Genomic DNA, 57,671 nt, shown 5'->3' on the forward strand with positions numbered 1-57,671 from the left:
CAGCAGGTCGCCGAAGGCCACCCCATCCTGCGACAATTCCCGGCCGTCGTCGCCCACTATTTTCATGTCGACCCCAAAAATTGCCCGGCCCTGCTTGACGCGGATGGGCAGGCTCTCGGCCGGGGTCAGATTTCGATGCTTGGCCTTGAGGTGGCCACTGGTGCCCAAGGGGCTGGTTTCGGTCATGCCCCAGGCATGGGTGATGGTCACGCCCAGCTCGTTTTCGAAGGCCGCCATCAGGGCCGGCGGGCACGACGAGCCACCCACGATGGTGCGCTGCAGCGTGGTGAAACGGCGCTGGCCCTCGCGCATAAATTGTAGCAGCCCCAGCCAGATGGTGGGCACCCCGGCCGAAAACGTCACGCCTTCGGTTTCGAACAGCTCGTACAGGCTGGCGGCGTCCATGCCGGCACCGGGCAGAACCAGCTTGGCGCCGTTGAGCGGTGCCGCGTAGGGCAAGCCCCAGGCGTTGACGTGGAACATCGGCACTACGGGCATTACCACGTCGCGGGCCGAGCAGCCGAGGCCATCGGGCAGGGAAATACTCAGCGCGTGCAGCACGGTGGAGCGGTGCGAGTAGAGCACGCCCTTGGGCTGGTCGGTGGTGCCGGAGGTGTAGCAGAGCGAGCAAGCCGTGTTTTCGTCGAACATTGGCCACTCGTAGTCGGCTGATTCGGCCGCCAGCAGGTCTTCGTAACTGCACAGGCCGGGCAGGCCCGAAGTAGCAGGCAAGTGCTGCGAGCCCGCCATAAGCACCCACTTTTCTACCTTGGGGCACAGCGGGGCCAGCTTTTCCACCAGGGGCAAAAAGGTCAGGTCAAAGAACAGCAGCCGGTCCTGGGCGTGGTTAATAATGTAAACCAGCTGCTCGGGAAACAGGCGCGGGTTGATGGTATGGCACACCGCGCCGATGCCTGCCACGCCAAAGTAGAGTTCAAAATGCCGGTGTGTATTCCAGGCCAGCGTCCCCACCCGGTCGCCGTTCTGGATGCCCGCTTTCAGCAAGGCCTGGGCCAGCTGCTTGCTGCGCTGTCGGGCCGCGGCGTAGGTGTAGCGGTGGATACTGCCCTCGGGCAGACGCGACACAATTTCGGTATCGCCATGCCACTTGGCGACGTGTTCGAGTACGCTGGCCACGCGCAGCTGGTCGGCCATCATCAATCCTAACATAGAGAGCGGGTGGGAATAGTGGATAGGCCCGTAAGGTAGCAGGTGGCGGTGCATTTTCCATTACCTCACTTGAGTGCCGTGGGTTGAGTTTGGCCCACGCATAAAAACGGTCGGCGCCCGTGTGGGGCGCCGGCCGTTGGCAGCTTTCAACCTGGTTTCAGTACAATTGGCCGCCCACCGACAGGCCGCTGGGCACCTGGGCCGGCACCGTTTTATCGAAACTGTCATCGGTGAGGGCACGCAGAAATTCTATCAAGTCGCTGCTGCGCGTCACCCGGGGCTGAAGCAGCGGGTCGAGCTCGCCGACTGGTACGTTGACATCCAGACGCTCGCCGTCTCTAATGCGGTCGTAGAACACCATTACATCCTCCAGTGTCGGGTGCTGGCCGTTGTGCATGTAGGGGGCCGTCAGGGTCAGATTGCGCAGCGAGGGCGTCCGAAAGGCGTGGGTGCCCCGGTATCCATTATCGGCTTCGGCGAGCTTGGTGTTGGTACCCACGCCCAGCACGTGCGTTTCGTAGTCGCTGAACATGGGGCCTTTGTGGCATTTGTTGCAACCGTTTTGCAGAAACAGTACCAGGCCGCGCTTCTGGGCTTCGCTCAGTGCCGCGGCGTCGCCTCGGCGGTAGCGGTCGAAGGGCGAATTGTTGGCCAGCAGGGTGCGCTCGTAGGCGGCCAGGGCCTTGCCCAAATTGACCGCCGAAATAGCATCGGCTGGGCCGAAGGCGGACCGAAAAGCCGTCTGGTAGGCCGGAATTGCCCGCAGTCGGGTCAGCACACTATCCACAACGGCAGCCGGGGCAATATCGGGACCGCGCATCTCCTCAAACGTGGTGATGGGCAACAGCGCTTGTTCTTCGAGCGACTGGGCCCGCAGGTCGAAGAACATCGGAGCTGCCGTCGGCAGGTAGCTCCCGTGGGCGTCCATGCCATTGAAGGCCACGTTGAGCAACGTCGGCGCGTTGCGTTTGGTGAACACTGGGTTGGCCCCGGCACGGAAGCGACGGCCGGAGCCCTGCCCCTCCCCGCCCACGCCGATGGGCAGCTCTAGGCCGTCGGCATAGCCGAATTTGGGGTGGTGGCAAGTAGCGCAGGCCACCTGCCGTGTACCCGAAAGCACCGGGTCGTAGAACAAAGCTTTACCGAGCTCCACCTTTTGGGGCGTACGGGGGTTGTCGGCGGGGTCGGTCGCGGTCAAGGGTAGCGCGCCGATGCTTTCCTCCGGACTCACTTCCAGGGCACTGGGCTCGCAGGCAGCCAGCGCGACGAGTCCGCCCGCGGCCATTCCGGTCAGCAGTGCAAAGGCTTTAATAGAAAGCATAGATGATGAAGCTAAAAGGTGTAGCCTGCCGTCAGCACGGCGTGGTCGCGCAGCCGCACCGAACCGCTTTCGGATTTGAGCAGCAGTCGGTTTTCCAGTCCCAGCTGGTAGTGCGTCCTGACCCGAAACCCGAAGCCGAGCGTCATGCTGGGCAGCACGCTGTCCAGGTTTTCAGCCACGGCGCCGTCGGGGAAGTTGATGCGCAGCTGCTCGCGCCAATACTGCGCGCCCACGCCCAGCGAGGCGCCAAAAGCCCGGTGCGACTGGTAGCGGTAGCCCACGTTCAACAAGGCCGCATCGGCGGTGAAAGCACTCGTGCTTTTGCGGAATAAATGGGCGTAGCCTAACTGTACAAATAGCGCCCGCGTGGGGTTGCGCAGCGGCCGGCTCGCCTCCACTCGCAGGCCCGTGCCCAGAGAATAGAAGCTGGACTTGGGCAGCTGCGCATTCAAGAGGCCATCGACCCACACAGTGTAGTGGGGCACTTGTTGCGCCCGCACCTGCATACTCAGCAGGACCACCAACAAGATAAGGAACCAGCTTTTCATCGGTTAGAGTGTGATAAAGCCGAAGGGTAGATGTGTGGAGCCTTAAGCTAGAAAGACTTCGTACGGCCTATGTATCACGAAGCTAGCACCCATCCTTACCCTCCAAAAGTGCCCAATGGGTGAAGCGCCCAAATCCAGGGCTGAAGCGACAAATCAGCATGGGCGAAGCACTCGCTGGGCTAATGCGGTGGAGGCCATATAATAACCACTTTGGGGCCAAGGCACTACCTATCCGGGTGTCCCGCTCGTGGGTGCCATAGCGCTAGTCGCGAAGACTCCCCACTAAAACAAGTATGCCGAACACGCCGCTCATCAGAAAAAGCGACAGCAGTAGGCAACCTCCTCGCCTACCAACTCACAAGTTTTACAAGCGACGTGAAAAGTGTGAGAACTTCAGTGAACTCACACTTTCCGTCGCAGGTAAAAAATGTGTGAGTCCGCTGAGGTTCTCACACCATTTCTCACAGCTATAAAAAGTGTGAGACAGGGTTGGGGAGAAACGACCATGGTACCAGCCGGAGGCGCACCTGTTTCTGAACTACGAAAAGCAGCAGCAAGGCCGCTATAATCAGCAGCAGGCGATTAGGGCCGTTCAGGCCTGTGACGAAACGCCGCATGGAGACCATAAATGAGGGAAATTGCTTGTTCATCCGCCTAACCCGTGAGCAAGCAATAGCAGCAGCAAGCAGCCCACGCTCACCAACAGCCCCACAATAGCCAGTGCGCTAAATAGGCCTTGCCACGATGGCGGAGCCGTGAAAGTGAGGAGCCAGGTCAAGCCTGTCAGCAGCAAGGCGGCTGGCAAGAGCACGCTGTCGCGGGACTAGCCAATGCTCTGACCCGAGGGTTGAGCAGCCACAAACCCAGGCTGAGCCATTCGTTCAGGTACGAGGGGAAGGCGGCAGGCACCGTGCGGGGAGGAAGGCGGGTGTCGGGCCGGAGGCGCTCATTCGGCATCGTAGAGTTCGACCTTTGCGTTGACTAGCTCGACTTGTTGGCGGTCATTCTTGAGCCAGAGGCGGGCCTTGTCCACCCGGTCATCCGTCTCGATGTAAAGCGTCAGAGGCAAGTCCTGGTTGGCCGCGTGCAGGGTTTGGAAAGCGCTCAGCGTCTCCGCTTCATCGAAGGAGTCTACTCGGATTTTGCGTTTGCGGCCATAACCAGCATCGACCTGCAGTAGCATACTGCTAGGGATAGGTTTAGCGTTCGGTTCAAACATAACCTTAGTGTACAAAGTCATATCTGGACTGGTGGGGCAACCAGTTTCTTCAGCATTGAAATAGCCCACGGAATAACGGTAGAGTTTCAGGGGTTGGCTGAATTGAATCTTCCAGGGGTAGGTCTTTAGGTAGGCATCCCACTGGGCTGTACTGAGTGTGCGAGTGCGAATCTGCTGCTGCACGGCGGGCGGGAGCTTGGCCTGTTCCTGCTCAATCATGAGCGAGCGGTTAGCCGCCTCGTTGAAGCGCTTGAAGTCAAAGTCGATTTCCCGCGCCTCGTAGCGGCCGAGCAGCACCTGGTTCTGGCCGGAAAGCCAGACCACGGCCACGCCTTTGGGCAGCAGGCACAGCGTCAGCGAGTGGTAAGTTTCGTGCTTGTTTTCCTCAATATTCCAGAATCCCTGCTGGAGCAGGTCATGAATACGCCGCTGCGGCAGGAGCCAGTGACCTTCATAGAACTTGTCTTCGGTGTAGGAGAACCAGCGCACTTCCAGGCTGTCGGGAGCCGGGGCCGTGCCGTCGCCGGTGCTCCATCCGATGTGAGAGAGGCCCCAGTCGCCTTCGAGAAAGCCGGGGGCGACGGGGAAGCTCTTGCCGTCGGAGGTGAGAAAGCGGCCTTCAACCACTTCCATCGGGTAGCCCTCGGCGGCGGCTGGGGCCGCCGACAAGCGAAAACGCTCGGTTTGGTATGGTTCCAATCGGTGAAAATAGTGGTAAGTCGCCAGGGCCGCTAATAGCAGGCCACCCAGCAGGAGGTAAAAAAGAGGCTTGAACATGGGAGCAAAGGTCGGGGCTAGCCGGCCAGCACCAGCCGGCAGGGAACGCCCTGCGGGCCGGGGCGGAACTCGAAGCCCAATTTCTTGTCCTTCCACGACAGGTGCAGGTAGTGCTGGCGCAGCCACCGGTAGTCCGTCTCGGCCAGTGGGGCCGTCAGTGGCTGAGCCTGTGGGTTCCCGGCGTGGCTCAGCGCGTACTGCTCCAGCTGAGTTTTGACGGCGAACAGCCGCGAGCCTGGGGCAATGACGTAGCGGATGCCACGCTCTTCCTCCGCGTTGGGGCTACCCAGCGCCAGCCCATTCTGTTGGGCCAGCTTGAGCATGATGCCTAGGGCTACGTACTGGTAGGTATTGGGCAGGTGGCGAGTGCCTACGAAAATAGATTCTTGCCCGCTCCGGCTCCGGAAGCTGCGGTCCTCTAACTGGTCTGCGCCATACCAGCCGCGGCTCTTGAAAAAGGGCAGCGCACTCAGCGTGCGTAGCGTCGGGCTATAAATTAAGGTTTCGGTAAGCGTTTGAGCGTAGCCGCCGCCAATATCGGAGTGGGCGCCGGGCAGCAGCAGCTCCACGCCTTTGCCCTGCCGAAGCGCGCTGGCGATGGTGGTTAACGAGAAATTGAGACGGTACTCATCAGCTGCCGCCAGGTGTACCACGCGCACCACCTGTGGGTCGGGGTCGAAGTTCAGGTGCAGCTCAGGCACGTCGTTCTGAAACGCCTTGTCCCCGTCGCGGGCGTGGCGGGCTGCCTTGGCCTTCCAGCCAGCCTCGCCTGCCTCATCGCCCGATTCATCAAACGAGGACACCGAATCGAAGAGCCCAACGAACTTAATGGTCACCACGGCCGGCTTCACCCCTAGCGCCCGGCACAGGTTGCTGGCCCGGCCCCGGGAGTCGGCCCGGCGGGCGCAGAAGTGGCGGGCTGCCGCCGCTCCCCGGCTGAAACCGAACGCGTACACCGTCAGCTCCTCCAGGTATTCACCATTGTTAGGCTTAAGAAGCTTTTTTATAGCAACGCGCATATCATCAATTCCTTTGGTCACTCGGTCCACAATCCCGGTTGGTCCCGAGCCGAAGCCACCACCCGGTGTGTCGTCGTCCTCATCGTTGGTAGTGCCGATGCCCTCTACGTACACCGAGGCGATGCGCTCCCCAGGAACCTTCTTGTTGTGCATGAAAAACAGAATGGCCACGTTTGAGTAGTACTGCGCGTAACTGCCTCGGCTATCTTCTGACGTGAACAAGCCGGGCGTCATATACGACGAGTCCTTGAGCCGCTTCGTGATGTTGCTCTGGTTATTGCCCGTGCCATCGAAGAAGATGGCCGCTTTGACTTTGACGCCTACTTTGCCGGGGGCGGGCTTGGGTGGGGCGCCCACTTTAACTTTGCCGATGCCCGGCTGCTGGCTCTGCATCATGCGGTGAAAGGTCGAGCTCATGCGTGGTCGTCGTTACGGGTGGTCGATTCGGTTTTGGCTGGGTCGGGCAGCAGCAGCAAGGGCGCCAGGCCCAGCAGCGCGGTGCGGCTGGCCTCGGCCTGGGCCACCGGCGGCGGGGCCGGCACCGCTATTTGCAGGGTGTTGAGGATGCTCACCACCCCACCCACGGCGCAGCGGATGGTACTTTTTTCCAGCAGTGGGTGGCAGCCGTCGGTGAGCACCGTCACCAGCTCAAACGCCTCTTCCCAGCGCAGCAGCGCAGGCACGCAGGGCTGATTATTTTTCAGGGCGCAGGTGCCGAAAGGCACAAACGTGGTGTCGAGCGTGGTAGCCACTAGCTTGCCTTGCAGCCATACACTCTGGTTACTGGTTACTTGCAGCATGCTGGGCACGGTGCCCTTGTCGCAGCGGCAGGGCGCGCCGCCGCACACGAGCTCTTGTCCTTCTTGTTCCTGGCTCATATCGTAGGTAGAATGGGGGTAAAGGTGAGGTGATATTCTTTGCAATACAGCTCGCGGTAGGCGCAGCGCACCGTCAGGTGTACCTCGGCGGGCAGGCCGGTGCCCGGCGCGAAGCTGTGCGTGGCCTCGTAAGAAAAAAGCACGTCGGCGGGCGCGATGGCTGCCGACTGGCCGAGCGTGGCCCGCAGGTACTCGGCCACGGCCGCCACGTCGGTGGCCGCGGCGTCGAGGGTGCCCCGCAGGCGTAGGACGACTTGCCCGGACGGGCCGGCGTCGGCCAGTCGCAGGGTTTCGATAAAGTGCAGGGCTAGCCCGTCGAAGAACTGCGGAAACGTGCGGGCCCGTGTGTACTGGCAGTTGTCGGCGAAGAGCTGCGCGTAGAAGCTGCCCGGCAGAGCCGCGTACAGGTAGTCATAGGCCAGTGAGGACTCCAGGCCGGCGGGGTGGGCTAGTTGCCGATCCACGCCGGCCACCAGGGCATCCACCAGTGCGCTGGGCTCCGGGTAGCGGCTCGCCAGCTCCTGCCGCAGGCCCGCCCAGCGGGCCCGGATGGCGGCGTGGTTTACCAGCCCCACCAGTTTGCCGGTGGGGGCCAGAGCCAGCTCCAGGTCGGCGTAGAGGTCGGCCAGCCGCAGGCCGATTTCGTCGAAGGAAGTACGGTCGGCTTTGTGCAGAACCGAGGCCGAGGTGCGGAGCCGCAGCTGCCATTTGGTTTCGGCCTGCGTCAGGTGCAGGCCCACGGTTTTTTCCAGGCTGGTCAGCCGTCGGTCGCCGACTACGAATTCAGCCCATTCCGACCGTATGGTGTAGGCTATTTCGGCCGTCGTGGGCCGCAGCGCCAGCACAACCCGCCGCGGGCTGGGGGTGAGCGGGGCGGGAGAGTTGATGGTGCCGACTGACTAAGTATCCCCCGTTAGTTGAATAGTTGGCACAATCGCCGGTGCTGAAAAGGTAGAATAGTAAGAATAGGGTGTAATAATACGGCAAAATTATTACATAGCCCCTGACTTATTACCACCTAATCACCCGCTCATTCCTTGACCAAGTCATCTCACGACCCCGGTTCATTGACTCACAAATTCTACGGGCGATGTAAAAAGTGTGAGAACCTCAGCGGACTCACACTTTTCGCAGCAGGTAAAAAAAGTGTGAGTCCTTCACCATTCTCACATTTTTCTACCTGCTGCGAGAAGTGTGAGACGGGGAAGGGGAGCAACCGGCAGGCCCCGCTCAAAGCAAGGCCCGCCGGTTGCCCCCCTTCCGTATTTCAGTGTAAACCCGCGCCAAGCGGTGTGGCCGCGGCCCGAAGTGCGAGCTACCAGGCTACTTCCGCACCGCCTCAATGGCTAGTTGCAGCAGGGTCGTGCGCACATTCAGCTCAGTCAGTTTGTTATTGCGCCGCGTGGGGTGCACGCGGTTGGTGAGCAGCACTACCACCAGTTCTTCCTTGGGCTCGACCCAGAAGTAGGTGCCCGTGAAACCAGTGTGGCCGTAGCTGCTCTGGGAGGCATTCCGGGCGGAGTTAACGGCCGGGTCGGCGGCGGGCCGGTCGAAGGCCAAGCCACGGCGGTTATCGGGGCAGAACTGGCAGCGGGTCCAGTCAGCCAGCAGTTCCTTGTTGAAGAGCTGCTGGCTTCCGTAGCGTCCGCCCCAGACGTAGGTTTGGGCGAGCTTGGCCACGTCGTTGGCATTGCCAAAGAGGCCGGCGTGGCCCGAGAGGCCGCCCAGCAGGGCCGCGCCTTCGTCGTGCACGGTGCCGTGCAGCAGCTGGCGGCGGAAGACCGAATCCACCTCCGTGGGCACAATGCGGCGCAGCGGAAAGCGGTTGCCGGGCCGCAAGCCCAGCGTAGTAGCGCCCAGCGGGCCGTACACTTCCTTTTGCAGATAGGCATCGAACGGGAGCCCGGTGCGGGCCTTCACCAGCTCGGGGTAGAGCAGGAACGACAAGTCGGAATAGACGTAGCCCGGCTTGTCGTTCAGCGGCGACTCCCCTATTTCTTTGTAGATGCGGGCTGGCAGGTCTTTGCGCGCCCACAGGCCGCGGGCAGCCGGCAGCGGAAACCGGGCCGACGAATCGGCGCGGAAGTAGCGCCGCCGCAGCTCCCCGTTCTTCTTGGTCAGCGCCTTCCAGAACGGAATCCAGGCCTTGAGGCGGGCTTGGTGGGCCAGTACGTCGCGCATTTTCAGCCCGGCCTTGTTGGTGCCGCGCAACGAAGCAAAGTAGTTACCCAACGTACTGTCCGGGCTAAACTTACCATCGGCTTGCAGCTTGAGCAGCGCGGGAGTGGCCGCCAGCAGCTTCGTCATCGAAGCCAGGTCGTAGAGGTCGTCGTTGCGCACGGGGCACGGGGATGTTACCGAGGAAGTAAGACCTGGCGCATTGGCAGACGGCCCCGTCTTCGCCTTTCCGGCTGCCTTCTCTCCTTTCTTCTGCGGGCCCAGCTCCTCATTCGGGGCAAAGCCAGCATAAGTCTGGTTGCCATAGCTTTTGCGGAGCACCACGGTGCCGCGCCGGGCGATAAGGACCTGCGCCCCCGGAAATGCCTGGGCCGCCAGCGCCCGGCCCACGAGGCTGTCGACGCGGGCTTCGAGGCGGTTATCCAGGTCCACGTCTTCGGGGTTGGCGTAGCGCAGGCGGAACTTGCCGGCCGTGCGCAACCCGAAGCCGCGGGCGTAGCGGTCCGATACCGTGACGGGCAGCCGGCCCGTGACCGCAATGCCGCCGAAAATGGCCTGGGCGGCGAGGTTTTGGGCGTTCTGGCTTTCCTGGTAGGCCAGCACCACGGCACTGGCGCGGTCCAAATCCCGCACCTTGGCCACGGCATAGGCGGAGCCAAACACGTTCACCACGACCTGCTGCTTTTGGTCGACCAGCTCGCGCAACAGCAAGTTGGTTTCCGGGCTGATGCCGAAGCTGGTAGCCGGCAGCCGGCCCAGGCTCTGCAACGAAACCAGCACCAGGTTGTAGGCTTTCAGCGCGGCCCGCAGCTTCGTCAGCTCATCCAGGGTGGGCGTGGCTGAGGCGTGAAAATGGGCCGCAGGAGCATAGTCGGCCACTGCTTTTTGGAAGTCCGTGGTGTCGCTGGGGAAGCCGCCCAGTACCAGCGTGGCAATGCGCAGGGTATCGAGCCGCTGCAGGGGCAGCAGGTTCTTTTGGTTGCGCAGCAGCGTGATGCTCAGTTCGGTGAGACGGTGGCTGAGGTACTGGGCGTGGGGGGCGTTGAGGTCCTGGTAGATGTTTTTGGTGTCGATGGGCCGGTAATGGTTCAGGCCGGCCCACTGCTTGAGGGCCAGCACGCGGCGGCAGTGCACGTCAATCTCCTTTTGCGAAATCCGGCCGCTGTCCACCGCCACGCGCACCATCTGGATGGCGAGCGGCACGTTTTTGCTGAACTCCAGAATGTCGTTGCCGGCTATGAGGGCGCGCACGTCGGCCTCGCCGGGCGGAAACATGCTGATGACGCCCCTCATGTTCATGGCGTCCGTAAAAATCAACCCTTTGAAAGCCATCTCGCCGCGCAGTAAATCGTTGATAATGGGCCGCGACAACGTGCTGGGGCCCGGCACGGTGTCGAGTGCGGGCACGTTGAGGTGGGCCACCATCATGCCGCCGAGGCCGCCCGCCATGAGGCTGCGGAATGGCGGCAGCTCCAGCGTATCGAGCCGGCGGCGGTCGACGCGCACGGTGGGCAGCGCCAGGTGTGAGTCGGCATCGACGTCGCCGTGGCCGGGAAAGTGCTTGGCCACGGCCAGAATGCCCGCGTCCTGCATGCCGCGCATGTACTGGCGGCCGTCGCGGGCCACCGCCGCTGGGTTTTCGCCCCAAGAGCGGAAGCCGATGACGGGGTTGGCGGCGTTGTTATTGACATCAACTACGGGCGCGAAATTGACGTGCATGCCCAAGCGCTTGAACTGCTGAGCCACCTCGCGGCCCATATCGTAGAGCAGCGTGGTATCGGTTTCGCCGCCCAGGCTCATCTGGTAGGGGAATTTTACGACGCTGTCGAGGCGCATGCCCACGCCCCATTCGCCGTCCATGGCCACGAGCAGCGGCACTTTCGACTGGCTCTGGTAGCGGTTCAGCAGGCGCCCCTGCCGAGCGGGGCCACCCTGAAAAAATATCAGCCCCCCAATGCCATACTGCTGAATGAGGGCCGAAATCGAGTCCTCATCGACCCGCGTGCGGTTGGAGTAGGCAGCTACCATAAATAGCTGCGCGGCCCGCTGGTCGGGCGTGAGCACGCGCATCAGGCTATCGACCCACCGCGAATGCAGGTAGCGGGTGAAGGCCGGCGCGAGCGGCACCGCGCCGGCTGGCTTGCGGGCCGCGGGGCGGCCGGTGGCCTTGGTACCCGGCGTTTTGTGCCCGGCAGCTTTGGGCTTAGAGCGCGCAGTAGATCGAGCGTGAGCGGGCACCGGCCGGCGCTGAGCAGCCGCCAGCAGCGGAGCCGCCAACAACCAGCATAACAGAAAGTACTTAAGATATGACAAGGGCAGGTTTTTTATACGAAAGTAGCGCTTGTCATCATAGCTGCCTGCACCGCCGCATACCAATCACAATTCCGGTAGCACAGCGAAGCGTTTTTAATGCTTAGGGCCCGCTCAAAAGTCCTGTGCAGCGTGGTGTTGAAGTGAGAGGACAGCGCGCACAGATGCCGGCTATCTGAATTTCGGCGTGAGTGGATATATCTGGTAAGAAAAAAGGTTGGCCGTCGATTTTTCTTACCAACGTTGGTAAGAAAAATCGACGGCCAACCTTTTTTCTTACCAGCTCACCGGGTGGGTGCTGGTGCGGCGCGCAAATCAGAGCGGTTTTGGAGTCGCTTTCCCGTAGCGCGGACTAAAAGTCCGCGCTACAGCGTGAGGTGCCTCGGCTGCGCGACGTACACCAATCAGAAACTACGCTTGCGCTTTGCTCAGCTGCTGCTAGTCAATAAGGACCCGCCAGAAAAGCCCTGCCCTCTCTTGCAGAAGGCAGGGCTTTTTTTGGCGCGTCACCGTACTAGGGAGTGGTACTGGTTTTTTCACCTTTCGTTCCTGGCATTATGCTCACTACTTTGTTTTCCTTCAGCACTTTTGCGCGGGTGCAGCTGGCTCTTGCCGCCGGACTATTGCTCAGCGCCTGCAGCGGCGGCGCACCCCTCGAACAATCCAGCGGCGGGACGGGCCGCTCCACGGTCGTGCAGCTCGATTCCTCGGCCACGCTGCCCACGGAGGCCTGCGGGCTGCTCACGGCCCGCGAAGTGACAGACCTCACCGGGCAAACCGTGCAGCAGCAGGCCCAGGGCGATGCCTGCCGGTTTGTGGAAGCCAACCAACCCGCCAGCCCCGACGCCGTGGTGCTGGTTTCGTTTCGGCCGGCGGCGGCTTTCGCCATCGCCCAGGCGGGCAACGACCTACGGCGCCGCAACATGGTCCCCGTCACGGGCCTGGGCCGCGAGGCTTATTACGACGACAACCACGGCGACCTTTACATTCGGCTGCCGGAGCGCACGCTCGTCATCGGGATGCCGCGCCGGATCAAGGACCACCCGCGCGACCGGGTGGCCCCGGAATTGGCCCGTTTGGCCGTGGCCCGGCTGGCGGCCCGCTCCGCAAGCAGTGCCAGAGTTACACCCCAGTAGACCTTCGTGAAAACCTCACTGCAAATCCAGGTTTCGCTACCCAGGCTTGACGTGTAATTCGCCTTCCCCGTTTGTTATTGCGATGAAAATTAAGGGCTCTTGCTGCCGTCTGCTCTTGGCACCTTTGCCGCCGTCGCCCAAACCACTCCGGCAACTATCCAAAGCCCCTTCAGCAGCCAAAGCACCGTGAGCATTGCGGTACGCCAGGCGCTGCTATACCCACAGATACTACGGCTCAGAAATAAGCGAACTTGCTGTTGACAATCACTAAAAATCCTCTCCAGTGCATCTGGGGCGGCTTTTTAGTGATTGTCAACGACATTCCCAACCTTTGCGGACAACTAACGCAGGGGCTGCCCGGCACTTCGTAGCTTGCGCTCCATTTCATCATATTTCTTTTCATGAAAAAACTTGTCCTCGCCGGCCTTGTGGGTGCCGCGCTCACCACCGCCTGCAACCAGACCAAAACCACCGAAACAGCCGGTAGCACGGCTGGTTCCGACGCGGCCGCCGACTCCACCCAGGGACTGCCCGGCCTGTTTAGCAGCTTTTGGGAAAAGCAGTCGCGCCTCGACCCACTATCGGCCACGGCCCAGGGCGACAACCGCTTCAACAACCTGCTGCCCAACGACCAGACCCAGGCGTTTCGGGATACGCTGCGCACTTTTTACCAGGACTATCTGACGCGGCTGGAAAAATTTGACCGCACGAAGCTGGACGACAACGGCAAAATCAGCTACGACATTTTCCAGTACGATATGAAGCAGCGGCTCGATGGCCTAAAGCTCAACACCTGGATGATGCCATTTCAGCAGTTCTGGGGGTTGCCCATCAGCATGGGGCAGTACGGCTCGGGCGCTGGCAACCAACCGTTTAAAACAGTGAAGGACTACGACAACTGGCTGGGCCGGGTGCAGGGCTTCACGGTATGGGCCGACTCGGCCATCGGCAACTTCCGGCGCGGCATGAAGGCCGGTGTGGTACTACCCAAGGCGCTGGTGGAGAAAATGCTGCCCCAGATGCGCGCCAAAGACATGCAGGTGACCGACCCCACGAAGTCGTTGTTTTACGGGCCCATCAACAACTTCCCGAAGGACTTTTCCGACGCCGACAAGCAGCGCCTCACCGCCGCCTACAAGCAGGCCATTCTCACTCAGCTGGTGCCCACCTATAAAAAGCTGGGCGATTTTCTAGCCACCGAGTACCTCCCCAAAGCCCGCCCCACGAGTGGCATCAACGCCGTGCCGGGTGGGCCGGAAATGTACCGCTACCTGGCCAGCTACTGGACCACCACCGAGAAAACGCCGGCCGAGATTCATGCCCTCGGCTTGCGCGAAGTGGCCCGCCTGCGCACCGAGATGGAGCGCATGAAAACCCAGGTGGGTTTCAAAGGGACACTGCGGGCCTTCTTCGAACAATTGAAGCACGACCCCAAAGCCATGCCCTTCAAGACGGCCGATGAGGTGCTGGCCGGCTTCCGGAAGATTCAGACCACCATTGACCCCAACCTGAAAAAGATGTTCGGGCGGGTGCCCAAAACTCCGTTTGAAATCCGTCGCACCGAGGCCTTCCGCGAAGCATCGGCCTCGGCCGAGTACAACCAGGGCTCGCCGGACGGCACGCGGCCGGGTATTTTCTACATCCCGCTGCCCAAGCCGGCCGAGTACAACGTGACGCAGGGCATGGAGTCGCTGTTTTTGCACGAAGCCATTCCGGGTCACCACTACCAGATTTCGCTGCAACAAGAAAACACGGCCCTGCCCAAATTCCGCCAGTTTGCCGGCTACGGCGCCATGACCGAAGGCTGGGCGCTCTACTGCGAAAGCCTGGGCAAGGAGCTGGGACTTTACAAAGACCCCTACCAATACATTGGCGCGCTGAACGATGAGATGCTGCGCGCCGTGCGCCTGGTGGTGGATACTGGCTTGCACACCGGCCAGCTCACCCGCGAGCAGGCCATCGCCTACATGCTCGACAACATGCCCGCCAGCGAGGAGGACGATATCTCGGCCGTCGAGCGCTACATGGCCATTCCTGGCCAAGCCTTGGCCTACAAAATCGGCCAGCTCAAGATTCGGGAGCTGCGCGCCCGCTACGAGAAGCAATTGGGCAGCAAGTTCTCCCTCAGCAACTTCCACGACGAGCTGCTGAAGGATGGTGTGATGCCACTGGCCGTGCTCGAAACCAAGATGGATGCCTGGGCCGCCAAGCAATAGGGCAGCGTTGGTTGAATAAAAAGGAAGCCCGCGTCGTGCAATTACGACGCGGGCTTTTTGTGTGGATATCTCATTTCAAGGCAGTGTGACTTCTTTCAAACAGGCTTTACCACGAGAAGGTACGCCTGATGACTAGCTCCAACCCAGCGCCCGGCAACTTCTACCAAACCAATTGGCGCGCTTTTCACGACGGGATTCTGGCCAGTGGCTCCATGGCGGTAGTTGCACCAACTAGCTAGCTGAATATGCTGGCGTAGGCCCATGTGCTTAACTTGTCGCGCCGTTGCCCCAAGCTGCTCGTAATGTACCGACTCCTCCAGTTTCTCGTGTTCCTTTGCTGGGGGCTACTCAGCCAGTTCTCTTATGGAGCAACGCCCGTGGCCCCTTACCAGCAGATAACCGACTGGCAAGGTCGCCCCGAGGGGCAGGACACCTGGCATTCGCTTGTCCTCAATGGGCACGGTAGTTCGGATCATTCCGTTCTTGGAAAGCTGTTTTGGCTGCGAACCAGGGTGGCTTTGGATTCCACTGAGCGGTCAGCAGAACCATCAGCTTTGCTAATAACCGGCCTGCACACAGCCAACGAGGTGTACTGGGACGGCCAGCTCGTGTACACCAACGGGCGCGTAGGGCATACGGCCGGGCAGGAAAAAGCCGGCATATGGAAACAGCATATCGTCTTGCCCACCCACCTAACCCAAGCCGGCGCCCATACTATCACCATCCGGGCCTCTGACCATCAGTTCAGTCAAAAGTCCTGGCAGCCCAAACTTGTACTGAGTTCGAGCAAGGCGCTAACTCGCAAGGAGTACGCCTTCACGCTCGGTACTGTATTTATTATTGGGGTGCTGCTTACGGCGGCCGTGTTTAGCCTGCTGCTCTATACTGGCTCCAATCGCAAGGTGGCTTACCTGTTCCTGTGCCTGTACTGTGTGGCACACTCTGTCAAGCTTTCCTTTAAGCCGCGCTATTTCTTCGTCGATGACGTGGAGTTGACTGAACATTATTTCTATGCGAATATCACCACGGCGGCGGTACTGCTGGGAGGCTTTTTCCTGCTGCTGTTTCTCCTGCACGAGTTCAGCGTCCCGCACACGCGCCGCCTGACGGGACTGTTTGCTGCGTTTGCAGTAGCGGCGTATTTCCTGTTTAGTGAGGGATACTACATTCTGATTGTAACGTGCCTGGCTTTTGCGATGGCCTTATACGCTGTGCACCGTCGGCAGGAAGGGAGCTGGCTGGCTGTAGTGGGTCTCGGGGGCCTGGCAGTGTGCACCTCGTTGGGCTACCGCGAAATACTGAACTTGGGCTACATCATGGGCATTCTGTTCTTTATCGTGTGCATGAGCTTAAGTATTGGGCGGCAACTAGCGCGGCAGTACCGGCTGCGGCAAGAAGCTATCCTGCGCTCTGTGCGGCTCGAAAACCAACTGCTGCGCAAGAACATTCAGCCTCACTTTCTCTTCAACACGCTCACTTCCTTGCAGGAGCTCATCGACCAGAATCCACCCCAGGCCTCACAGCTCATTGATGCCCTAGCGGAGGAATTCCGCATGATTTCCAACATTGCCGAAGAGAAGCTGATTCCCATTGAGGACGAGCTGAAAATTTGCCACACTCATCTCAAAATCATGGGCTTTCGGCGCGAAGCAAAATTTGCCTTAGAAACGCACGGCCTGAGTGGGAAAGAGCAAGTACCACCGGCCACGTTTCATACCCTGATCGAAAATGGGCTTACCCACGGCTACGGCAATAAGGGGCAAGGCCGGTTTGTGCTCTCGAAAGAACCGCTCGACCGAGGCGTCCGCTACAAGCTCTTCAACGACAGCGACCTGACAGCTACGTCTGCTGTGTACAGGGAAGGCACCGGCTCCCGCTATGTGAAAGCCCGTTTGGAGGAGTCATTTCCGGGTTGCTGGCAGATGCAGTCGGCTCCCGTGGCCGACGGTTGGGCGGTTGTCATCGACATCTATGACCACAAGCAGGCTTAGGTTTTTACTGGGTACTTTCTTTGCCGTCGGATGAGAATTGTTGTAGTCGAAGATGAGGCCTTGATTGCCAACCGTATCGTGCGGTTTACGCGCGAGCTGCTGGGCGGGCGCGTCAGCAGTTTAGTGGTGCACGCCACGCTGGAAAGTGCTACGGCTCATGTACTCGACCATCCCATCGACCTGCTGATTCTGGACCTCAACCTCAATGGCCGCGACGGGTTTGAGTTGCTGCGCCAAGCCGTGGCGGGCGCTTTTCACACCCTTATTGTGTCGGCCAATACCCACCGTGCCATCGAAGCCTTTGAGTACGGAGTCCTGGACTTTGTGCCTAAGCCCTTTGACGCGACTCGCCTGCAGAAGGCGTTCGACCGGTTTGAGCGGGCCGAACAAAGCGGCTCACACCCGTTGAAGTACCTAGCGGTGCGCCGCCGCAACACCCTCAAACTGGTGGACGTAGCTGACGTGCTTTTTATTCAGGGAGCCAACATCTATTCTGAACTTTACTTGCGCGATGGCTCGGTGGAACTGCACGACAAACCACTGCACCGGCTGCTTGATATTCTGCCCACTTCCTTTCTACGGGTGCACAAGTCGTATCTGGTCAGTATTCCAGCCGTGCAGCACGTTGTGAGCCATGGTTCTAGCAAGTACGAGTTGGTGCTCTATAACGGCACGATGCTGCCCGTGAGCCGGGAGCGGTACAAGGAGTTGAAGTCGGCAGTAGGCCTGGGTTAGAGGGGAGTTTATTACACTTCACAAGTCCATAGCGCAGTTCACCTGCTATTGATTGGTGGGAGGCGGGACCAACAGGTAGGTTTGGGGACTATCAACCTCAACACCCCGACTCCGCTATGCTAAAGCACTCTTTCCTGGCCAGTGCATTATTCTCGCTTGCTACGTCACCTGCTTTTGCTCAGACAGAATCTTTAGAGCAGCGAATAAACCGCCTCCTCGTAGCCAAAAAAGCTACTATTGGAATTAGTATTTATTGTTTTGAAACCAAGGAAGCAGTGAGCATCAATGGCAATGAGCATTTCCCAATGCTAAGTGTATTCAAGCTTCATATTGCAATGGCTGTATTGAATGAGATAGACAAAGGAAGGTTTTCTTTGAATCAAAGAATACATGTGAAACCGGAAGACTTACTGCCGGATTTATTTAGCCCATTGCGCGACGAATATCCTAATGGAAATGCAAAAATTCCTTTAGCCAAAATTATAGAATATACTGTCGGCAAGAGTGATAATAGCGGCTGTGAAATTTTATTAGAATTGATAGGAGGTACGCAGATGGTGAACAAGTATTTTCGAAAAGCAGGCATGAAAGATATATGCATCCAAGTTAATGAGGAGGAGATGCATAAAAATTGGAATGACCAGTTCCTCAATTGGACAACACCAGTATCAGCAGTGGAAGTACTAAAATTAATTTACAGTAGAAAGCTGTTGTCAAAAACCAGTTCCGATTTCCTGTGGAATAGCATGGCTGCAACTTCCACCGCTGGAAAAAGAATCAAGGGCAACATCCCTGTTGACGCTGTTGTAGCCCATAAAACCGGAACCGGCAGAACAAATCAACAGGGCATAACCGCTGCTGTAAACGACATAGGAATTGTAGCCTCCCCAAACGGCAGGCATTTTGCCGTCAGTGTTTTTGTCGCTAATTCCTTGGAAAATATTGAGACAAATGAAAAGGTCATCGCAGACATTACTAGGCTGGCTTATGACTATTTTCTAACAAGCTCTAAATAGATGTTGTATGACTTGTAAGCTTGCGAACAATATAAGCCTACTACTAATGGCTGTAGTCTTTCTTTCAGCTGCTGCAAACGTTGCAGCGCAAGGCAAACCAGAAATAGAAAATAAGATGCTCAATACAAAGATTGTTCTCTCACAAAAAGTGGCCAAGTATGTTGCTGAGCAGGCCGAAAAGGAGGCGATAAAAACTAAATTCAACGTTTCGATTGCCGTGGTGAATGAAGCAGGTCAGCTACTTCATTTTACCAGGATGGATGAAAGCACAAATTCGAGCGTTGACATCTCTATTGCCAAAGCAAAACATGCCGCCTACTACGGGCGCGACACGAAGGTGCAGCAAGATGCCCTCACCAATGGTAACACTACGGTTCTTGCGTTGCCACATTCTTTACCGATTGAAGGCGGCGTTCAACTCATCTATCAGGGCAAGGCAATTGGGGCAATCGGAGTCAGCGGCGCTACCCGTGAAGACGACGGGAAAATCGCGAAAGCCGGCGCGGATCTTATGGCAACACTGAAGTAAATAAGCCAATAAATCTGAACCCCGCCGTGAATGAGCGGCCCTCATCGAAGCTGGTAAAACGGTCCCTACTTAGTTTGCTCGCCAACATCATGACACCAGCCCACGCCAAAAGTAGTTCGACGCGCTCGCGAGCGCGATACCGCCCCAAGCACTCCGATGCCGAAGGCCCTAGCCCGCCAGTTTTAAGGCATGCTATACAGCAAGGCTACCACGACCCCGCACAGCACTCCAGCGTAGAAACGGTTGTCTTGCCAAAGGGGGCCGGTGCGGTACCCGCGCAGGCCCCACCAGAACAGCCCTAGCGTGGCCGTGCCGCTGAGCAGGCCAGCCACGATACTGGGTAGAACTGCCGCCCGCACCATTCCCACCAACCCGGCTTGCAGCACCAGAAATACCAGCACGTAGCGCCAGGGCAAGGCCGGCGCCAGTGTATCTGGGTTGACGGGCCCGGCTTTGTCGGGCCGGAGCAGGCTCACCGTGCGGTGCATGAGTAGGGTAAATACGGTGGTTAAAAATACCCGGTGCATGAAGTTGAGCTTGGTTCCGAACAGGGCTGCCACCGAGGCGATGGAACCCAAGTGGTTGTTGTAAAGCGCCTCGAAACCAAACGCAAACAGCGGCGCGGCAACCAGGGCCGCCAATGCCCCCGCCGTGGACGCCCGCCGCCACCAAATACCCAGCAGAAAGGCCACCACAATGCCTTGCGTGAAGTAAGAGCCTCGGTTCGAGACGCTCAAAAAGAAGTTGCCGGTGGAGGTGGGGTCGTAGGTGAAGATGGCCAGGCAGGCCGTTACTACCACCACGATGCCGATGGTGACGCGCCCGACCTTGATGAGCTGGCCATCGGTGGCCTCAGGGTTGACGTACTTTTTGTAAACGTCGATGCTGACCAGGGTCGTGGCCCCGTTCATCATCGAATCGATGGAGGAGAACGTGGCCACGCACAGGCCCGCCAGGATGAAGCCCATCAGCCCGTAGCCCGTGGGCACCACGGTGGCAATCAGCTGCAGGAAGGCATCGTCGGGCAGCACGTGGTGCAGGCTGCCGAAGCGGAGGCGAAACAAGTGCGCCGCCGCCACCCCGCAGGCCACCGAGAAAAACGGAATCAGCAGCTTGAGAAACGAGGCCGCCACAATGCCGAGCTTGGCTTCGTTGTCGGTGGTAGCAGCCAAGGTGCGCTGCACCAGGTATTGGTTGTTACAATAGTAGAATACGTGCAACACCAGCAGCCCCGAAAACACCCCGGACCACGGCAAATCGGGGTGCTGAGTGGGCAGGTAAAGGTGTAGCTTCTGGGCGGCGGTGGGCAAGCTGGCGTCGAGCGCCAACAGGCCTTTCAGGCCACCTATTTCGGGCTGGGCAAACGTGAGGCCCGCCACCAGCAGACCCGCCGCCAGCATCATGATGGACTGCAGGTTGTCGGTAGCCACAATGGAGCTGAGGCCCCCAAACATGGTGTAGCTGCACGTCACCAGCGCCATGAGCACGATGCCCTGGATGTAGGTGATTTCCAGCGGCGTGCCCAGCAGCAAAAACCGCAAGGTGCGCCCCCCAATGTAGAACCCCGCTACCAGCTGCACCACAATCAGCGTAATCATCAGAATGGTGTACAGCAGGCGGGCGCTTGAGCTGTACCGGTATTCCAGGTACTGCGACAGCGTGAAGATGCGGAGCCGCCGGTACACCGGCAGAAACGCGTAGCACAGCAGCAGCGCGCCCACCGGGGCCAGCAGCTCGTAGTGGCTCTGCGCTAGCCCCACCGAAAAGCCAATCCCGAGCATCCCAATCAGGTGAAAGGAATTGACGTTGGTGCCGAAGATGGACCCCGCCACCTGCCACCATCGCAACGACCGCCCCGCCAGAAAATAATCTTCGGAGCTGCTCTGCTTGCTGAACAACAGCCCGGCCAATGGCATCAGGGCAATGAAAAACAGCAGCACGACAATGTCGAAAGTAGTGAGGGAAGTAAGCATGTAATACGGTTCATTCCCAGCCCCTTCGCACAAGAAAAGGGAGCTGGGAATGGATGAAATTCAATAGTCAAGGGCGAAGGCTGGCGCAGCAGGGGAACCTCACGAGACCCCTACGGGGCGGGCCCCTCTACCGAGGAGAGGGGAGCCGGACGAAGTGGGCGAGATGCTTCGCTGCGCTCTGCATGACGGCCGGCCAGTTCTGGCTTATTTCAACAAGTCTTCCAGGACGATGGACACGTAGTATACTCCGCCGACCTGGGGCAGGCCGTAGCCCTGGCTGTAGTAGCGGTTGAACAGGTTGGAGCCGCCTACTTTCACGGTGGAATAGAGCGCGGGCAGGCGGTACGATACCTGGGCGTCGAAGGTGTGAAAGGCTGGTATCCAGGTATCGCCGGCGAAGCCTTGCTCCCACCAGGTACGGTCCTGCCAGCGCCAGGTCAGGTTGAAGCCCACGTGCTGGGTCAGCTTGGCGTTGCTGAAGGAAACGTTGGTGCGGTTTTCGGGCGAATTGAAGAAGTTGCGGCCCTTAGCCGTCACCACGGGGTCGGAGAGCTTTTTGCCAGTGGTCTTGTCCTTGCCTTCCTGGTAAGTGTAGTTGGTGCTGAGACGGAAGCTGCCCGGGAGAGCATAATCCAGGCCCAGCCCCACACCGTTGACCAGTATCTGGTCGACCTTGTTGAGGTTAATCTGGTAGCGGGTGGACGTTCCGGGCTCAAGCAGGTCCGTGACGTTGCTGTTGGTCGGCTGCACGAAGTTCTGGTTGGCGATAAAGTCGGAATAGCGGCTGTGGAAATAGAAGGCATCAATGAACAGCGACTGGGCAATAACCGACTTATAGCCCACTTCCCAGGTGGCAATTTTCTCCGTCTTGATGATTTGCGGCGTGTACTGCACCAGCACGCCAGGGTCTTTGCTGGTTCGGTAGGCCAGCACGGAAGCTTCGGTGTAGGCCGGGTTGTTGAAAAGATTAGCGCGGTTGGCAATCAGCTCAGTGCCGCCCAGCTCACTCAGGTTGTTTGGCACTATATTGAAAGCAAACAGGTTGCCGGGTGAAGGATTGCGGAAAGCCGTTTGGTAGGAACCCCGCAGGTTGTGCGTTTTCCACGTCAGCACGGCCGAGCCGCGGGGCGTGAAGCCGCCTTTGAGGTACTCGTTTTTGTCGTAGCGGGCGGCGAAGGTGGGGCGCACACTCAGCTCATCAGCCAACGCAAACGTGTGGGCCAGTTGGGCATAGCCGCCATACTCCTGCACGGTATATTCCTTCCCATCGGACGCCAGCGGAAATAGCGTGCGCGCCGAGTTGAGCCGGTATTCGCGGAAATGCCCGCCCACGATAAGGTCGACGAACTGAAACTGATTCTTGAAATTGTACATGCCCTCTCCATGCCACAGGTCGGAATTTTCAAGCTGCCGGGCGCCACCTTCGGTGGTAAGTCTATTGGCCGAGGCGGCTTTGGCGGCATCGAAGGCGGGGGTGCCGGGTTGGAAGCGGTTGCGGTCGGCGTAGGCGCGGGCCGTGGCGGCGCTGGCGGCGGCCACGCCGGGCACCAGGCCATCGTAGGCCGATACGTAATCCTTTGCCCACACGGGATTGGTGCTGTAGGTTCTGTTGATGGCCTGGGCTACCGTGCCGGTGCCGTAGCCTTCCGCGGTTTGCTGGGTGGTGTAGGCGCGCAGGTAGAAGTTATCGGCCCGCAGCTCCAGCTTGGCCTGGGTGCGCTTGTAGTCAGGGTAATACACGCGCTGCCCGGCCGTCTGCACGAGGTTGCCATCGCCGTAATTAACCAGGGCAATGGCTTCCAGCTTGTCGGTGAGGCGGTAGTGCAGGGCCCCACCAAGACGCAGGCTGTGGACGTCCGTATCGAGGAGGTCTTGCTCCGGGTAGCCGGTGCGCGTGAGGCGCGTGCCTCTCAGCGCCGATGTTTTTGAAATCGTGCTGTCGATGGTGATGGCATTGCCGAATTCGTCGCCGTAGACATTCAGGCCATCGTAGAGCGGGTTGGTATCGCGGGTGCCGGGCTCAAAGCCGGCGGGCCGGGTCCGGTCGCGCCGGTCCTGGGCGTCGCGGGCAATCCAGTCAGTGGCTCTGAAATAGGCCGCGTTCAGCTTGAAAGCGAAGCGGTTATTGAATGACTTGGCGTAGCGGATGGCGTAGTCGGTGAGCAGGGTGGCATTTTTCGTGGCCGGGGAGTTGACGTTGTTCAGGCCGTTTTTGATTTGCAGGCTCAGGCCCTGGTACTCGAACGGGTCTTTGGAAGTCGTCAGCACAATGCCGTTGAGGGCGTCGGGGCCGTAGAGGGCCGACGCCGCGCCGGGCACAATCTCCACATTATCAACATCTAGCTCGGATACGCCCGCCACGTTGCCAAAGCCGAAGCCCAGGCCTGGCGAGCGGCTATCCATGCCGTCGAACCACTGCACGACGCGGGTATTGTTGTTGGCCCCGAACCCGCGCAGGTTCACCGACTTGAAGTTAATACTCTGCGTGCCCAGGTCCACGCCCTTCACGTTGTTGAGCGCGTCCCAAAAATTGGCCGCGCCCGTCTCCCGAATGGTGCGGGCATCCAGCTTCTCCACCGTCACCGGCGACTTCAAAATGCTTTCGGGCACCCGACTGGCCGACACCACCACTTCATCGGTTAGCACGCCGCCTTCGACTAGTGCCACCGCTAGTGGTCCGGCCGTCGAGGCGTCTTGCTCCACGGTTTTAAACCCGACTAAACTAAAGACCAGACGTGTAGCTTCCGGCTTAACCCCAATGGTGAAGTTGCCGTCGCGGTCGGTAGCCGTGCCGATGGTGGTACCTTTCACCACCACGTTCACGCCGATGAGACCGGCCCCCGTAGCACCGTCGGTCACGCGCCCCGTTACGGTGGTGGTTTGCGCCAGCAGCTCGGCCGACCAAGTCAGCAGCAACAATGCAAAAAGAAACAATTTTTTCATATTCATCAGATGGATTAAACCCATGGGGCCGCTCCCCTGGCAGCGGCATGAAGTAGGGAGGAAAAAGATGGAGAATTGGCCGGCCCGCTCATGGCGGGGCGTGGATTATGCCGGAGCCTACGTAGGGGCTACCAGCGACATATACACCAGAAAATTTTGGGCAGTACAGCGTTAGGATGCGGCCGGCTGGAGCCTTGTCGGGTCGGAGGCGAGGCACGTTGGCAGCAGCATGAGCCCTGCCCTACCCGAAGACCCTACGAATACCGCCGCACACAGACCCACACTCCAAGCCACGGTGGAGGTAGGCAACTAGCAGCCGGAAGAGGAGTGGATTAGCAACAACAACCCATCACCTCCGTCGTACAGACGGCCGATTGGGCATAGCTTACTTGTGGCGCAGCCACCAAGTGGAAGGAACGAGCAGAGTTGTTGACGGGTGTGTCCACAGCAACGTGTTTTTTATATGGCCAGGTGTTAGTTATGCTGACCTTCGGTTGGCACCGTTGCGAAAAATCCGCTGGTTGCCGGCGTTTCATCGAGCCTGTCTCTCCACGCCTCTGTATAAAAAAATCCTTTGTGGGATCAAGAATTGGTGGGCCAAAGGTAAAGCAGCATTTTTTAAATGCCCAAATTTCATTCAAAACTCACACTGAATGGACCGGCTTCCGAAGGCGGCCCATGCTGCAGACATATGGTCGCACGTCCTTGGCCGGAAAGAACGCGATAACAAGGAAATCGGTACTTGCTGGCTCCCCAGGGTCGCCGCGCCAAAAACAGCAACGCTATTTCCGCAGTGAAAAAGGCAGTGGCGCGCCGTGTTGTGTTCGCAAAAGCCCCTGCGTACTACTGCCTTTTTCATGGTGAACACCGCGGAAAAACAAGTAGACCCGCTTGGGGTAGGCCCCTTGTTTACTCTTGCCCGGCCTGTTCCACAGCCTATCTTTGCCGCCACGACCTTGCTGCTGGCAGCAGGCCGGTCAAAAAGAAATCGAGCTGACTGACAGACTATCTGGCCTCGGAAGGGTATCCAAGTAATGGTGTCCAGAACGGTGTATTGCGGCTCGAAGCGTGAACGGTGTAAGTTCTTATTGCGAGCTGATGCCAAGTTCACAGCCTTGGTAGCGGCAGCATTTCATGGGGCGCTCTTTGGTAGTGAGCGCTAGCATAAACGCCTGAAAGACCAGCAGCCTATCCTATTTTCTCTTTAATCTTATAGTTTACGCATGTCGCTCTCCTCTCCTATTGCTTCCGTGGCCATTCGCACCCCACAGCGCGTGGCCGAAATCTCCTGGTTTGATGACCTCTGCGGCGGCGATACCCAGTACTTGAGCGTGCTCGATGGCGCTTATCGCAGCTCCTGGGCCCACTGCCGCGACATCACCCTCTCGGCCGAGCGCCTGGGCTACTCCAACATCCTGCTGCCCACCTCCTACACAGTGGGGCAGGACGTGATGACTTTCGCGGCCGGCATTGCCCCGCAAACCTCGCGCATCAACCTGCTCACGGCTATTCGCACCGGCGAAATGCACCCGCCCATGCTGGCCCGCGCCCTGGCTTCGCTCGACCATATGCTCGAAGGCCGGCTCACCATCAACATCATCAACTCCGACCTGCCCGGCCTGCGCGAGGCGCCGGAGCTGCGCTACCAGCGCTGCGCCGAAACCATCGAAATCCTGCGCCAGGCTTGGACGCAAGAGCGCATCGTGCACAAAGGGGAGCTGTACCAGTTCGACATGCCGGCCGACCCGGCCAAGCCCTACCAGCAAAACGGGGGCCCGCTGCTGTACTTCGGCGGCACGTCGGAGGGCGCCCGTGAAGTGTGCGCGCAGTACTGCGACATGTTTCTGATGTGGCCCGAAACCGAGGAAATGCTCTACGAAACCATGCAGGACCTGAGCGCCCGCGCCGCCCGCCATGGCCGGCAGATTGACTTCGGCCTGCGTATTCACGTCATCGTGCGTGAAACGGAGTACGAGGCCCGCGCCTACGCCAAGAAGCTCATGTCGAAATTTGACCCTGTTAAGGGGGCCGAAATCAAGAGCCGGGCCCAGGATTCGTGGTCGATGGGCGTGCACCGCCAGAACCAGCTGCGAGAGTACGCCGACATGGAAGGCTTCGTGGAGCCTCTGCTCTGGACCGACATTGGCAAGGCCCGCTCCGGAGCCGGCGGCGCCCTTGTCGGCGACCCCGACCAGATTGTGGAGAAGCTTAACCGCTACATGGACATGGGATTCCGGGCCTTCATCTTTTCGGGATATCCACTGCTCGACGAGGCCGACTTATTTGCCCGCTACGTGCTGCCGCGCCTGCCCAACGCTTCCATGCCGCAGGTGCAGGGCCGCATCCCGCGCGAAACACCAGTTACGCCCCTCACCACAGCCGTGCTGCGATAGCCAGCCAGGGTATAGTTCAATTTATTGATAGTCTGAGCTAACCGAGTTGTGGGTAGCTCAGCTCCTACTTTTTGGATTCGGCGGGTAAAGGCGTGACCGAGAACTCCTCGAACTCTACTGGGAATCCTTTGCCATCAGGAGCAGCGCACATTGGGCCGATGCGCACTTTCTGGCCGGGTGTGGGTGGGAAGTATGCCAGCCGTAACATATTGAAGGTCTTGTTATCGAAGGAGTACTGAATTTCGACGTAGTCACCCTTGCGCAACAGCGTGAGCCACACGGCCGGGGGGCTGTCCTGGCGCGGAACTACTGACCAGTCGGACACCTCACGAGTCACCACGGCGCTCACGTTTTGCACCCCCTTGACGTACTCAATGCCTGTTTTAATCCAGTTCTTCTCGTCGAGACGAATCATCAGCCCGGCTTGATCGTAGAGGTCTTGATAGTGGCCAGTTACTTTGACCTTAACCAGAAAATCGCCCTCCTGCTCCTGAAAATAGAAGTGTCCGTTGTCGCGGATGAACCCGTAGTGGGTCACGCGCCAGAAGTCCGTACTACCGTCAACCTGCACCTGAAGCTTGGTCCCAGTCATTGACGCCTTTTTGGGAGCGTTTTGCCAGCGCATGGTGGGAAGAAACTGGGCAGTTGCGGAGAGACTGAGCAGCAGCGCGGCACCAGTAAGCATGGCTTTCATCAAACGGCAGCCCTGCCGAAAAGTGGCCAGCAGGGTGAGCAAATGTATGCACCAAACGGCTCCGCCACCAGAATCCACCGGGCTATTGCGTCGGCCACTGCATCTTCTAAAAAAAGCGCCGGCCTAATCGATTGGCCAGGCTGGCGCGGAACCGTAAACATGGGGAAGTGACCAGAGAGCCGGGTCGCATTACCTTATCGAGTCAAGTATTTTTATTATCAGATTTTTATATTTCACTGACAATAGGCTTACGCCACGGGCTGAAGCTGCTAACAGTGAAGTGGCCACTTCGTAGCCGTTGCTGGCGGCTGACACTTTAAATTTGGTTGAACATATAGCGGGCAATTTTCCACTGTCCGTTTTCCTTGGTGAACACCCACAGTTCCCGATAGGCGCCGGGGCTTATCTGCCCGTTTGCTTTCACGAGCACGTTGCCAGCCGACGTGGAGGTGGCGAAAGCGTAATCCTTATTCACCACCACAATTTCCCCAGGAGTAAACTGCAACGTGAGTGTGAGGGCACTAAATAAGCCCTCGTAGGAGCTCTTTATCTGCGCCGGGCCGGTAACCGTGGGCGCGCCGGCCGACAGCAGTATGGCATTCTGAGCGAAGAGTCCGGCTACTTTGCTCGGGTCTGAGGCGGCCAGGGCCGTCCCGTAGTCGGTAATCAGTTGCTTGATGGCCGTTTGCTCGGCGATAATGTCTGCCGCGCTCAGGGTCGTGCTTGGCGTCTGGGTAGTACTAGGCGTTTCGTCGTTCTTTTTGCAGGCGACTGTGCTGGCGCTTAGCGCTGTAACTAACAACAAGGTTTGCAGAAATTTAGAGGTGTTTGTTTTAAAGGTATTCATGGCTGTGCTTCCAAAAGAATTTATGGGTCTGGTTTAAGTCATAGCAGATCGGCTCAGTGAACGGTGCGTACCCGCTCCTAACCGAACCCAGAAGTGGGCCCAGGACAAGGCAATTGTCAGAACGACCCACACGCAATTCAGTATCTCAGCTAGTTGGCAAATAGCTGGTAGTTGTTCAGGCTAAGTTTCTCACGGCGCCCGCGTCGGCCCTACGCGGGGCAGTGCCTTCTGGAAGACCAGTTCAACCCTCACCAGAAGGCAGCCTGTACCACTACAAGCCGAGTTGGGTCATGTAGGTCTGGTTATCCCAGTACAGGAATTCTTCCACCATCACGCCGTCCTTCCAGCGGCCCACCGTGCACATGGGCAGCCTGAACTTCTTGCCTGTGGGCTGGATAAATTTACCGTCGGCCGTGGGCATGGGCTTGGTGAAGGTGCCCGTCATGAAACCGGTGACGGCCGTGAACTCATTCTGCCCGAGCTTGACGGGATGCTCCTTGATTTGCGTATCGGGGGCGAACACGAACAGAGCTTTCAGGTCTTCAGTGTGGCGCTCGATACCCGTCGTGACGTGGCCGTCGGGCCAATGCACCAGGATATTCTTGGAATGGCTCTCGTGCAGCCGGTCCCACTGCTGATTGCTGAACACATCAAAATCGAGGGCATCGAACGTCGCCAGATGCTGGTCAACCAACGACCCGGGCGCTGGTTGGGCTTTATCTTTATCGCAGCCCGCAACGGCCATAAGCAAGGCGAGGGAAAACAGAACTTTTTTCATATAAGGGAGGGGCTAAGGGTACTGAACTATTCCCCTGGTGGAGAATGGCACAAAGGTTTGCCCACGCCTTACCCTCCTTTCTTATCATAGGATAAGAAAGTATTTCTGAATTCCTCTCAGGTTTCTGGATTTTCAAAAAAACCTATTCCTGAACGTGCCAGCCCCTATCCTTCCGTTAATCGGCCAGGCGGTTGAGGCGGCGCACCCGGCTCAGCGATTCGGGTGTGACGCCCAGGTACGAGGCAATCAGGTGCTGCGGCACCCGTTGAACCAGGGCGGGGTACTTGCGTAGAAAATTATTGTATTTCTCAGTGGCCGACTCGCTGAGACTCGCATTCACCCGCTCCTGCAATGCTACGTAGCGGCTCTGCATCAGCAGACGAAAAAAGCGCTCGAATACCGGATAGCGCGCGTACACTTCTTCGATGGCAGCGTATTTGATGAGCAGTAGCTGCGTATCCTCCAGGGCGTCGATGTTGAGGGTGCTCGGCGTCTGGGTCAGCAGGCTGTACAGGTCCGATACCCACCAGTCTTCGGGCGCAAATTGCAGGGTGTGCTCCTGGCCTTGCGGGTCGACGGAATAGCTCCGCACGCAGCCCTGGGTCACAAACGCCATGTGCGTGCAAATGTCGCCCTCCATCAAGTAGTGCTGCCGTTTGGCCAGCGACAACGGCCGGACATACTGCCGGAAAAATGTAAATTCTTCGTCCGTAATAGATACCCGCGCTAGCAGGTTGGCACGGAGCAATTCCTCGGCAGCAGAAGTAAGTGACATCATGCGGTAGTGGAAAAGTGGAGAGAAAAATCGGAGGCGAGACTGGAATATATCGAAGTCAGCTGCTTATTCAGAGCCCTACCGGGTACGCCCCCGCACAATACAAATCTTCCAGGCAGCGACGAGGAGACGAAATTACTTTCCGGCTGCCGCAGGCTGGTGCTGATAGCCAATCCATGGTGTCAGCTTAACCGCTATACCGTCTGGCGGCTACCGGCAATTGTCTGCATCACGCTCGCTAGCGGCTCAAAGCTGCTAACTTCTTCGACCAGCGCCAACGGCCGCGGCGCCCCGAAACGATTGAGCCACAGCGGCCGAATGCCTACCCCAAGGGCTCCCACCACATCAACATGCCAATTGTCGCCCACCAATGCCGTTTCCTCGGGCAGGGAGTCCAGGCGCTGCAACGCCACCTGAAAAATGCGCGGGTCGGGCTTCGCCACCCCTACTTCTTCCGAGGTAATTAGTGCATCTACCAACCGGTCCATCCCCAGAAACCGCAATTTATCCTCCTGCTCCAGTGTGTGATTATTCGTCACGATTCCGATGCGATACTGCGGCTTCAGGGCTTTTAGCAAAGCTACGGCTCCCGTCACCGGCCGATGCAGACGGTGGTAGTGCGTCTGTTGAAGGTGAATAAATTGGTCGATTTCCGCATCCGTTGCCGCAATCTGATAGGAGGCGACGAGGCGTTGAAAGCGCAGAAGGCGGGCTTCCTGAGGAGTGTAGCGGCCGCTTAACACTTGTAGGTGCAGTTCTTCGAGCAGCTCGCTGCAACGCTGATAAAGCGGCTCGAACGCGACCTGTTGCAGCTGGGGCAACGCGGCGGTACTTGCAGCCAGGGCCGCCCGCGATGTGGCGGTATGGTCAAACAGCGTGTCATCCAAATCAAACAGTACCGTGGTCGTGCGGACGGAAAGCGGTGGTCTCATCAAGTTAACTGCGGTTTCAAATAATAAGCAGTCGTCAAGCTACCCGGCCGCGTCACCGGAGAACTAGTTTACTTTACGGTAATTTCTTACTCCTAACTATGAAACAACTTTTCTTTGCCGCTGGGTTGCTGGCGGTCCTCAGCCTGGCCGCGCCGCTGAGTATTTCAGCCCAGAAAAAGCCCGCCGCCACTCGCAAAGCGCCCGCTACTAAAACCACGAGCGCTGAATCTGCGATTCGTGAGAGCGACATCAAGCGCGACTTGTTTGCCCTGGCCGGCGACCGTTACCGGGGCCGCGAGGGCGGCACGCTCGATGAACTAAAGGCCTCCGTGTGGCTGGCCGACCAGATTCGCGCTATTGGCCTGCAGCCGGCCGGCGACGACGGCACCTATTTCCAGTGGTTTCATTTGCAGCGCACCCGCCTCACCAAAGCCAGTCGACTGAGCATCGGCACGCACCAGCTGCGGCCCAATCAGGACGCGCTGATTTTTGCGCCCACCAACTTCGCCGTCACGGCCCCACTGGTGTACGTGGGCACCGGCACCGCGCCCGAGTTGGCCAAAACTGACCTCAAAGGCAAGGCCGTAGCGCTGCTGTTTTCCGGTAATCCCACGCCCGATGTCAGCTTCCGACGTTTCCTGACGGCGACGCTGCGCGATAAATCGGCCGAGCTACTGAAGGCAGGGGCGGTGGCCGTGGTGTTTGTGGCCGATGCGCGGGCCCAGACCGTGTATGAGCACTGGGGCCACACCTACGAGCGCGGTCGCTACGGCCTGCCCGGCGACCCCAATACCAAAGTGCTGGACACCCCGCCCACCATCCTGCTCCCCGCCGATGCCAAGGACTGGGTGCAGCAGGCCGGCCAGCAGCTCGTCGTCGACCTACGGATCGAGACTTTCCTGTACCCATCGGTTAACATCGTGGCCAAAGTGCCCGGCACCGATGCCCAGCTAAAGCAGGAAAACGTGCTGTTCAGTACTCACCAGGACCACGACGGCGTGCGCGCTCCGGTAGCCGGCGACTCCATTTATAACGGCGCCGACGATAACGCGACCGGCTGCGCGGCGCTGCTGGCCATCATGCGCGCCTTCAAGCAGCAGCCGGCCCGGCGCGCAGCCCTCTTCGTCTACCACGGCGCCGAGGAGCGCGGTCTGCTGGGTTCGCGCTACTATTCCGCCAACCCGACCGTACCGAAAGGGTCCATCGTGGCCGTGCTGAATGCCGAGATGATGGGCCGCAACTCCCCCGACAGCGCCGCCTTGCTCGGCGCCATCCCACCGCACCGCAATTCTTCCGATTTGGTGAACCTGGCCCTGGCTGCCAACCAGGCCGGGCCCAAGTTTAAGCTGGATACCGAATGGGACAAAACCACCCACCCCGAGGGCTGGTACTTCCGCTCCGACCACCTACCCTACGCCCGCCTGGGTATTCCGGCCGTGATGTACACCTCGCTACTGCACCCCGACTACCACACCCCCAAGGATGAGGCCGACCGCATCAACTACCCCAAGCTGACCCGTATGACGCAGTGGATGTACCTCACCGGTTGGGCCGTAGCCAACCGTCCGGCCCGCCCCGCGCCGGAGCCAGGCTTCAAGCTGGAACGCTGATTCCGGAGCGTAAACTTCCGCTTCGCGAACTTGCGGCGGCAAGTCCACGCCCGGGCGTCTCATGCCCGGCCTCGTGGCGGCAAACCTCAGAAACCACATTCTGTGCAATTTATTCATCTCATGCTCAAACAATTCTGGCATCCACTCCTCTTCGTGCTGCTGGCTGGTTTCGCTTCCCTTCAAGCTGCCGGCCAGGCCCAGGCTCCCGCGCCCAAATACCTGATTAAGGACCTCGATAACAATCCCAAGGCCCCGGCCGACTGCGTCGAGTTGATTATTCCCTCCCACGGCAGCCGGATGGCGGCTTTTATGTACACCGCCGTGGGCAGCCAGCCCCATCCGACGCTGATTTTGCTGCACGGCTTTCCCGGCAATGAACGCAACCTCGACCTGGCCCAATCGATACGCCGCACCGGCTGGAACGTACTGTATTTCAACTACCGCGGCTCGTGGGGCAGCGAGGGCGAGTTCTCGTTTGCCAACTGCGTGGAGGATGTTACCAGTGTGGTAGCCTTTTGCCGGAAGCAGGCTAAAGCCCTGCGCATTGACAGCACCCGCTTGGCGCTGTTTGGGCACAGCATGGGTGGCTGGGTGGCCCTGAAGGCGTTGGCGCAGCTGCCCACCGTCCGGAAAGCCGTTATTCTTTCGCCCTGGGACATCTACGCCAGCGCGGCTAATACCGACCCTTTGAACAGCCGCGCCGCGTTTGACCAGTATACTAGCCAGGTTTTTATGCTGCGAATTCCGGAGGGCAAGTCGCTCCTCGCCCCGGTGCTGGCCAACGCGGCGACCTACCAATTAAACGCCGATGGTCCTGCCCTGCGCCGTAAGACCCTATTGTTCCTTGACGAAACCAAGCGTAACCAAGCCTGGATCAAGCCCATTGGCGCGGTCAACAAAGCCTATTTTCACTACGAAGTATGGCCCACTGACCACCCTTTCACCAGCAAGCGAATTGCCCTGACCAAAACAGTTATCGCCTTTCTGAACAAGTAGCGCCGACGGACAGATTGCGGACTTCCGGTTGCTAAGCCACCACTCTCACAAAGCGTCCTCACCCTATAATCAGCAGCTAACAACTATTTCATGCGCCACATCACTGCCACCGATATCAAGAATTTTGAGCGAATTTATCGGCTCAACCTCGTCAATGGTCTGCCGGGTTTCAAGCCGGCCAACCTCATCGGCACGGTGGCGCCCGATGGCGGCACCAACCTCGCCGTGTTCAGCTCGGCTCTGCACCTGGGCTCCGACCCACCCCTGCTCGGCATCGTGACGCGGCCCACCACCGTACCCCGGCACACCTATCAAAACCTCAAAAGCAGCGGCTGCTACACCCTCAACCACGTGCCAGTGGCTTTGGCCGCCCAGGCCCACTACACCTCCGCCGACTTCGCCCCGGAAGTATCGGAGTTCGATGAATGCGGCTTCACGGCCGCATACCGCGACGATTTTCCGGCACCTTACGTGGCCGAAAGCCCGCTCAGTATCGGCCTGCGGCTACGCGAGGAGTTGGCCATTTCCAACGGCACAGTCCTGCTGGTAGGCACTGTGGAGCACGTGTACCTGCGCGAAGAAGCCCTGCGGCCCGATGGCACCCTGGACCTGGCCGCGCTAGGCGACGCCTGCATTTCCGGCCTCGATGGCTACCACGAAGTGCTGCCGCCAGTGCGCTTGGGCTACGCCCGACCGGGCCAGCCGCCAGTCGCGCAATAGCAGTGTTTATTGGTTGACTGCGCAATGAAACGGGCCGCCCCAGCAATTGGGACGGCCCGTTTCATTGCGCAGTCAACGCTCCAGCCAGGCGGTCATGCTGAGTGGAGCCGAAGCATCACGCGTGCAATAGTGAACCAATCGTCAGAAGAAGATCTTCGGCTCCGCTCAGCATGACCATTCTGATACGCTTAGCTTTAGCTACGGATACTGCGTTTCAATCTTGCGGCTCCAGGAGTCGGAGTACCGCTGGTCGGCAGTAGGGCTGGCCGCGCTTGGCTGAGCGGGGTCGTCGCGGTACCAGGCGCGGTAAGGTTGGTCTCCCCTTCTACTGCCCGTCTTACTGATAGAAGTATAGTTCTTACTGCCCTTGCGCTTCTTCCCTTTCTTTTTTCTAGCTTTTTTCCCGGCTAAAGTCAGGGCCACGGCTCCGATGGCTACCCCGGCTATGGCCAAGGCTGCCAGCCAGGGCTTCACCACGGGTGGTGGCAGGATGCGCACGCCATCGGCGGTGGCAGGCAGCGGCACATAGCGGCCGGCTTTGGGGCGGCTCACGGCGTCGAACCGGGTGACAAAATCGGCCAGCTGATGGCGTAGCTCATTGCCATGCATGGGGATGCCGTGGCCGGTGGCAGCCACCTCGGGCTCCAAGCGCGTGAGCAGCTCCACGGAGGCGCGGGCAGCATCCCAGTCGGCAGTGAAGTAGGCCGGAGGACCGTGTACTTCCTGCTTTTGCGTGTAAGTGGCGAGGCCCGATTCAGCGAAAACGGTGGTGAAGGCATCGCCGGCTATCAGCACTTTGTCATGCTCGCGAAAGAACGACACGTGCCCGAACGTATGGCCCGGCGTGGGCACCCAGCGCCAGCCGGGCAGGCCGGGCACGCTGCCATCGGCAGGCAGGGCTTCCACCCGCGCACCAAAATTATAGGGGTGTTTGGGATAAACGAACGACAGGTAGGACATCAGGCCGCCGCCCACGGTGGGGTCGGGTGGCGGGTAGCTGGAGCGACCGGTGAGATAAGGCAGCTCCAGCTGGTGCGCATACACTGGCACGTTAGGCCAGGCTTCGAGCAGACCGTGCAAGGCCCCTACGTGGTCGAAATGACCATGAGTGAGCAGAATGGCCGTGGGTGGCGTGTCGGCGCCAAACAGCTCCTCGGCTTGCTTCTTAATCTTATCAGCCGAACCCGGCAGGCCTGCATCGATGAGCACCCAGGGGCCCCGGGGCTGGTCTTGCGGGAAAGCGTAATAAAGATTGACAAATACGTCGCGCAGCACGCTCAGGCCGGGCACTACGGTAGTGAAGGCTGGCGTATTGGCACGGGTGGCTTCGTTCGAAAGCATACGTAAGATGATAGGATGAAAGCGTAAAAGGTCGGGAGTACTACGGTAGTTAGCGGGCCGGGGGTTGGCCTTTTTTCGCACGGTTGAGGCTACCGATGCCATACGGCCGTGCTTTGCCGGAACGCAAAAAGCCCGCTGCCGGGTTGGCAGCGGGCTTTTTGGCTTCACTGGGAAAATTACTGCGGCTGCGACTTGGGCTGCGACTGGTCGTTGGTGTTGCCTACACCGTTGGTCGACTTGTCGGTGCTGGTCATGGTGCCACTCGGGGCCTGGGGCGACGCGGTGCTTTTGCCCGCGGGAGCCGAGTTGATTTGGTCCTGTACGGTGCCTTTTGCGATGGCCGCGGCCGAGCCCACGCCACCCGGCTCCGGGGCCCGCTGCTGGTAATTGATGCTGTCGCGGTTCACGTCATAGTTGCGCCAGCCGGGGGGCGGATTAACGAAACTATTCTGGTATTGTGGATTTTTACCGGGGCTCCAACGATAGTCGCAGGACGAAACCGAGGCCGCCAGAGCGGTGCCCAGCAACAAGGCCAGGACGGAACGGGAAGAAAGCTTCATGAAGTAGTGCTTGGGATTGGTAATGCAAAGTACGTTGATTCCGAGCGGAAGGCCAACGCAATAACCATTACGGCGCTACTTTAGGGGTTTACTCCCACCTTGCCTCGCCGCTCATGCCCGATTCTGACGCCAATCAGCCTTCCCGTTTTCGCCGCGCCCTCGGGGCCGTGGGGCGGGCGGCACTGCTGCCCGTGCGCGGCGCGGGCTACCTCGTGCGGTCGGGCAAGGCCCACCAGCATTTCTTTCTGCCGGTGCTAAATGGGGCCCTCGGCGACCAGCTGGCTGCCCGCTACGACCCGCGTGCCATCCGCATGAGTTTCCGCCGGGGCGGGCACGACGTGGCCGTGGCCGACCTGCGGCTCAGCGAGCCGCACCAGAAAACCGTGGTGTTCATTCACGGTCTCATGGGCGATGAGCTTATCTGGCAAACCGGCTTCCAGGATGCGCCCGGCAGCCGGCGCTACGGCCCGCGCCTGGCCGAAGAAGCCAACATCCGCGCCCTCTACGTGCGCTTCAACTCGGGCCTGCACCTCTCCGAAAACGGCCGGGAGTTGAGCCGCCTGCTCACCGAGCTGGTCATCACCTACCCCGATGCCATCGGCGAGTTGGTCCTGGTAGGCCACAGCATGGGCGGGCTAATCATCCGCTCAGCCGGGTATTACGCCGCGCTTGACGCCAGGCTTAGGGAGGAGTTGGGAGAAAGGGAAGGTGCCGCGCCTGCGCTTGGTGAGGAATTGCCAAACAGCGCATCCGCTAACTCTCCATTCTTCATTCCTCATTCTTCACTAAGTGCAACGTCCACCTCTTGGCTGGCCCACCTGCGGTCTGTTTTTCTGCTTGGCACGCCCAACGACGGCTCCTGGCTGGAACAAAACTCGCACCTCACGGCCCGGCTGCTGAACCGCATCAACCTGTTTCCCACCCGCTTTCTGAGCAAGGCGCTTAACCAGCGCAGCAATGGCATCAAGGATTTGCGCTACTCTATTCTGGTGGATGAGGACTGGCAGGACGCTCACGCCAACGACCTGACGCCTCCGCGCACGCCCGTGCCGCCGCTACCCGGCGTGCGCTATCACATCCTGATAGGCGCGTGGCTGCGCACGAGCCGGCCCGTCGCCCTGCGCGAATATTTCGGCGATGGCTTAGTGGGCCAAGGCAGCGCCCGTGGCCACGCCACCTTTGGCGACGAGGCCACCCTACCCGCTGGAGCCAGCGTGCGCACCGCCGTGTTTAGCCAGCAGCACCACGGCGGCCTCCTCACCCACCCTGAAGTGTTTCAGTACCTGAAGCACTGGGCTTGAACAGTAAATTATTGGCTATTAGCTCTCGCACAGATTGTAGATTATTCCGCTCTTGTCAGGCTCCTCTTGGCTGCGCGTATGAAGCAAACCGGTGTTGTACCCAATAGGGCATGACCCGTAGGAGGCTCGTGAGGCGCCGCGGCTTCAACAACAAAAAGGCCATACCCAGTTAAGAGCATGGCCTTTGGTGATGCTAGCAATTGCTAGATCAGGTGGTGGTGCCAGCAGTGGTACCGGAAGTTGTGCCCGACGTAGAGGTGCCGGAGGTTGTGCCAGTAGTGGTGGTGCCGCTAGTAGTACCGGAAGTTGTGCCGGTAGTAGTGCCAGTAGTACTACCCGATGTGGTGCCCGACGTGCTGCCATAAGTGGAGCTACCGGATGTAGAGCCTGCGGTCGAACCAGAAGTGGTGCCCGACGTAGAGCCGCCGGTAGAGCCAGAGCCAGCGTTTTCGGATGCAGTGCAGGCACTAAAGAAGATGAGCGACGAGCACAGAACGGCACCGGTCAGCCCAGAAAGCAGGTTGCGTTTCATAGGGTAATGAAAAAATGAAAATGATACTGATTACAGCCTTTGGCTCCATGGCTATACGAGTGTTATGCGCAGGTATTTATACTTATTTAGAAGCGATAAATACTTATTTCCTACCCTTATTCCTTCGTTATGGCTGGTTTTATGGCTGGCAACTCGCATTCACATAGCACTTCACGCACCGGAGTCGACACCTTATAATCCGGCAGCGACACCTCTTTCATGTACACCACCGCGAGGTGGCGCAGGGGTGGATGGGCCGAATTTTCGTGCCAGACGCGCAGCAGATAGTTGCAGTAGTAAGGCCGCATCCAGGCGTTGTTCACAAAGAGGTAGTTTTCGGAATACTTGCGCCACCGGTCGTTTTTGAACAGGGCGACGACTGAGGCCGGCTTGGCATACGTGACCGGCGCACCACCACGGTTCAGGTCGAGCCGCCGGCCATCGGCAGTGGTACCTTCGAAGATGTACCAGCCATCGTCTTTAAACACGGTGGGGGCAAACATGCCCCAGTGCTGGTCGACCCGAAACAAGTAGCCGAACCAGCGCATTGGCTCCGACATCACCTTGCCGGCTGGGCGCAGCACGGCTAAATCGTCAACATTCCAAAGGCAGATGTAGACCAGAACCAGGGCCACAAAGGTTTCGCGCACGGACCGTAATAGCTGCCGGCTGCCAACCGAGGGCTCGCGGGTGCGCTCGAGGCGCACCCGCCACGGCACTTGCCAGGCCGGCAGGCGGGGTCGCCAGCGCTGGGCCCGCGCCGCCTGCGGGGCCAGCCGTAGCGTAAGCCAATCGAGGGCGCGGGTGGGCAGCAGGCCAAGGATAGAAGCCCAGTTTACGAGGAAGAAAATGCCCACGTACAGCGTGAGGCTGATGCCGACGTGAAACCCAAACAGCACCCCCACCACGAGCAGCCGCCACCACGTCACCCCCACCGGAATAAATAGTGCGAACGGCAGCAGCAACTCGATGAAATAGGCCCCAAAGGTGAGGAAACGCAACAGCTCCGGGTACGGGTAGAGCAGCCGCCCGCCGGGCAGTAGTACCTGGTCGAGGCTGAAGGCGTAGTAGAGCGCGGTGCCCTCGCGGGTCCATTCGGCGCCGTTTTTGAGCAGGGCAGTACACCAGTACAGCAGGGCCAGCTGCACCACGTAGGCCACGGTGGCGGCGCTGAAATAATCGTAGCGCACCGGGGCGGGCCGCGCGCGGGCATCCCAGGACCATACCCGGCCCCAGGGCAGAAAAATCCCCCAGAACAGCAGCATCCGCAGCAGGTCGTCGCCCCCCTGCCCAATGAGGGTGTTGCGGTTTTGCAACGACACAAGCATGACCCAGGAAGCTACCGTGGCTAGCCGGGTGTGGTAGCCCAGCAGCAAAGCCCCAGCCAGAACGGCAGCCATGAGAAACAGGACGGCCTGTGCCTGCCACAGCCCACTGGCAGCATGCAGCGAAAACTGATAGGGCGTCCAGCCGTGCTCAAATATCGCCGACATTGGGAGCACACCCATGTTAGCATAAAGGGCTTCCAAATCGGTGCTGCGAATGGCTAAATCAACCAGAACCACCGCCGCCGTGGCCATGCGCAGCAGCGCCAACGCCCGCAAATCGAGCACAAACGGCCGCCGCAGCACACTCCAAAACCCCGTATTGTCTTCTACCATAAAAAGCGTAAATCCGGTTGGCACCGGTATAATATCAACAAGGCGAAAAGGCAGTCATACGTATGACCCGCCTTTTCGCCTTGCGAAAAAAAACAATTGCTACTAATTAGCGCGTCGTCGAGCCGCTGGTGCTACCCGCTGTGCTGCCACCCGAAGTGCTGCTGCTTGAGGTACTGCCGCCTTTAGAATGTCCGCTTTTTGAACCGCTACCTTTCGAGCCACTATCTTTTGAGCTGCCGCTGGTCGATGAGCCCGACGTGTGGTCGCTGCTATGCGTCCGCCCCGACGTGCTGCTGCCCGCAGTGGAGCCGCTGCTGCCTGAGGTACTGCCGCCGGTGGTAGAACCCGTCGAGCTACTGGTGCTACCGCCCGTCGAGCCGGAGGTATTGCTACCGGTTGAGCCAGCGGTGGTACCGGCAGTAGAACCGCTGGTAGAACCAGCCGTGCTAGCTGCGGACCGCGCCCCCGAAGCACCGCTGGTAGAACCCGAAGTACTACCCGCCGTAGAGCCGCTAGTGGTGCCCTGACCATCTTTAGCGCCCCAGATTGGGCGGCCAGGAACAGCCGTTAAAGCGGCGGCTGAGCTGGGTTGAGTCGTCAGGCCAAGGTCGAGAACTAAGGCCATTGCCCCGATGGCGAGTGCCCATGGCGGCATTAAAATGTGCTTTTTCATAGCTCAGAAAGAAGTAGTGGAAAGGAATGTAGGGAAGAGGTAGAAGCCAAAAGTCGGCTGGCGCAGCGACTATTGACCGCCCGTGCTGCCGCTGGTAGAGCCAGCAGTGCTACCACCTGTCGAGCCGTCGGTGCTACCGCCCGCACTGCCCGCACCGGAGGTGCTGCCACCCGCACCACCTGCACCGGCAGTGCTGCCGCCTGTATCGCCAGAGCCACTGGTTGAGCCTGCACCGCCAGCCGTAGAGCCGCCACCAGCCGCACCCGAAGTGCTGGCATCGGAGGCACCTCCTGCTGAGCCCGAGCCGCTCATGCTGCCCGAACCGCCGCTAGCCGAGTCAGTGCTCATGCTGGATTCGGTGCCCGAAGCGCCCGAGCTGCCGGCGTCGCCGCCACCCGAATTGTTTTTGGATTCACAAGCGCCCAATAGCGCGGTGCCTAGCACTAGCGTGGCCAAGAATGCTGGAGATTTTTTGGTAAACATCGTTATGAAAGGTTGGTTTGGCTAGCTATACGGCCATCCGGCAATGAGTTACGGTTGGAAAAACCCGTATTTTTTTCGATATAACTACGTAGTAGCCAGCGCAAGACCGGCTGCTGCCACTGATGCTCAAGCAATTCAGCCGCGCCAACTGCTGCGCCTGCTGCCCCACTGCTGAACCTGCTGCTTGGCTCCGCGTTAGTGCTTCTGCCGGGCGGCTGCCCGCGCCGTCCTCTTTATATGCCCCATTCTGCTCCCGACACCATTCTTTTCGATGGCGTATGCAACCTCTGCAACGGCTTCGTGCAATTTGTCATTCGCCACGACCCCCAGGGCCATTTCCACTTCGCCGCCCTGCAAAGCGAAGCCGCCCAACGCCTGCTCACCGAGCGGGGCATCGTGCCCGCCACCCTGCCCACTGAGCCCGAATCGGTACTGCTGCTAAGCAGTGGGCAGTTGTATTCGCACTCCACGGCGGTGCTGCGCATTGCCGGCCAGTTGGGGGGCGTGTGGCGCCTAGCGGGCGTGGGCTGGGTGCTGCCCCGTCCCTGGCGCGATGCCTTATATCGCTTTGTGGCCCGCCACCGCTACCGCTGGTTTGGGCGCCAGGAAAGCTGCATGCTGCCCACCCCGGCCCTAAAAGCGCGTTTTTTATAGCACCCTGTTCCTGCTCATTTGGTTGTTGAGGGTCGGGCCCGGCGGCATTCAGCCTCGTACACCCGCCGGCCCAAGTCCCGCATAAAGGGGAAACCGATGGTGTCGTACTCGTATTTGTCATCATTCAGTATCCCATCGGCATTCACATACAGCACGGCGCTGAGCAGAAATTCGACACCCTTATCGGCATCCACGATGTAAGCATTATCGATAAGAAAGCCGTAGGCCTGGCCAATCTTATTATACACGCGCACTCCCGGCGGCAGTGGGGCAATGCCGCCACCACCCAGCAAAAACTTAGCGTAGGTATCCGGGTAATGCCCGGCGTCGTAGCGCGGGTGCGGGCTTTCGCGGGGTAGCTGCGACAGCGCCTCCCGCAGCAGCGCATAGTCGGCCGGGTCCAAGCGCAGGCGGCGGGCCGGCGGCACGGTTTCAGGAAATAATACGGCTTGCAGCAGGCGCTGCAAGTCGGGCAGCGAAAAGGCGTTTTTCTGGCTGAAATCCAATGGCCTGGGCACCACTTGGGAGCCTTGCAGGTGGGCCTGCCCGATGCTTTCGTCGCGTAGCCGCAGCCGGGGCCACGGCCCGCCGTAAAATGCAGCGGGCTGCTCGTATAGCCGCTGCGTGGCCGCCGTATCGGCGTAGAAAGCCACCGGGTTGGTGTGCCGACTAGCAGGCTCCTGGTCGCCCACGGCCAGGCGGTGCAGCAGGCGGCTATCATGCAAGCCCAGCCGGCGCAGGCCCGCGTTCAGTTCTGCCGGCCCTACCAACTCGTAGAGCCGGTTGAAGGCATCATTGTCACTCACAAGCAAAGCCTTGCGCACGTAATTGGCTACGCTGGGCCGTCTGGTAGCCGAGGAAGTATCCCGCCGTACCCGGGTCTGCCCCGCAAAGGCCGAGTCCGTCAGCATCACCGATTCAGCGGTTAGGGCCGGGATTTGCGCATTCAGGGCTCGTAGTTCTTCCAAGGCTAACGCCGCACCAGCCAGCTTCACGGCGCTGGCCGGGTAGAAGTACTCCCGGGGCCGCAGCCGATAGCCATAGCGCCGAAAATGCGGCTGGCCCGCCGCGTCGCGGCGGATACGCGTGTATAGAATCTGGAGGCGGTAGGCACCGGGGTGCGCCAGCACCCGGCGCAGGCCGGTGGTATCATGACGCAACAGGTGGCGCAGCGGGTTGCCGAATACTTGCGCCGCACCGGGTGCCGGCCGCGCCAGCAACACCAGAAGTGCCAGCGTCCTCCACATCATTCGCTGCAATGAGGCCATGCGGTAATAGGGCTTATTGTTGTAAATGGCGGATTGATACATTAAGAGCTTCATTCACAATTTATTAGAAAGGACCGCTCCAAAACAGCCGTAAGAAGGCAATTCCAGGCAATCAAGCAAACATCTGGTTCCTTAATCCAAAAAGAATTTCCTTTCTGAGCTGAGCAAGTCCTAGCCCTTATCTCTATTATGGTGCTAATAATCAATGATTTGGTTGCTCAGCGCGTCAATCCGCTTGTTTGTAAGTTTGTAAAAAGCCCCACTTTGCCGGGTGGCTTCGCCTGCCAACTGGCTAAGCCACTTGGTCAGGCAAGCTAGCCGGAGAAATTTACCCCACCATACAACCCTTTGTTCTGTGGCGCCCTCATGCCTGCAATGGCCCCGTGCTAACTGGGGTTGAAGAACTCCTAAAGCGGGCTTTTTACTTAATCTAGCCACCAAAATCCTCACTCACTTTTTAATGAAATCTGTGAAAACTGCTGTTAACCATTTCCTGACCGTAGGCTTACTCCTCACAAGTACCGCCTTTCAACCTGCTGTCCCACCCCCCGATAACGTTGCAACTGTGTACATCTACCGAAATGGCCGGTATAGAGGGGCCCCTCTTAATCACACTATTTATATCAATGGGGTGAAGGTTTGCAAACTCAGCAATAAGCGATACATTGAATACAAAGCCAGTCCGGGAACGCTAGATATTATAGCTCAAAGCGGTGGGATAGAAGTCCTTAAATTTGAAACCGCTTTGAAATTGCCGGTCGAGGCCGGTCACACTTATTACGTGCGCGGCAAGTTGAAAACGGGCCTTGTTCACTCAAGCCTTGAGCTCTCGGAAGTGGCCGAAAATATTGCCAAGCCCGATATTGCCAAGCTCACGGTTGACAGATGTCAACAGGATGACAAGTAAGAACTAATTAGGGACTCTCTCAGGAGACGAAGTATGGAGGGGTTCTTCCTACAAAGTAGCGGAAGTAAACGCTAAGCCGTACTTCCCTGATATTGAAACCCCTTACTTGCTTGATCAGAAAGGATTTCCTTTCTGATCAAGCAAGTCGTGCACTCTACTTCTGCCAGAGCATTAATAAGCAGCCATTTAATTGCTTAGCTTGTCAATTCGCTCGTTTGCAAGATTTATAGACTGGCAATCATTAGCTTGACCTACTTCTTCACCACCCCAACCAACCCTTCCGGCATTACCATCCTCAGTGGCTACACAACTCCAACAACCTATTTCTGCTTTCTTCCACCAGTTTTCATGTTAAAAAACTTCTATTCCTCACTGTTAATTGCTGCTCTCACCCTGACCGCCTTAGGGGCTAACGCGCAAGGCCAACTCGATAAAGGCAACCGCGAGTGGTGTGGTACGACGGCCGAGCGGGAGCGCTACTTCACGGCGCATCCGGGCGCCCGTGCGGCCGAACAGGCACTCTACCAGCGGCTGAAGGCCATGCCCTCGCTTGAGCAGCGTGGCCCGGCCGCCGCTCCCGACGTGACCATTCCGGTCGTAGTACACATCATCCATGCCGGTAGGGCCGACAACATTAGCGACCAGCAAGTCGATAGGGCTATCGGCCAACTCAACGCCGATTTTCAGAAACTAAATACCGATGCCTCCCAGACCATTCCGCTGTTTCAGCCCATTGCGGCTTCGGTAGGTTTCCAGTTTCGATTGGCCAAGAAGGACCCTAACGGCAATTGTACTACCGGCATTACCCGTCACTACGCCCCCACGCTCGTGCACGACGACTTATCGGGCACGGTACAGGCCTTGTCTACCTGGGACCCCGTCCGCTACTTGAACATTTGGGTGGTGAGCACCATCGGGCCATTCGATGCTCTTGCGGGCTACGTAGCCCCGCCCGTGAACCCGACCAATCCGCGCGACGGCTTTACCATACGCAACGACCGGTTTGACGACCAAAACACCATTAATCCTTCACTGTCTCAGCCCCGGACTAGCACCCATGAAATTGGCCACTATTTTGGCCTGCAACATACCTGGGGGCCTAATAACAACCCGGAAGTACCAGGCTACTGCGGCGATACCGATAACGTGGCCGACACCCCTGCCACCAACGGTACCTTCACCTGCAACCTGGCTTATGCCCCATGCGGTGCCATTGCCAACGTGCAAAACTACATGGACTACTCCGGGTGCCCGACCATGTTTACTGAGGGTCAAAAAACGCTGATGCGTAATGTACTTACGGCTGTCCGGCCCGTGCTTGTTAGCCAAGCTAATCTGGTGGCTACCGGCACTAATGACGGCTACGTGGCGCCCGGCTGCGCCCCAATTGCGGCCTTCTTCCTGGCTCCGGGCTCTAGCGATAATGTGTGCGTGAACACGCCCGTGACCTTGCGCGACTACTCTTCAAATTTCACGGCCGCGGGCGGGGTACTCACGCACGCCTGGTCGTTCCCAGGTGGCACCCCCGCCACGGCCACCGGCCCTACTGCGACTGTGGCTTATGCTACCGCTGGGTTTTATACCGTAACCGAAACCGTGAGTAACAGCTTCGGGAGTAGCTCGGCCACCACCACCATTCGGGTAGATGGCCCGACGGGGGGCGAAACGGCGCCATTCAGGCAGTCGTTTGAAGATCCCAACTTCCCCGACCTGTTCCCCGCACCGACGCTGCGCAATTATGAGTTGTCGGGAGAGACCATTTCTGGGCCGGCACCGTTCCGCTGGCAGCGGCAAACCACCTTTCCCGCCGCGGATGGCAGTGCCTACCTCGTCGTGAACAATCGCCTGCAACCAGCCACTGTTATCACCCGGCTTATCACTCCTAATATCAATCTGGCGGACTTGACCGGCCCCGCAGTGCTCAGCTTTGCCCGCGCCTACGCGCTGCGCACGGCCGCCAGCGATGGCCGACTGCGCATCTCCTTCAGCAACGATTGCGGCATCAATTGGTCGTCCCCGCTAATATTGCGGGCAGCGGCTCTTAGCACCCAAGGGCTCACGCCAATCGACGGCTACACGCCCACTGCTCCCTCCGACTGGCAAACCCTGATAGTGCCTATTCCTGCGCTGTACCAGGGCAGCAGCATATTCAAGGTTCGCGTGGAAATGTTTAGCGGTTTCACTTCGGATAATGACTTCTTCCTGGATGACCTACGCGTGACGAGCCCCGTGGCAACCACAACTACTGCCCTAACCCGCCACGGCATCAGCGTCTATCCCAACCCGCTCACCAACGAAACCGCCGTGCATCTCAACTTGACTGCTACCACCCAAGTGCGGGTGCACCTCACCGACATGCTCGGCCGCGAGGTGCTCGCGCTGCCGGCTAAAACGTATGGTGTGGGTGCCCAGACCTTGCCTCTACCAACTGCTGGCCAACCCCTAAAAGCCGGCGTGTACGTGATGCACATCGGGCTCAATGGGGAAATTTTTACCAGTAAATTAACGGTGAGATAACTTCATTAGGATTATTTTCTCCCCTACAGACTGCTAAAAGGTCACTACAATCCGTAACGTATCCTTTCTTATTAGCAGTCGCTTTACAGCCCTACTTATTAGTATCAAGTTGCGCAGTTGCCGCTATGCGCTAACTAGTTTATTAGTATGGTTGGAGTAGCAGCGCTACTTCACCTTTTACCGAAATGATAGATGGTGAGTAGGCCAAATAGCCCCAGATGCAGATAGAACAAGATGGTATCTTTCTGTTAGGCTGGTCAGCAGTTAAGACTGGCAGTGGCATGCCGCAACATTTGATGCAAGGAATAGTAAAGACTTAGGTCAACGCTAGAATTGCCGATGAACTTCACGCCACTCGCCACAATGAGGTCCTATATAAATAGCATCTGGCAACCAATAATTTGAACTAAATTCAAAATTTCCAACTAACATTTCCGGCTTTACGGAGCAAATCATTCTTTAACCCTAATCACTTTTCTTTTTACCCCCGTTTTTACTCATGAAGACAATTTTTCGCTCCCTGCTAGCCGTTGTGGCTGGCATCAGTCTGCTCGCTATTGCCCCGACGCAGGCCCAAACTATCCCCAACGGCTCATTCGATAACTGGCAGACCCGAACGACCGCAGTATTACCTGGTGTTGAAGCCCCCACGAACTGGCTGACCACCGACGACATTGCTAGTTCTCAATTATCACAGCAGTTACCCTTTAGCATCGGTACCGTCATAAAGACAGCGACGGCTCGTACAGGCCCCTTTGCCGCTCAGCTTCAAACGCAGAACCTAGGAGGTGATTCGGTTCCAGGTCTTCTGTTGTTGGGCAACTCACTAAAAGGTGGAGCTGACATTCCAGGGGGCCTACCATTCACAAGCCGCCCCACGAGCCTACAGTTTCACTACCAGCTTAGTGGTGCGCAAGCTGTGAACGATTCAGCAGGTGTGCAGGTGCAGCTCACCCGCCAGGTTGGTGGCAACGCCGTAGTCATAGCAGAAGCCGTTTATTTTATTCCCGCCTTGGCATCAACCTATACGCTAGCTACAGTGCCCTTGCAGTATTTATCGACACTCACTCCTGATTCGGTAAGTATCGGCTTTGGCTCCGGATTCGCCAACAATATCAATTCCGGCACTGTCTTTCGGATAGACGATGTCTCCTTCACGGGCACAGTCACCGCGACGCGCAATACGGAAGTAGCTGCCGCCATCAGCGTTTCGCCCAACCCCAGCCCCGATGGCCGCTACGTGCTCAGCACGTCCCAAGCCGGTCTATTGGCCGCCCCGCTCACCGTGCTCGATGCCACCGGCCGCGTAGTGCGCCGTGAAACCGCTCCTAATGGGGCGGCCCTGGCCACCCGTGCGCTTGATTTGAGCAGCCTGCCCCTGGGTATGTACACTATCCAGCTCTTCACCAATCAAGGGCTCGTTACCCGAAAGCTGACCCGATAAGTCCCCGGTTGGCACTACCTTCGCCCCCGTTGCATCTATGCAGCGGGGGCCTTTTTTCGAAAGGTGGGCTTGGGCTGCTATGACTGGTAGCCGCAACTCGTTAGGAGGGCATTACCAATAGAGTAGCAGGCTGAAAGAACTGACTATCTCTTTCGATTACGATAAGAAAGCCTCTCACTGAGCGACTGAAGGTGCACTGCTTGGTTTTGAACTCATTGAATTGGGCGACGAAGCAATGAGAGTGGGTAGCGCCGTGATTGAAATTGAAGGTAGTGGCGGCCCAATTAAATGTGTTCTGGTGTGGGCCAGTGGTATCATGTCGCAACATCTGGCGTAGCCAACTAACTAGTAAGGGGTTGCGCCAGGGCTGGCATCGTCAGCAACAATATTTCCAGCGTCCTTCATGCTATCTGCCGAAATAAAATCATGCAGCACTTATATACTGTTAGTCGTGTCCTTAATTTAATTTTACCCCCAGCCAACCTTCCCAGCATTCTTGGCCTCATTGAGCAAATCATTTCCTAATCACTTTTCTTTTTACCCCTTTTCATTTTACTCCTGTTTTTACTCATGAAGACAATTTTTCGCTCCCTGCTGGCTGTTGCAGCTGGTATCAGTTTGCTCGCTATTGCTCCGGCGCAAGCCCAAACCGTCCCCAACGCCTCGCTTGATAACTGGGCCGTTCGCAATGGCAACGAAACGCCTGTCAACTGGTTGGTAACAAATGACGTGTTACCTTTCTTGCTCCCGTTTCCTATCCCAGGACTGAACGTCAACAATGTCACCAAAAGCACAGCTGTTAGTAATGGTTCTTTTGCTGCGCAGTTGCAGACAACCAATGTCAATACTGTGGCCGGAACCTTTGCGGTGCCCGCAGTCCTAGTATTGGGCACCCGAATTAATCCTAATTCCGACCCCGCTTCAGACGATAACATTCCAGGAGGACTCCCATTCACGAGCCGCCCGACGCAGTTCCAGTTCGACTACCAACTGACCGGGCCCAACGCACTCGCTGATGATGCGACCGTATCTGTTCAGTTGACTCGCACAGTGAACGGCAACGTAACGGTAATTGCCGAAATAGAAGAGACTCTCCAGCCGTCTGCCACCTACACGACATTGTCGTTGCCTCTTCAGTATAATTCTGCTGACCAGCCGGATACTGTGCGTATCGGATTTATCTCAGGCAATATCGAAACTGCCACAGCCGGTACCACGCTGCTGGTTGACAATATTTCCTTCACGGGCACAGTCACCGCGACCCGCAATGCCGCACTGGCCGCCGCTATCAGCGTCTCGCCCAACCCCAGCCCCGATGGCCGCTACGTGCTTAACACTACCCAAACCGGCCTGCTGGCCTCCCCACTCACCGTGCTCGATGCCACCGGCCGCGTGGTGCGCCGCGAAGCAGCTCCGGGTGGAGCCGTCTTGGCCACCCGTGCGCTTGATTTGAGCGACCTGCCCGTAGGTCTGTACACCCTCCAGCTCTTCACCAACCAAGGATTCGTTACCCGAAAGCTGACTCGGTAAGTTCTTTCAACTTTTTTACAAAAATAAAAAGGCGCTCCTTGGAGCGCCTTTTTATTAATAATACCTTTAGGACACTTATTTTCTTAAATTCGCGGTAACCATCCGTCTGGCTTACCCTCTCGACCTCAATTACTCTTTTCAGCCCCCGTCTTTATTAGCATAACAATTACCCATTCACATTTTTTCACCATCATTTTACTTATGACGACATGTTTACGTTCCCTACTGGCTGTTGCAGCCAGTATCAGTCTGCTCGCTACTACCCCGACGCAGGCCCAAACCATCCCCAACGGCTCATTCGATAACTGGGCTACCCGAACGAGCGCAGTGAGCTCTGGTGTTGAAGCTCCCACCAATTGGCTCACTTACGACGACCACTTCGTTTATTTCCGTAACGGTCAACAACCGATTTCCAATACCTCTGGAACCACCACGAAGACAACGACGGCTCGTACGGGACCCTTTGCCGCCCAGCTTCAAACGGTACGGATAGGTAGTTTTACGTTTCCGGGCTTCCTACTGTTGGGTAGCTCGTTGAAACATGGTAGTGCTGACCTTCCGGGAGGCCTGCCATTTACAACCCGCTCGAGGAATCTACAGTTCTATTATCAACTCAGTGGTCCAGGAGCTGTAGCTGATTCGGCGGCTGTGCTGGTCTTGCTCACCCGCCGGGTCGGTGGCAACGCTGTAGTGGTGGCAGAGGGATTTTCTTATATTCGAACCCTAGCATCGACCTACACGTTGGCTACAGTCCCCTTAAACTATTATTCGCCGACTCTGTCCCCTGATTCGGTAGCCATCGGCTTTGCCACTGGCTTCGCCAGAAACATCACCCCCGGCACCACCCTTCGGATAGACGATGTTTCCTTCACGGGCACGGTCACCGCGACGCGCAATACGGAAGTAGCTGCCGCCATCAGCGTCTCACCCAACCCCAGCCCCGATGGCCGCTACGTGCTCAGCACGTCCCAGGCTGGTCTGTTGGCCGCCCCGCTCACCGTGCTCGATGCCACCGGCCGCGTGGTGCGCCGCGAAACCGCTCCGGGTGGGGCGGCCCTGAACCGCCCGCTTGATTTGAGCAACTTGCCTATAGGTCTGTACACCCTCCAACTCTTCACCGACCAAGGAGTTGTTACCCGAAAGCTGACCCGATAAGTCACCTCATTTAGCAATATCGCCCCCGTTGCACCTGTGCAGCGGGGGCTTTTTTGTTAGAACGGTAGGCCTTGACTGCTGCAACTGGCAGCAACGACTCTTCGGAGCTGAGTGATTGAAGGGGCCAGCGGAACGAATGAAGAGGCCTGCTGCTTGGTTGAATTTGGTTCGTATAGGTAAGCAGCAGGACGCCGAAAGTTACCGGGGCCACGCCACCGACGGCCGCGTTCTGGCTGGCAATGCGCTTTATACGAAACTCATGCCCTTGCGCGTATTCCGAACTTGAATTTTGTGGAAGCGTTTATCGGACTCATCCAACCGGACCGTAGGCAAGACTCATAGGGGAAGAAGCGCCAATTGCATCGGTTCAGGGAGAGAGGCGTTCTCTGCTTTACTGAGGCTTCTGCTATCTTTCCTCTTTCCAGCCTCCTTGATAGCAGAGCGACTTTCATCCGGGCACTGGTTGCGCATTCGTCGGTAGCACGAGTGGGGCTTTGTATACAACCTCTACGGGAATGTGGCAGGGCACGGCAACCATTCTGGCGGCATTGCATCGCATCTTCGCCGAAAGCTCGCTGGCCCGACCACCGCTGCCGCTAGCCCGTACCTTACCCCCACCCGCTGATGCTATCTATTCTTCCCGTTGCGGCTCCTGGTGTTCCGCCTCGCGCCGCTACGCCCCGCGTGCGGGCCCTTGACGTGGTGCGGGGCCTGGTCATGGCCATCATGGCCCTGGACCACACCCGCGATTTTTTCAGCCGTACGCCCGTGTGGCCCGAAGACATTGCCAATGCCCCGGTCCTGCTGTTTCTCACGCGCTGGGTCACGCATTTCTGTGCGCCCACGTTCGTGTTGTTGTCGGGCTGTAGCGTCTACCTCTACGCGCAAAAGCGGCAGAATCGGGCGGCCGTCAGCGGCTTCCTGCTCACCCGGGGGCTGTGGCTCATCCTGCTGGAAGTGGTATTCCTCACCTTTGTGCTCACCTGGAGCCACGACCTGATTTTGCTGCTGGTCATTTACGTCATTGGGGCGGGCTTGGTGCTGCTGGCGGGCTTGGTCTGGCTGCCCCGTTGGTTGCTGGCGGGGCTGACATTCCTTATCCTGGCCGGCCACAACCTAGTACCGAACTTGGCACCCGTGACGGCGACCAACGCCGGCTGGGCGCTGCTGCACAACGGGCCCTTTGTGCTGCCCATGCTAGGCAAGCCAGTGCTGGTGGCCTACTCGCTGGGGCCGTGGCTGGGGGTACTGCTGGCTGGCTACCTGCTCGGGCCCTGGTTTCAGCTGCCGCTACCGCAGCGGAACCGGCGCTTGCGCTGGGCCGGGGCCGGGCTGCTGGGGCTATTTGGGGTGCTCCGAGCTACGAACTGGTACGGCGACCCAGCACCCTGGAGCACGCAGCCGCAGGGCCTGCTCCACACGGTGCTCTCCTTTGTCAACGTAACGAAGTCCCCGCCGTCGTTGCTCTTTGTGTGCCTCACCTTGGGCGTGGCGTTATTAGTACTCAGCTGGGCCGAAACCGCCACCGGCTGGCTGAGTCGAACCTTGCGCACCTTCGGCCAGGTTCCATTTTTCTATTATCTACTGCACTTTATGCTCCTCAGCGGCGCGGCCTGGGCTTGGACGACGCTGGCCTTTGGTCAGGCGGTGAATCTGGCGTTTGCCAACGTCAGGGACTGGCCCTCTGCCTACGTCCCCAGCCTGGGGCGGGCCTATCTGGTATGGGCCGTAGTGGTGGTAGCCCTGTACTGGCCGTGCCGCTGGTACCAGCGCTTTAAGCAGCACCACACATACTGGTGGCTGTCGTACCTGTAAGCGAATTCTACAGTTGACGAACTTGAAATGGGCTTCCGGAGACTTGCTCCGCCCGCTTCTTGTGGGTAGAGAGTTTGGGAAAGTGGCAGAGAATTCGGGCTGTGAACTTGGCCCTAGGTAGACGTTTGTAGCAAAAACAAAAAAGCGGAAGGGGGCTCAACTCTTTATTAAAAGAGGAGTAGCACCGGGCTGGTTTTTAATAAAAAGGGGCTCGGTGGGATGCCCTTTTTGGTTTTCCGCTGGCGCACGTCTCGGACTCGCTACCAACTCGCGTCTCCAGACGCGAGCGTGATACGAAGCTAGCGCGGGTTGTTCAAAATCCGAGCCCAAGGCCAGAGGGCAGGAGGCAGCACGGCAGAAACGTACGCCAACCGAGGTGGCGTAGAAAGCAATTTATGTATCCTACTATTTTGCCTCGGACGTGATAATTGGCGTATTCATCTTCTCCCGTAGCTGCACTTGTAGCTTTGCAGCAGAAGTTGCGAAGCTCTTGCGTTCGGCTGTTAGGCTATTGGTACCGTCTTCATTGAGAGCACGCGCTTTTATTAAATCGTCTTCGGCCGGCCACCGAGTAGGCGACGGGGGCTTGGCCAAGGGGTGCTCCAAGACGAAATCCGTCACCTCGTACCGGTAGCGGCCCTCTCGCAACGAAAGCTTCGCTGTGTAGTGGAGCACCATATTAATGGTGTAATGGCGGGGCAGGCGCGTAGTGCTTTCAGCCGTTTCGTATGTATAGGCAAAGGGCTGCACTCCATACACAATAACCACCTCGGTGTCCTGCTCATTAGTTTCAATGGCCGGCTTGTCAGCAGAAGTTATACTACTTGCCCAGGCGCGGGCGCGGGCCCGCAGGTCGACCTGGCTTACACCGGCTGCCGGCACCACCGCCGTGTAGCATATTCGACGCGTCACCTTATCAATGGGAAATGAGGCGGCAGCCTGCCCCATCGTATTACCGGCTGCACAGCTAAGAAAGGCAACGAGGAGCAGAATTTTCATTGGGAAAATGTATTTAGGTAACAGAGACAACTAATGTACTAGAGCAATTACCTCTCTCCGCCGCGGGCGGCACCACGTTCACCCGCACCTCGCCGAAGCCCACCAGCACCCACCAAGCGGGGCAGCATGAGGCCCGTTTCCAAGGTGACTTCGGTCATGTGAGCGGCGTGGCCGAGACAAGCTCCAGCTAAGAACTTTAAATCATTTATAGCTTATGACTTTCCTCCACTACAATACTGTCTACCGACGCGAAGACCACATTGAAAACGGGTAAATCCGGAACTTGAAGAATGTGCTGCTTAAAGGCCATATCAAGAGGACTTAACGGCTGTTCCATTTTTAAATATGGCCCTTCCCAATGCTGCCAATCAAAAACAAACATTCCGTACCTACCACATTCTGCTAGTTCATATAAGTCGAAGTGGCGTGAGGCTTGGTCGTGGTCACGAAAATAAAGCTGTACATTGGCAGGCACAGGTCCAAATCCAGCGGTGGAGAACAGACCAATGTTCCCCTCAGCATCCAAAGCGAACCAATCAAACTCAAGACCGGGGAAACGTTCGCTGAAATCTTGGCACTTGCTTATGTCGTCGTACGTCATTCGTATCGTTTGCTCAATTTAAAACACAGTTTTTAGTTGTATTAAACAGAAGAGGCGCTCTACGGAGCGCCTCTTCTGTTTTCTTAGTTAAGAAACCTAAGCAACGGGAGTAGCAGGCGCCACAACCTTCTCCGCCACGGGTGGCAACACACTCACCCGCACCTCACCAAAGCCCACTGGCACGATGAGGCTGGGTAGCGTCAGCCCCGTTTCCAAAGGAGCTTCCGTCACCTCAGCGGCTTGGCCGTCGGCCGTGACAGTAATGGGGCCCGCTACGCCGTGCAGTACGACACGGTAGGTGGCGTAGCTGGGCTGGTAGTCGCCTTCGATGGCTTGGGTGATGGTGAGTTCGGCGGAGGAGCCGGTGACGGTGAAGCGGCGCACGGTGCGCTGGCCTTCCTGGTAGGCGTAGCCCTCACCGCCGTCGTCGTAGAGCAGGCTTTCGGTGGTGCCGTTCTTGTAGTACACGTGCAGGGTGAGTTCCTCGATTGGTTTTTCGCCCACGTATTGCAGCACGGGCTGCATGGGGAGCACGGCGCCGGCCTTCACAAACAGCGGAATGCGGGTGAGGTCGGCGGTGGCCCAGACTTCGCTGCCGCCGGCGGTGGGGGCATCGGTCCAGTAGTAGAACCAGTCGCCGCGGGGCAGGTACATCCAGCGGCCTTCGGCGCCGGCCTGGGTGATGGGGCACACGAGCAGGTTGTCGCCGAGGCCGAATTCGGCCATGCGCAGGTAAGTTTCGGTGTCGTTCTGATCGAGGAAGGTGAGCGGGCGCAGCATGGGCAGGCCATACGTGGCGTACTGCCAGAACGTGGTGTACATGTAGGGCAGCAGGCGGTAGCGTAGCTCGATGAAGTGCCGGGCCAAGTCGGTGACGCTATCGCCGAAGCTCCAGGGCTCCTGGTCGCCGTGGTCGCCGGAGCTGTGGGTGCGGAAGAACGGGTGGAAGGCGCCCAGCGCAATCCAGCGGGCATACAGCTCACCGGTGGGCGTATCAACGAAGCCGCCGATATCGGACCCGATAAAGCTAAAGCCCGAAATACTCAGGCGCTGACACTGGATATTAGCCAGCCAGAGGTGCTCCCAGGAGGCGATGTTATCGCCGGTCCAGCCAGAGGAGTAGCGCTGGCCGCCGCTGTAGGTGCTGCGCGTGATGGTGAACGGCCGGTTGGGGTAGCTGAATTGCTTCACGCCATCGTTGGTGGCGCGGGCCATCTGCATGCCGTAGATGTTGTGGGCTTTCTGATGCGAGGCCCAGTGGCCATCATAGTGAAAGCGCACGTCGGGCGGGAAGGTGCCTTTTTCGAACACGGCGGGCTCGTTCATGTCGTTCCACACGCCTTTCACACCGACGTCCTGAATCAATTCCTTGAACAGGCCGGCCCACCACTCGCGCACCTCGGGGTTGGTGAAATCGGGGAAGTTGCAGAGGCCGGGCCACACCGAGCCCTTCATCAGCGGGCCGTCGGCGCGGCGGCAGAAGTAGTCGTTGGCAATGCCCTCCTGGTACACCGGGTATTCGGGGTCAATCTTGATACCGGGGTCGATGATGACGACCATTTTAAAGCCGTCGTCGGCCAGCTCCTTCACCATGCGCTTGGGCTCGGGGAAGTGCTGCTTGCTCCAGGTGAAGCAGCGGTAGCCCTCCATATAGTCGATGTCGAGGTACAGGGCATCGCAGGGAATCTTGCGGTCGCGCAGGCCCGCGGCAATTTCCTTGACATTGCTCTCAGGGAAGTAGCTCCATTTGCACTGGTGGTAGCCGAGCGTCCAGAGCGGGGGCAGCTCGGGCGTGCAGGTGAGCAGGGTGTATTCCTGGGTCACCTCCATCAGGGTGGGGCCGTAGATGAAATAGTAGTTCATCTCGCCGCCCTGGGCCCAGAAGCTGGTGACATCGGCGCGCTCGGCGGCGAAGTCGAAGCTGGCTTTGAAGGTGTTGTCGAAGAAAATGCCGTGGGCAATTTTCTGGTGCAACACATGGTAGAACGGAATGTTCTTGTAGAGCGGATCGGAACCCTTCACGTAGCCGTAGGTATCGGAGCCCCAGTTGGTGAAGCGTTTGCCGCGCAGGTTCATGTTGTCGGGCTTATCGCCGAGGCCGTAGTAGTGCACGCCGGCGGGCACCTGCTTACTCATCTTCACGATGTCGTTGCCGGTGTCGTAGTCGTATTCCCAGTGGAAACCCTTTTCATCGTCGCTCAGGATGGAGCCGGAGCGGTCCAGTACGCGGGTTTTGAGGTTTTCCTTCTGAATAATGCAGATGAGGCGAGCGGTAGTGAGGCGGTAGTGGTCGGGCTTTTCGCGAAACTCCACCAGCTCGGGTGCCAGTTGCGGCCGGTTGTTGGCCGATACGGCGTAGGAGAAGTCGGGCTGCAGCGGACCATCAGTGAGGTAGCGAAAACGCAGGATTTTATCGCTGAGCACGTGCAGCAGCAGGCGCACGCCATTCTGACAATTAAAAAGAAACTGGTTACCGTCGAGCTGGTCGGCCCGTATTACTTCGCCGGGGTAGTGCTCCTGGTGGCTTTGCGCCGCCAGGTCGTTAACCATGTAGTTGTTTGCCTGGATGAAGGTATTCATAAAGTTATTCGATAACAGAAAGCAAAAGCCGCGGAAAAACGGGGCAAAAAAAGACCCGCGAGGCCGGTTGCGTGCGGCTTAAGTACGCAAGTTACTTTTTCCAGGCCAGCCGCTCACGAATTTTTCACGGATATATGGTTCGGCTTGCGTAGCATTGATGGCTGATACGCCACCATGACGCGCCCGGCTGGCCGAATTTTGTTCTCTACTTGCTACCATGACTCCGCCCGAATTTTCTGTACTGCTGCTGGCCTGGGACGATGCTGACCCCAGCGTGGCCGTGTTGGGCGGCGCGGCCCTACCTCCTACCCTGCCGCTGGTGTACCAGCTTGCCGCGCAGCAGCCCATCCTAGCCGTCTACCCCCACCTACCACCTCAAAACGAAGAAGAGCCCGCGGAAGCAAGCGCCGTAGTGCCCCCACCGCAGGAAGAAACCCCGGCACCCACCCCAACCCCGACCGCAGAAGCTCCCCTACTCACTGAACCAGCGACTGAAGCGCCGGCTTCTTCAGCGCCGTTCGAGGCCGCCGCAGCTACTCCTGGCGTGCGGGTGCTGCCTGCCCCAGCTCCCGAACAGCCGGAAACCCCAACGATACTTCAGCGCCTGTCTCGCATCATCGGCCTGGATGAGCTACCCACCGCTGGCATCCCCGTGCTCCCATCAATCCCGACAGTACTTGCCAGCACCCCAGCGCTCCGGCCACCGGCACCTGCTCGAAGCCAGTGGCCCAGCAGCAAGAGCATCGGGCAGCCCCGCCAGTGGCTGGCGCCCGCCGCGCCATACGAAGGTGCCAGCCCTAATGACGTTGTAATAGAAGAACCGAGCCCCGCCGCGCTGCCCCCTTCCACGGTGCGCGAAGCGGCCGACCTGCCACACACCAGCACGCTAGCGCTGAGTACTGCCCCGGTGGACTCTCCTCCGGCCACCCGAGAGCTAGCAATGCCCATACCAGCCGACAACTTGAGTTTCGACCCCGAACCGGAGCTGCTTGTCACGCCTCCGCCACCGGTATTTAGTGAAACGACGGAGGAAATGGAACCAGCCGAGGCCAACGACCTGTCCGCACCCGAAGATGACATAACGCCCGAAGAGGAGTCGCCCGCGCCAGTGCCAACCAGTATCGTACTCCCCCCTACGCCGCCGGAACCGGAGCCCGTTGCCACTCCTCCGCCGCCCGTTCTTCAGGTACCCGCGCTCGATGGGCTGAATTTCCGCATGATTCAGTATGCCCGCCAAGCCGTACGGCTGGTGCGGGGGCGCTCCGATTTTGGGGTGATTTACGCGCCCAACTGGCCGGCTTGGCTGGCGGCGCTCGAAATCCGCAATAGCTCAGACCAGCCCTTGGTGCTCTACGCGGCCGGCCTGGCCGCTGACTTCGACAGCCCGGCGGAGCGCGGCTGGCTCCTGGAAGTCGAACGCATGACGCTCCGCCGGGCCCACGTCATCTTAGTGCCGGACGAAAGCCTGAGCCACCGGCTGAAGGCGCTATACGGCGCCACTATCGGCGAAATACGCGTAGTGCCAGCCGCCGACGAAGATGCCGTGCAACGCGTGCTGAGCGAAGTTGCGCAATAGCAATCCGCCCAGCAATTCAACTTGCACCTATCCCGCAACTGTGGGTTTACTGACGGGCTAGACGGCAAAAAGCCTCCGGCAATCTGCTGGAGGCTTTTCATATGCAGCAATCAAGACGGCTATTTGGTAGCAGAGCTGTCCGACTGGTTGCTGGGCTTGGGGTCGTCATCATCATCATCGCAGTCGCACGAGGTGAGCGTGAGGCCACCGAGCAGCAACATGGGCAGCACGAAGCGGCGGAAACGGAGGAAGTACTTCATGATGTGATAATGGGTGAAGGTGGAGAAATGAGAGCAAGAACGGCACCCGCCGCCCCCGTTAAGAAATCAAAGATGGCCAGGCTGCCGGTCCGTGGAAAGCAGATAGGGGC

Annotated in this window: 46 protein-coding genes and 1 riboswitch (1 of these 47 only partly in view); of the genes, 20 read left to right on the forward strand and 26 right to left on the reverse strand. The window is 58.7% G+C overall.

The genetic code is table 11. From position 1 onward, the window contains the following. The 9 genes from WX88_RS17080 to WX88_RS17120 all read right to left on the reverse strand — a co-directional run. Positions 1–1,170, reverse strand: the 5' portion of a protein-coding gene (locus tag WX88_RS17080) for a 3-(methylthio)propionyl-CoA ligase (RefSeq protein ID WP_046245611.1). Its footprint begins 456 nt before the window's first position; 1,170 of the gene's 1,626 nt are visible here — the first part of the coding sequence; the start codon lies at positions 1,168–1,170; its stop codon lies beyond the left edge, outside the window. 157 nt (positions 1,171–1,327) lie between these two features. After that, complete coding sequence (locus tag WX88_RS17085; protein WP_046245612.1) at positions 1,328–2,491, reverse strand: cytochrome-c peroxidase; 1,164 nt, start codon at positions 2,489–2,491, stop codon at positions 1,328–1,330. An 11-nt stretch (positions 2,492–2,502) separates the two neighbouring features. Beyond that, complete coding sequence (locus tag WX88_RS17090; RefSeq protein ID WP_046245613.1) at positions 2,503–3,039, reverse strand: PorP/SprF family type IX secretion system membrane protein; 537 nt, start codon at positions 3,037–3,039, stop codon at positions 2,503–2,505. A gap of 467 nt (positions 3,040–3,506) precedes the next feature. Next, entirely contained in the window at positions 3,507–3,656 is a 150-nt protein-coding gene (locus WX88_RS17095) for a hypothetical protein (protein ID WP_156176218.1), read from the reverse strand. A 329-nt stretch (positions 3,657–3,985) separates the two neighbouring features. Further along, on the reverse strand, positions 3,986–5,035 hold the full coding sequence (locus WX88_RS17100) for a DUF2931 family protein (RefSeq protein ID WP_046245615.1): 1,050 nt from the start codon (positions 5,033–5,035) through the stop codon (positions 3,986–3,988). Positions 5,036–5,052: 17 nt separating this feature from the next. Then, complete coding sequence (locus WX88_RS17105; protein WP_082116112.1) at positions 5,053–6,471, reverse strand: phospholipase effector Tle1 domain-containing protein; 1,419 nt, start codon at positions 6,469–6,471, stop codon at positions 5,053–5,055. Then, positions 6,468–6,932: a PAAR-like protein gene (locus WX88_RS17110; RefSeq protein ID WP_046245617.1), complete on the reverse strand. Its 465-nt coding sequence runs from the start codon at positions 6,930–6,932 to the stop codon at positions 6,468–6,470. The genes WX88_RS17105 and WX88_RS17110 overlap by 4 nt, the downstream gene beginning before the upstream one ends. Further along, positions 6,929–7,777 carry a hypothetical protein gene (locus WX88_RS17115; RefSeq protein WP_046245618.1) on the reverse strand — a complete coding sequence of 283 codons (849 nt, stop codon included), beginning with the start codon at positions 7,775–7,777 and terminating at the stop codon, positions 6,929–6,931. The genes WX88_RS17110 and WX88_RS17115 overlap by 4 nt, the downstream gene beginning before the upstream one ends. A 478-nt stretch (positions 7,778–8,255) precedes the next feature. Then, positions 8,256–11,423 carry a glycoside hydrolase family 3 N-terminal domain-containing protein gene (locus tag WX88_RS17120; RefSeq protein ID WP_231590730.1) on the reverse strand — a complete coding sequence of 1,056 codons (3,168 nt, stop codon included), beginning with the start codon at positions 11,421–11,423 and terminating at the stop codon, positions 8,256–8,258. Positions 11,424–11,977: 554 nt separating this feature from the next. On the opposite strand from WX88_RS17120, the gene WX88_RS17125 reads away from it, so the two are divergent. From WX88_RS17125 to WX88_RS17150, 6 genes are all read left to right on the forward strand, one after another. Next, on the forward strand, positions 11,978–12,556 hold the full coding sequence (locus tag WX88_RS17125) for a hypothetical protein (protein WP_046245619.1): 579 nt from the start codon (positions 11,978–11,980) through the stop codon (positions 12,554–12,556). Positions 12,557–12,957: 401 nt separating this feature from the next. Next, entirely contained in the window at positions 12,958–14,772 is a 1,815-nt protein-coding gene (locus WX88_RS17130; RefSeq protein ID WP_046245620.1) for a DUF885 domain-containing protein, read from the forward strand. Positions 14,773–15,074: 302 nt separating this feature from the next. Continuing rightward, positions 15,075–16,763, forward strand: a complete 1,689-nt coding sequence (locus WX88_RS27910) for a histidine kinase (RefSeq protein ID WP_082116113.1) — start codon at positions 15,075–15,077, stop codon at positions 16,761–16,763. Between the two features lie 30 nt (positions 16,764–16,793). Then, the gene (locus tag WX88_RS17140) at positions 16,794–17,498 is read left to right on the forward strand and encodes a LytR/AlgR family response regulator transcription factor (protein WP_046245621.1); all 705 of its coding nucleotides are present in this window, start codon (positions 16,794–16,796) and stop codon (positions 17,496–17,498) included. Between the two features lie 116 nt (positions 17,499–17,614). Then, the gene (bla, locus tag WX88_RS17145) at positions 17,615–18,514 is read left to right on the forward strand and encodes a class A beta-lactamase, subclass A2 (protein ID WP_046245622.1); all 900 of its coding nucleotides are present in this window, start codon (positions 17,615–17,617) and stop codon (positions 18,512–18,514) included. Between the two features lie 46 nt (positions 18,515–18,560). Next, positions 18,561–19,043: a GlcG/HbpS family heme-binding protein gene (locus WX88_RS17150; protein ID WP_197076823.1), complete on the forward strand. Its 483-nt coding sequence runs from the start codon at positions 18,561–18,563 to the stop codon at positions 19,041–19,043. Positions 19,044–19,225: 182 nt separating this feature from the next. Here the strand turns inward: WX88_RS17150 and WX88_RS17155 are convergent, their stop codons facing one another. After that, positions 19,226–21,016 (reverse strand): SLC5 family protein, encoded by a 1,791-nt coding sequence (locus WX88_RS17155; RefSeq protein WP_046245623.1) that lies wholly within the window; start codon positions 21,014–21,016, stop codon positions 19,226–19,228. A 204-nt stretch (positions 21,017–21,220) separates the two neighbouring features. Then, positions 21,221–23,959 carry a TonB-dependent receptor gene (locus WX88_RS17160; protein WP_046245665.1) on the reverse strand — a complete coding sequence of 913 codons (2,739 nt, stop codon included), beginning with the start codon at positions 23,957–23,959 and terminating at the stop codon, positions 21,221–21,223. A 456-nt stretch (positions 23,960–24,415) separates the two neighbouring features. After that, positions 24,416–24,527: riboswitch (SAM riboswitch) on the reverse strand. 655 nt (positions 24,528–25,182) lie between these two features. On the opposite strand from WX88_RS17160, the gene WX88_RS17165 reads away from it, so the two are divergent. Next, positions 25,183–26,352: an LLM class flavin-dependent oxidoreductase gene (locus WX88_RS17165; RefSeq protein WP_046245624.1), complete on the forward strand. Its 1,170-nt coding sequence runs from the start codon at positions 25,183–25,185 to the stop codon at positions 26,350–26,352. A 64-nt stretch (positions 26,353–26,416) separates the two neighbouring features. On the opposite strand, the gene WX88_RS17170 is transcribed toward WX88_RS17165, so the two are convergent. From WX88_RS17170 to WX88_RS27915, 5 genes are all read right to left on the reverse strand, one after another. Next, positions 26,417–27,088: a DUF1349 domain-containing protein gene (locus WX88_RS17170; RefSeq protein ID WP_231590731.1), complete on the reverse strand. Its 672-nt coding sequence runs from the start codon at positions 27,086–27,088 to the stop codon at positions 26,417–26,419. A gap of 274 nt (positions 27,089–27,362) precedes the next feature. Continuing rightward, complete coding sequence (locus tag WX88_RS17175; RefSeq protein ID WP_052732802.1) at positions 27,363–27,893, reverse strand: YybH family protein; 531 nt, start codon at positions 27,891–27,893, stop codon at positions 27,363–27,365. Positions 27,894–28,164: 271 nt separating this feature from the next. Beyond that, positions 28,165–28,671 carry an ester cyclase gene (locus tag WX88_RS17180; RefSeq protein WP_046245625.1) on the reverse strand — a complete coding sequence of 169 codons (507 nt, stop codon included), beginning with the start codon at positions 28,669–28,671 and terminating at the stop codon, positions 28,165–28,167. A gap of 175 nt (positions 28,672–28,846) precedes the next feature. Beyond that, positions 28,847–29,449, reverse strand: a complete 603-nt coding sequence (locus tag WX88_RS17185) for a Crp/Fnr family transcriptional regulator (protein ID WP_231590732.1) — start codon at positions 29,447–29,449, stop codon at positions 28,847–28,849. 191 nt (positions 29,450–29,640) lie between these two features. Further along, on the reverse strand, positions 29,641–30,378 hold the full coding sequence (locus WX88_RS27915; protein ID WP_072053037.1) for an HAD family hydrolase: 738 nt from the start codon (positions 30,376–30,378) through the stop codon (positions 29,641–29,643). A gap of 98 nt (positions 30,379–30,476) precedes the next feature. Here WX88_RS27915 and WX88_RS17195 point away from each other — a divergent pair, with 98 nt between their 5' ends. The 3 genes from WX88_RS17195 (at position 30,477) to WX88_RS17205 (ending at position 33,704) form a co-directional block, all read left to right on the forward strand. Then, on the forward strand, positions 30,477–31,988 hold the full coding sequence (locus WX88_RS17195) for a M28 family peptidase (protein ID WP_046245627.1): 1,512 nt from the start codon (positions 30,477–30,479) through the stop codon (positions 31,986–31,988). A 120-nt stretch (positions 31,989–32,108) separates the two neighbouring features. Next, entirely contained in the window at positions 32,109–32,984 is an 876-nt protein-coding gene (locus WX88_RS17200) for an alpha/beta hydrolase family protein (protein ID WP_052732804.1), read from the forward strand. Between the two features lie 90 nt (positions 32,985–33,074). Further along, complete coding sequence (locus tag WX88_RS17205) at positions 33,075–33,704, forward strand: flavin reductase family protein (RefSeq protein ID WP_046245628.1); 630 nt, start codon at positions 33,075–33,077, stop codon at positions 33,702–33,704. Between the two features lie 198 nt (positions 33,705–33,902). Here WX88_RS17205 and WX88_RS17210 read toward each other — a convergent pair whose 3' ends face one another. Next, a complete protein-coding gene (locus WX88_RS17210) occupies positions 33,903–35,045 on the reverse strand; it encodes an MBL fold metallo-hydrolase (protein ID WP_072053038.1) in 1,143 nt (380 codons plus the stop codon). Between the two features lie 176 nt (positions 35,046–35,221). After that, positions 35,222–35,605, reverse strand: coding sequence for a hypothetical protein (locus tag WX88_RS17215; RefSeq protein ID WP_046245629.1), 384 nt, complete (start codon positions 35,603–35,605; stop codon positions 35,222–35,224). A gap of 113 nt (positions 35,606–35,718) precedes the next feature. On the opposite strand from WX88_RS17215, the gene WX88_RS17220 reads away from it, so the two are divergent. Then, positions 35,719–36,906, forward strand: a complete 1,188-nt coding sequence (locus WX88_RS17220; RefSeq protein ID WP_046245630.1) for an esterase/lipase family protein — start codon at positions 35,719–35,721, stop codon at positions 36,904–36,906. A 208-nt stretch (positions 36,907–37,114) separates the two neighbouring features. Here WX88_RS17220 and WX88_RS28870 read toward each other — a convergent pair whose 3' ends face one another. After that, positions 37,115–37,438, reverse strand: a complete 324-nt coding sequence (locus WX88_RS28870) for a hypothetical protein (protein WP_197076824.1) — start codon at positions 37,436–37,438, stop codon at positions 37,115–37,117. A gap of 116 nt (positions 37,439–37,554) precedes the next feature. Next, on the reverse strand, positions 37,555–39,099 hold the full coding sequence (locus WX88_RS17230) for an HTTM domain-containing protein (protein WP_156176219.1): 1,545 nt from the start codon (positions 39,097–39,099) through the stop codon (positions 37,555–37,557). A 140-nt stretch (positions 39,100–39,239) separates the two neighbouring features. On the opposite strand from WX88_RS17230, the gene WX88_RS17235 reads away from it, so the two are divergent. Next, positions 39,240–39,626: a hypothetical protein gene (locus WX88_RS17235; protein WP_156176220.1), complete on the forward strand. Its 387-nt coding sequence runs from the start codon at positions 39,240–39,242 to the stop codon at positions 39,624–39,626. A gap of 215 nt (positions 39,627–39,841) precedes the next feature. Here the strand turns inward: WX88_RS17235 and WX88_RS17240 are convergent, their stop codons facing one another. Then, positions 39,842–40,255, reverse strand: a complete 414-nt coding sequence (locus tag WX88_RS17240; protein ID WP_052732806.1) for a hypothetical protein — start codon at positions 40,253–40,255, stop codon at positions 39,842–39,844. Between the two features lie 237 nt (positions 40,256–40,492). Between WX88_RS17240 and WX88_RS17245 the strand changes: the two genes are divergently transcribed. Next, complete coding sequence (locus WX88_RS17245; protein ID WP_046245631.1) at positions 40,493–40,909, forward strand: thiol-disulfide oxidoreductase DCC family protein; 417 nt, start codon at positions 40,493–40,495, stop codon at positions 40,907–40,909. Between the two features lie 14 nt (positions 40,910–40,923). Here the strand turns inward: WX88_RS17245 and WX88_RS17250 are convergent, their stop codons facing one another. Then, complete coding sequence (locus WX88_RS17250; RefSeq protein WP_082116115.1) at positions 40,924–42,231, reverse strand: serine hydrolase; 1,308 nt, start codon at positions 42,229–42,231, stop codon at positions 40,924–40,926. Between the two features lie 406 nt (positions 42,232–42,637). On the opposite strand from WX88_RS17250, the gene WX88_RS17255 reads away from it, so the two are divergent. From WX88_RS17255 to WX88_RS17280, 6 genes are all read left to right on the forward strand, one after another. Further along, positions 42,638–43,084 (forward strand): DUF2846 domain-containing protein, encoded by a 447-nt coding sequence (locus WX88_RS17255; protein ID WP_046245632.1) that lies wholly within the window; start codon positions 42,638–42,640, stop codon positions 43,082–43,084. Positions 43,085–43,432: 348 nt separating this feature from the next. Then, positions 43,433–45,601, forward strand: a complete 2,169-nt coding sequence (locus tag WX88_RS17260; RefSeq protein ID WP_156176221.1) for a M43 family zinc metalloprotease — start codon at positions 43,433–43,435, stop codon at positions 45,599–45,601. Positions 45,602–46,100: 499 nt separating this feature from the next. After that, the gene (locus tag WX88_RS17265) at positions 46,101–47,045 is read left to right on the forward strand and encodes a T9SS type A sorting domain-containing protein (protein ID WP_046245634.1); all 945 of its coding nucleotides are present in this window, start codon (positions 46,101–46,103) and stop codon (positions 47,043–47,045) included. A gap of 570 nt (positions 47,046–47,615) precedes the next feature. Further along, complete coding sequence (locus WX88_RS17270) at positions 47,616–48,575, forward strand: T9SS type A sorting domain-containing protein (protein WP_046245635.1); 960 nt, start codon at positions 47,616–47,618, stop codon at positions 48,573–48,575. Positions 48,576–48,776: 201 nt separating this feature from the next. Then, entirely contained in the window at positions 48,777–49,730 is a 954-nt protein-coding gene (locus tag WX88_RS29545; RefSeq protein ID WP_082116116.1) for a T9SS type A sorting domain-containing protein, read from the forward strand. Positions 49,731–50,354: 624 nt separating this feature from the next. Continuing rightward, entirely contained in the window at positions 50,355–51,545 is a 1,191-nt protein-coding gene (locus WX88_RS17280) for a DUF1624 domain-containing protein (protein ID WP_046245637.1), read from the forward strand. A 405-nt stretch (positions 51,546–51,950) separates the two neighbouring features. On the opposite strand, the gene WX88_RS17285 is transcribed toward WX88_RS17280, so the two are convergent. The 3 genes from WX88_RS17285 to WX88_RS17295 all read right to left on the reverse strand — a co-directional run bounded on the left by WX88_RS17285 (position 51,951) and on the right by WX88_RS17295 (position 55,725). Further along, the gene (locus WX88_RS17285; protein WP_046245638.1) at positions 51,951–52,544 is read right to left on the reverse strand and encodes a DUF4468 domain-containing protein; all 594 of its coding nucleotides are present in this window, start codon (positions 52,542–52,544) and stop codon (positions 51,951–51,953) included. Positions 52,545–52,749: 205 nt separating this feature from the next. Continuing rightward, complete coding sequence (locus WX88_RS17290) at positions 52,750–53,145, reverse strand: hypothetical protein (RefSeq protein WP_046245639.1); 396 nt, start codon at positions 53,143–53,145, stop codon at positions 52,750–52,752. A 96-nt stretch (positions 53,146–53,241) separates the two neighbouring features. Further along, on the reverse strand, positions 53,242–55,725 hold the full coding sequence (locus WX88_RS17295) for a glycoside hydrolase family 31 protein (RefSeq protein WP_197076826.1): 2,484 nt from the start codon (positions 55,723–55,725) through the stop codon (positions 53,242–53,244). Positions 55,726–55,942: 217 nt separating this feature from the next. Between WX88_RS17295 and WX88_RS17300 the strand changes: the two genes are divergently transcribed. Then, positions 55,943–57,301 (forward strand): glycosyltransferase family 4 protein, encoded by a 1,359-nt coding sequence (locus WX88_RS17300; RefSeq protein ID WP_046245640.1) that lies wholly within the window; start codon positions 55,943–55,945, stop codon positions 57,299–57,301. A gap of 119 nt (positions 57,302–57,420) precedes the next feature. On the opposite strand, the gene WX88_RS30195 is transcribed toward WX88_RS17300, so the two are convergent. Next, positions 57,421–57,561 (reverse strand): hypothetical protein, encoded by a 141-nt coding sequence (locus tag WX88_RS30195; protein WP_156176222.1) that lies wholly within the window; start codon positions 57,559–57,561, stop codon positions 57,421–57,423. Between the last annotated feature and the right edge of the window lie 110 nt (positions 57,562–57,671).

This window comes from Hymenobacter terrenus (assembly GCF_000972495.1).
Taxonomy (GTDB): domain Bacteria; phylum Bacteroidota; class Bacteroidia; order Cytophagales; family Hymenobacteraceae; genus Hymenobacter; species Hymenobacter terrenus.

Excerpts from the sequence above, each read along its gene's own strand:
- WX88_RS17245 (WP_046245631.1), top strand. The coding sequence starts at position 40,493 with ATGCCCCATTCTGCTCCCGACACCATTCTTTTCGATGGCGTATGCAAC.
- WX88_RS17175 (WP_052732802.1), bottom strand. The coding sequence starts at position 27,893 with ATGAATACCTTTAAAACAAACACCTCTAAATTTCTGCAAACCTTGTTG.
- WX88_RS17210 (WP_072053038.1), bottom strand. The coding sequence starts at position 35,045 with ATGCTTTCGAACGAAGCCACCCGTGCCAATACGCCAGCCTTCACTACC.
- WX88_RS17215 (WP_046245629.1), bottom strand. The coding sequence starts at position 35,605 with ATGAAGCTTTCTTCCCGTTCCGTCCTGGCCTTGTTGCTGGGCACCGCT.
- WX88_RS17140 (WP_046245621.1), top strand. The coding sequence starts at position 16,794 with ATGAGAATTGTTGTAGTCGAAGATGAGGCCTTGATTGCCAACCGTATC.
- WX88_RS17090 (WP_046245613.1), bottom strand. The coding sequence starts at position 3,039 with ATGAAAAGCTGGTTCCTTATCTTGTTGGTGGTCCTGCTGAGTATGCAG.
- WX88_RS17095 (WP_156176218.1), bottom strand. The coding sequence starts at position 3,656 with ATGCGGCGTTTCGTCACAGGCCTGAACGGCCCTAATCGCCTGCTGCTG.
- WX88_RS17220 (WP_046245630.1), top strand. The coding sequence starts at position 35,719 with ATGCCCGATTCTGACGCCAATCAGCCTTCCCGTTTTCGCCGCGCCCTC.
- WX88_RS17290 (WP_046245639.1), bottom strand. The coding sequence starts at position 53,145 with ATGACGTACGACGACATAAGCAAGTGCCAAGATTTCAGCGAACGTTTC.
- WX88_RS17240 (WP_052732806.1), bottom strand. The coding sequence starts at position 40,255 with ATGTTTACCAAAAAATCTCCAGCATTCTTGGCCACGCTAGTGCTAGGC.
- bla (WP_046245622.1), top strand. The coding sequence starts at position 17,615 with ATGCTAAAGCACTCTTTCCTGGCCAGTGCATTATTCTCGCTTGCTACG.
- WX88_RS17105 (WP_082116112.1), bottom strand. The coding sequence starts at position 6,471 with ATGAGCTCGACCTTTCACCGCATGATGCAGAGCCAGCAGCCGGGCATC.
- WX88_RS17100 (WP_046245615.1), bottom strand. The coding sequence starts at position 5,035 with ATGTTCAAGCCTCTTTTTTACCTCCTGCTGGGTGGCCTGCTATTAGCG.
- WX88_RS17260 (WP_156176221.1), top strand. The coding sequence starts at position 43,433 with ATGTTAAAAAACTTCTATTCCTCACTGTTAATTGCTGCTCTCACCCTG.
- WX88_RS17230 (WP_156176219.1), bottom strand. The coding sequence starts at position 39,099 with ATGGTAGAAGACAATACGGGGTTTTGGAGTGTGCTGCGGCGGCCGTTT.
- WX88_RS17205 (WP_046245628.1), top strand. The coding sequence starts at position 33,075 with ATGCGCCACATCACTGCCACCGATATCAAGAATTTTGAGCGAATTTAT.
- WX88_RS17085 (WP_046245612.1), bottom strand. The coding sequence starts at position 2,491 with ATGCTTTCTATTAAAGCCTTTGCACTGCTGACCGGAATGGCCGCGGGC.
- WX88_RS17255 (WP_046245632.1), top strand. The coding sequence starts at position 42,638 with ATGAAATCTGTGAAAACTGCTGTTAACCATTTCCTGACCGTAGGCTTA.
- WX88_RS27910 (WP_082116113.1), top strand. The coding sequence starts at position 15,075 with ATGTACCGACTCCTCCAGTTTCTCGTGTTCCTTTGCTGGGGGCTACTC.
- WX88_RS17285 (WP_046245638.1), bottom strand. The coding sequence starts at position 52,544 with ATGAAAATTCTGCTCCTCGTTGCCTTTCTTAGCTGTGCAGCCGGTAAT.
- WX88_RS17150 (WP_197076823.1), top strand. The coding sequence starts at position 18,561 with ATGGCTGTAGTCTTTCTTTCAGCTGCTGCAAACGTTGCAGCGCAAGGC.
- WX88_RS17185 (WP_231590732.1), bottom strand. The coding sequence starts at position 29,449 with ATGATGTCACTTACTTCTGCTGCCGAGGAATTGCTCCGTGCCAACCTG.
- WX88_RS17180 (WP_046245625.1), bottom strand. The coding sequence starts at position 28,671 with ATGAAAAAAGTTCTGTTTTCCCTCGCCTTGCTTATGGCCGTTGCGGGC.
- WX88_RS27915 (WP_072053037.1), bottom strand. The coding sequence starts at position 30,378 with ATGAGACCACCGCTTTCCGTCCGCACGACCACGGTACTGTTTGATTTG.
- WX88_RS17160 (WP_046245665.1), bottom strand. The coding sequence starts at position 23,959 with ATGAAAAAATTGTTTCTTTTTGCATTGTTGCTGCTGACTTGGTCGGCC.
- WX88_RS30195 (WP_156176222.1), bottom strand. The coding sequence starts at position 57,561 with ATGAAGTACTTCCTCCGTTTCCGCCGCTTCGTGCTGCCCATGTTGCTG.
- WX88_RS17280 (WP_046245637.1), top strand. The coding sequence starts at position 50,355 with ATGCTATCTATTCTTCCCGTTGCGGCTCCTGGTGTTCCGCCTCGCGCC.
- WX88_RS17195 (WP_046245627.1), top strand. The coding sequence starts at position 30,477 with ATGAAACAACTTTTCTTTGCCGCTGGGTTGCTGGCGGTCCTCAGCCTG.
- WX88_RS17130 (WP_046245620.1), top strand. The coding sequence starts at position 12,958 with ATGAAAAAACTTGTCCTCGCCGGCCTTGTGGGTGCCGCGCTCACCACC.
- WX88_RS17300 (WP_046245640.1), top strand. The coding sequence starts at position 55,943 with ATGACTCCGCCCGAATTTTCTGTACTGCTGCTGGCCTGGGACGATGCT.
- WX88_RS29545 (WP_082116116.1), top strand. The coding sequence starts at position 48,777 with ATGACGACATGTTTACGTTCCCTACTGGCTGTTGCAGCCAGTATCAGT.
- WX88_RS17250 (WP_082116115.1), bottom strand. The coding sequence starts at position 42,231 with ATGAAGCTCTTAATGTATCAATCCGCCATTTACAACAATAAGCCCTAT.
- WX88_RS17200 (WP_052732804.1), top strand. The coding sequence starts at position 32,109 with ATGCTCAAACAATTCTGGCATCCACTCCTCTTCGTGCTGCTGGCTGGT.
- WX88_RS17295 (WP_197076826.1), bottom strand. The coding sequence starts at position 55,725 with ATGAATACCTTCATCCAGGCAAACAACTACATGGTTAACGACCTGGCG.
- WX88_RS17165 (WP_046245624.1), top strand. The coding sequence starts at position 25,183 with ATGTCGCTCTCCTCTCCTATTGCTTCCGTGGCCATTCGCACCCCACAG.
- WX88_RS17110 (WP_046245617.1), bottom strand. The coding sequence starts at position 6,932 with ATGAGCCAGGAACAAGAAGGACAAGAGCTCGTGTGCGGCGGCGCGCCC.
- WX88_RS17125 (WP_046245619.1), top strand. The coding sequence starts at position 11,978 with ATGCTCACTACTTTGTTTTCCTTCAGCACTTTTGCGCGGGTGCAGCTG.
- WX88_RS17155 (WP_046245623.1), bottom strand. The coding sequence starts at position 21,016 with ATGCTTACTTCCCTCACTACTTTCGACATTGTCGTGCTGCTGTTTTTC.
- WX88_RS17265 (WP_046245634.1), top strand. The coding sequence starts at position 46,101 with ATGAAGACAATTTTTCGCTCCCTGCTAGCCGTTGTGGCTGGCATCAGT.
- WX88_RS28870 (WP_197076824.1), bottom strand. The coding sequence starts at position 37,438 with ATGAAACGCAACCTGCTTTCTGGGCTGACCGGTGCCGTTCTGTGCTCG.
- WX88_RS17270 (WP_046245635.1), top strand. The coding sequence starts at position 47,616 with ATGAAGACAATTTTTCGCTCCCTGCTGGCTGTTGCAGCTGGTATCAGT.